Origin of the sequence: Streptomyces sp. NPDC050625, assembly GCF_040654755.1 — a bacterium.
Taxonomy (GTDB): Bacteria; Actinomycetota; Actinomycetes; order Streptomycetales; family Streptomycetaceae; genus Streptomyces.
Genome location: NZ_JBFAIQ010000045.1, coordinates 1 through 49260, shown reverse-complemented (window position 1 = coordinate 49260; position 49260 = coordinate 1). Strand labels below are relative to the sequence as shown.

32 protein-coding genes and 18 pseudogenes are annotated in these 49260 nt (G+C 66.9%); 20 read left to right on the top strand and 30 right to left on the bottom strand.

What is annotated here, in order from left to right:
* Positions 1-14: 14 nt before the first annotated feature.
* From AB0I54_RS43890 to AB0I54_RS43855, 8 genes and pseudogenes are all read right to left on the bottom strand, one after another.
* A pseudogene (locus tag AB0I54_RS43890) lies at positions 15-727 on the bottom strand (C-terminal helicase domain-containing protein); the annotation flags it as partial.
* 487 nt (positions 728-1214) lie between these two features.
* Positions 1215-2705: a hypothetical protein gene (locus AB0I54_RS43885; protein ID WP_363301967.1), complete on the bottom strand. Its 1491-nt coding sequence runs from the start codon at positions 2703-2705 to the stop codon at positions 1215-1217.
* 252 nt (positions 2706-2957) lie between these two features.
* Positions 2958-3512, bottom strand: a complete 555-nt coding sequence (locus tag AB0I54_RS43880) for a transposase (RefSeq protein ID WP_363301966.1) — start codon at positions 3510-3512, stop codon at positions 2958-2960.
* A 248-nt stretch (positions 3513-3760) separates the two neighbouring features.
* Positions 3761-4084, bottom strand: a complete 324-nt coding sequence (locus AB0I54_RS43875) for a helix-turn-helix domain-containing protein (RefSeq protein WP_363301965.1) — start codon at positions 4082-4084, stop codon at positions 3761-3763.
* Positions 4085-4211: 127 nt separating this feature from the next.
* Complete coding sequence (locus AB0I54_RS43870) at positions 4212-6053, bottom strand: DUF5010 domain-containing protein (protein WP_363301964.1); 1842 nt, start codon at positions 6051-6053, stop codon at positions 4212-4214.
* 808 nt (positions 6054-6861) lie between these two features.
* Positions 6862-8505 (bottom strand): annotated as a pseudogene (locus AB0I54_RS43865) (SpoIIE family protein phosphatase).
* A 444-nt stretch (positions 8506-8949) separates the two neighbouring features.
* Complete coding sequence (locus AB0I54_RS43860; protein WP_363301963.1) at positions 8950-9306, bottom strand: transposase family protein; 357 nt, start codon at positions 9304-9306, stop codon at positions 8950-8952.
* A gap of 251 nt (positions 9307-9557) precedes the next feature.
* Positions 9558-10799 (bottom strand): ThuA domain-containing protein, encoded by a 1242-nt coding sequence (locus tag AB0I54_RS43855; RefSeq protein WP_363301962.1) that lies wholly within the window; start codon positions 10797-10799, stop codon positions 9558-9560.
* A 160-nt stretch (positions 10800-10959) separates the two neighbouring features.
* Between AB0I54_RS43855 and AB0I54_RS43850 the strand changes: the two genes are divergently transcribed.
* From AB0I54_RS43850 to AB0I54_RS43835, 4 genes and pseudogenes are all read left to right on the top strand, one after another.
* A complete protein-coding gene (locus AB0I54_RS43850) occupies positions 10960-11253 on the top strand; it encodes a hypothetical protein (RefSeq protein WP_363301961.1) in 294 nt (97 codons plus the stop codon).
* 246 nt (positions 11254-11499) lie between these two features.
* Positions 11500-11715: pseudogene (locus tag AB0I54_RS43845) on the top strand (FG-GAP repeat protein); the annotation flags it as partial.
* Positions 11716-11754: 39 nt separating this feature from the next.
* Entirely contained in the window at positions 11755-12042 is a 288-nt protein-coding gene (locus tag AB0I54_RS43840) for a hypothetical protein (protein WP_363301970.1), read from the top strand.
* A gap of 161 nt (positions 12043-12203) precedes the next feature.
* A pseudogene (locus tag AB0I54_RS43835) lies at positions 12204-12590 on the top strand (VCBS repeat-containing protein); the annotation flags it as partial.
* A gap of 139 nt (positions 12591-12729) precedes the next feature.
* On the opposite strand, the gene AB0I54_RS43830 reads toward AB0I54_RS43835, so the two are convergent.
* From AB0I54_RS43830 to AB0I54_RS43820, 3 genes are read right to left on the bottom strand one after another with little or no spacing between them, the layout of a single operon-like run.
* Complete coding sequence (locus AB0I54_RS43830; RefSeq protein WP_363301960.1) at positions 12730-12966, bottom strand: nuclear transport factor 2 family protein; 237 nt, start codon at positions 12964-12966, stop codon at positions 12730-12732.
* A gap of 25 nt (positions 12967-12991) precedes the next feature.
* The gene (locus AB0I54_RS43825; RefSeq protein ID WP_363301959.1) at positions 12992-13906 is read right to left on the bottom strand and encodes a YncE family protein; all 915 of its coding nucleotides are present in this window, start codon (positions 13904-13906) and stop codon (positions 12992-12994) included.
* Positions 13907-13932: 26 nt separating this feature from the next.
* Positions 13933-14418, bottom strand: a complete 486-nt coding sequence (locus AB0I54_RS43820) for a VOC family protein (RefSeq protein WP_363301969.1) — start codon at positions 14416-14418, stop codon at positions 13933-13935.
* Between the two features lie 1312 nt (positions 14419-15730).
* On the opposite strand from AB0I54_RS43820, the gene AB0I54_RS43815 reads away from it, so the two are divergent.
* Entirely contained in the window at positions 15731-15913 is a 183-nt protein-coding gene (locus AB0I54_RS43815; protein ID WP_363301958.1) for a hypothetical protein, read from the top strand.
* A 610-nt stretch (positions 15914-16523) separates the two neighbouring features.
* On the opposite strand, the gene AB0I54_RS43810 is transcribed toward AB0I54_RS43815, so the two are convergent.
* Both AB0I54_RS43810 and AB0I54_RS43805 read right to left on the bottom strand, forming a co-directional pair.
* Complete coding sequence (locus tag AB0I54_RS43810) at positions 16524-16688, bottom strand: hypothetical protein (protein ID WP_363301957.1); 165 nt, start codon at positions 16686-16688, stop codon at positions 16524-16526.
* Positions 16689-17194: 506 nt separating this feature from the next.
* Positions 17195-17485 carry a helix-turn-helix domain-containing protein gene (locus AB0I54_RS43805; protein WP_363301956.1) on the bottom strand — a complete coding sequence of 97 codons (291 nt, stop codon included), beginning with the start codon at positions 17483-17485 and terminating at the stop codon, positions 17195-17197.
* Positions 17486-19107: 1622 nt separating this feature from the next.
* Between AB0I54_RS43805 and AB0I54_RS43800 the strand changes: the two are divergent.
* Positions 19108-19775 (top strand): annotated as a pseudogene (locus AB0I54_RS43800) (IS6 family transposase).
* Between the two features lie 135 nt (positions 19776-19910).
* Here the strand turns inward: AB0I54_RS43800 and AB0I54_RS43795 are convergent.
* Positions 19911-20612, bottom strand: coding sequence for an FCD domain-containing protein (locus tag AB0I54_RS43795; RefSeq protein ID WP_363301955.1), 702 nt, complete (start codon positions 20610-20612; stop codon positions 19911-19913).
* Between the two features lie 216 nt (positions 20613-20828).
* Between AB0I54_RS43795 and AB0I54_RS43790 the strand changes: the two genes are divergently transcribed.
* From AB0I54_RS43790 to AB0I54_RS43775, 4 genes are all read left to right on the top strand, one after another.
* Positions 20829-22070 (top strand): aminotransferase class V-fold PLP-dependent enzyme, encoded by a 1242-nt coding sequence (locus AB0I54_RS43790; protein WP_363301954.1) that lies wholly within the window; start codon positions 20829-20831, stop codon positions 22068-22070.
* An 11-nt stretch (positions 22071-22081) separates the two neighbouring features.
* Positions 22082-23383 (top strand): sugar ABC transporter substrate-binding protein, encoded by a 1302-nt coding sequence (locus AB0I54_RS43785; RefSeq protein ID WP_363301953.1) that lies wholly within the window; start codon positions 22082-22084, stop codon positions 23381-23383.
* A gap of 119 nt (positions 23384-23502) precedes the next feature.
* Positions 23503-24366, top strand: coding sequence for a sugar ABC transporter permease (locus AB0I54_RS43780; protein WP_363301952.1), 864 nt, complete (start codon positions 23503-23505; stop codon positions 24364-24366).
* Positions 24363-25199 carry a carbohydrate ABC transporter permease gene (locus AB0I54_RS43775; protein WP_363301951.1) on the top strand — a complete coding sequence of 279 codons (837 nt, stop codon included), beginning with the start codon at positions 24363-24365 and terminating at the stop codon, positions 25197-25199. The genes AB0I54_RS43780 and AB0I54_RS43775 overlap by 4 nt, the downstream gene beginning before the upstream one ends.
* Before the next feature lie 310 nt (positions 25200-25509).
* On the opposite strand, the gene AB0I54_RS43770 is transcribed toward AB0I54_RS43775, so the two are convergent.
* Positions 25510-25815, bottom strand: coding sequence for an integrase core domain-containing protein (locus AB0I54_RS43770; RefSeq protein WP_363301968.1), 306 nt, complete (start codon positions 25813-25815; stop codon positions 25510-25512).
* Positions 25816-26307: 492 nt separating this feature from the next.
* Here AB0I54_RS43770 and ltrA point away from each other — a divergent pair, with 492 nt between their 5' ends.
* Positions 26308-27441, top strand: a complete 1134-nt coding sequence (ltrA, locus tag AB0I54_RS43765) for a group II intron reverse transcriptase/maturase (protein ID WP_363301950.1) — start codon at positions 26308-26310, stop codon at positions 27439-27441.
* Between the two features lie 206 nt (positions 27442-27647).
* On the opposite strand, the pseudogene AB0I54_RS43760 reads toward ltrA, so the two are convergent.
* The 4 genes and pseudogenes from AB0I54_RS43760 to AB0I54_RS43745 form a co-directional block, all read right to left on the bottom strand.
* Positions 27648-28657: pseudogene (locus AB0I54_RS43760) on the bottom strand (IS3 family transposase); the annotation flags it as partial.
* Positions 28658-29727: 1070 nt separating this feature from the next.
* Complete coding sequence (locus tag AB0I54_RS43755; RefSeq protein ID WP_363301949.1) at positions 29728-30225, bottom strand: hypothetical protein; 498 nt, start codon at positions 30223-30225, stop codon at positions 29728-29730.
* Positions 30222-30668 carry an iron-sulfur cluster assembly accessory protein gene (locus AB0I54_RS43750; RefSeq protein ID WP_363301948.1) on the bottom strand — a complete coding sequence of 149 codons (447 nt, stop codon included), beginning with the start codon at positions 30666-30668 and terminating at the stop codon, positions 30222-30224. The genes AB0I54_RS43755 and AB0I54_RS43750 overlap by 4 nt, the downstream gene beginning before the upstream one ends.
* Before the next feature lie 133 nt (positions 30669-30801).
* Positions 30802-31401: pseudogene (locus AB0I54_RS43745) on the bottom strand (ISAs1 family transposase); the annotation flags it as partial.
* A 126-nt stretch (positions 31402-31527) separates the two neighbouring features.
* On the opposite strand from AB0I54_RS43745, the pseudogene AB0I54_RS43740 reads away from it, so the two are divergent.
* Both AB0I54_RS43740 and AB0I54_RS43735 read left to right on the top strand, forming a co-directional pair.
* A pseudogene (locus AB0I54_RS43740) lies at positions 31528-31827 on the top strand (helix-turn-helix domain-containing protein); the annotation flags it as partial.
* A gap of 89 nt (positions 31828-31916) precedes the next feature.
* Positions 31917-32648 (top strand): annotated as a pseudogene (locus AB0I54_RS43735) (IS30 family transposase); the annotation flags it as partial.
* A 420-nt stretch (positions 32649-33068) separates the two neighbouring features.
* Here AB0I54_RS43735 and AB0I54_RS43730 read toward each other — a convergent pair.
* Positions 33069-33539 (bottom strand): nuclear transport factor 2 family protein, encoded by a 471-nt coding sequence (locus AB0I54_RS43730; RefSeq protein WP_363301947.1) that lies wholly within the window; start codon positions 33537-33539, stop codon positions 33069-33071.
* Between the two features lie 101 nt (positions 33540-33640).
* On the opposite strand from AB0I54_RS43730, the gene AB0I54_RS43725 reads away from it, so the two are divergent.
* A complete protein-coding gene (locus AB0I54_RS43725; RefSeq protein WP_363301946.1) occupies positions 33641-34264 on the top strand; it encodes a TetR/AcrR family transcriptional regulator in 624 nt (207 codons plus the stop codon).
* Between the two features lie 34 nt (positions 34265-34298).
* On the opposite strand, the pseudogene paaC reads toward AB0I54_RS43725, so the two are convergent.
* The 3 genes and pseudogenes from paaC to AB0I54_RS43710 all read right to left on the bottom strand — a co-directional run.
* Positions 34299-35006, bottom strand: a pseudogene (gene paaC, locus AB0I54_RS43720) (1,2-phenylacetyl-CoA epoxidase subunit PaaC); the annotation flags it as partial.
* Between the two features lie 9 nt (positions 35007-35015).
* Positions 35016-35318, bottom strand: a complete 303-nt coding sequence (gene paaB / locus AB0I54_RS43715) for a 1,2-phenylacetyl-CoA epoxidase subunit PaaB (RefSeq protein WP_363301945.1) — start codon at positions 35316-35318, stop codon at positions 35016-35018.
* A pseudogene (locus AB0I54_RS43710) lies at positions 35315-35752 on the bottom strand (Phenylacetic acid catabolic protein); the annotation flags it as partial. The gene paaB and the pseudogene AB0I54_RS43710, both read right to left, overlap by 4 nt.
* A 152-nt stretch (positions 35753-35904) precedes the next feature.
* Between AB0I54_RS43710 and AB0I54_RS43705 the strand changes: the two are divergent.
* A pseudogene (locus AB0I54_RS43705) lies at positions 35905-37099 on the top strand (RNA-guided endonuclease TnpB family protein).
* Here AB0I54_RS43705 and AB0I54_RS43700 read toward each other — a convergent pair.
* From AB0I54_RS43700 to paaN, 6 genes and pseudogenes are all read right to left on the bottom strand, one after another.
* A pseudogene (locus tag AB0I54_RS43700) lies at positions 37099-37595 on the bottom strand (Phenylacetic acid catabolic protein); the annotation flags it as partial. The pseudogenes AB0I54_RS43705 and AB0I54_RS43700 overlap by 1 nt on opposite strands.
* A gap of 159 nt (positions 37596-37754) precedes the next feature.
* Positions 37755-38021 (bottom strand): hypothetical protein, encoded by a 267-nt coding sequence (locus AB0I54_RS43695; RefSeq protein WP_363301944.1) that lies wholly within the window; start codon positions 38019-38021, stop codon positions 37755-37757.
* Positions 38012-38858, bottom strand: a pseudogene (locus tag AB0I54_RS43690) (3-hydroxyacyl-CoA dehydrogenase family protein). Before AB0I54_RS43690 ends, AB0I54_RS43695 begins: the two are co-directional and overlap by 10 nt.
* Positions 38855-39599 (bottom strand): annotated as a pseudogene (locus AB0I54_RS43685) (enoyl-CoA hydratase/isomerase family protein). Before AB0I54_RS43685 ends, AB0I54_RS43690 begins: the two co-directional pseudogenes overlap by 4 nt.
* Positions 39596-40817: pseudogene (locus AB0I54_RS43680) on the bottom strand (thiolase family protein). Before AB0I54_RS43680 ends, AB0I54_RS43685 begins: the two co-directional pseudogenes overlap by 4 nt.
* Positions 40810-42527: pseudogene (paaN, locus tag AB0I54_RS43675) on the bottom strand (phenylacetic acid degradation protein PaaN). Before paaN ends, AB0I54_RS43680 begins: the two co-directional pseudogenes overlap by 8 nt.
* Positions 42528-42623: 96 nt before the next feature.
* On the opposite strand from paaN, the pseudogene AB0I54_RS43670 reads away from it, so the two are divergent.
* The 3 genes and pseudogenes from AB0I54_RS43670 to AB0I54_RS43660 all read left to right on the top strand — a co-directional run bounded on the left by AB0I54_RS43670 (position 42624) and on the right by AB0I54_RS43660 (position 45288).
* A pseudogene (locus AB0I54_RS43670) lies at positions 42624-43053 on the top strand (hotdog fold thioesterase).
* Positions 43050-44396: a phenylacetate--CoA ligase PaaK gene (paaK, locus tag AB0I54_RS43665; RefSeq protein WP_363301943.1), complete on the top strand. Its 1347-nt coding sequence runs from the start codon at positions 43050-43052 to the stop codon at positions 44394-44396. Before AB0I54_RS43670 ends, paaK begins: the two are co-directional and overlap by 4 nt.
* A 754-nt stretch (positions 44397-45150) precedes the next feature.
* Positions 45151-45288: a hypothetical protein gene (locus tag AB0I54_RS43660; RefSeq protein ID WP_363301942.1), complete on the top strand. Its 138-nt coding sequence runs from the start codon at positions 45151-45153 to the stop codon at positions 45286-45288.
* Between the two features lie 277 nt (positions 45289-45565).
* On the opposite strand, the gene AB0I54_RS43655 is transcribed toward AB0I54_RS43660, so the two are convergent.
* On the bottom strand, positions 45566-46585 hold the full coding sequence (locus AB0I54_RS43655; RefSeq protein ID WP_363301941.1) for a helix-turn-helix domain-containing protein: 1020 nt from the start codon (positions 46583-46585) through the stop codon (positions 45566-45568).
* Between the two features lie 227 nt (positions 46586-46812).
* On the opposite strand from AB0I54_RS43655, the gene AB0I54_RS43650 reads away from it, so the two are divergent.
* Together AB0I54_RS43650 and AB0I54_RS43645 are read left to right on the top strand one after the other, a co-directional pair.
* A complete protein-coding gene (locus AB0I54_RS43650) occupies positions 46813-47850 on the top strand; it encodes a phenylacetaldoxime dehydratase family protein (RefSeq protein WP_363301940.1) in 1038 nt (345 codons plus the stop codon).
* 93 nt (positions 47851-47943) lie between these two features.
* Positions 47944-48960 (top strand): carbon-nitrogen hydrolase family protein, encoded by a 1017-nt coding sequence (locus tag AB0I54_RS43645; RefSeq protein ID WP_363301939.1) that lies wholly within the window; start codon positions 47944-47946, stop codon positions 48958-48960.
* Positions 48961-49260: the final 300 nt, after the last annotated feature.

Genomic DNA, 49260 nt, shown 5'->3' with positions numbered 1-49260 from the left:
CGTCGGGCGCGGGCTCACCTGCGGCTTCCCCTCGTGGTGCGCTGACGGTCTGTGCTCCAGGGCGTGGTGTTGTGGCGCATCGTTACCAGTTCGGCTAGTTCGGTGAGTGCCGCCTCGCCATGGTTCAGCACTGCGTCCGCGAGCCCCTTCTTCTGCTTAAGCATCTGCGCGATCCGGTCCTCGACCGTCCCCTCCGCGATCAGGCGGTGCACCTGCACCGGCTGGGTCTGGCCGATGCGGTACGCGCGGTCGGTGGCCTGCTCTTCGACCGCCGGGTTCCACCAGCGGTCGAGGTGAATGACGTGACCGGCGCGGGTCAGGTTGAGGCAGGTGCCGGCGGCCTTGAGGGAGAGCAGGAAGACCTGCCGTTCGCCGCGCTGGAAGCGGTCGACCCTCTCCTCGCGCTGCTTCACCGGCGTTCCGCCGTGCAGGAACTGCGCGGCGATGCCGCAGGCTGCGAGATGCTGCTCCAGCAGCCGGCCCATCTCGACGTACTGGGTGAAGACGAGCACTGAGCCGTCCTCGGCCACGATCGCATCCAGCAGCTCGTCGAGCAGCTCCAGTTTGCCGGAGCGGCCGACGAGCTTCGTGTTCTTCTCCTTCAGGTACTGCGCCGGGTGGTTGCAGACCTGCTTGAGGCCGGTGAGCAGCTTCATCACCAGGCCGCGCAGGACTTGCGGCGGCGCAGGAGGAAGGGGCCGACCAGGCGGGCAAGACGGTTCGCACTCTCCTGGTCGCCGTCGGCTCAGCCCTTCCTGAGCTGCCTTTGCTTGCCATACCACCTACCATGCAATGCATGGTGCACGGCGTGACGATGTAGCTCCAGCCTGCCGGGACCACCCTGGGTCGGCCCTGACCCCGTCGTCGCTCCGGGCCGAGACTGGTACAGCGCGACCGCATCCGCCTTGAACTCCGGCGGGTAGTGCTTCATGATCACCACCGACACACGCGAGTTGGACGGGACTGGGACGCAGGACTGGGTCAACAGGGCCTCCCTGCAGTCGAGTTGGCTTCGCAACCCTCGCGCTGCACCTGAGGCCCTGCCTTCATGCGTCCACCCGGCCAAGATCACCCAACCAGGGATCCCGTTCGATCAGAACCGTCCTCATGACGGATAGGACAACGGCCTCTCATGCCAGACCAACGAACCGTCGACTGGAAAGCTACGGGCTATTGATCTGCACGTCTTACTTGCGCAAACCTCATGTGCCGCCTCAACGCCCCCTAGTGCGGCCTGGCTGGTGTCGACGTGTAGACGGCGGGTACAATTGCGTTGACCCATGAGTATGCGTGCGGGATGACTGCCCGGAAACAGGGGGGTGGAGAGCCAGTTGAGAAGCAAGGTATTGGTTTTCTCCGTTAACTGTACGCAATACATGCTCATTCGGATGCATTAGCGCAGCTGCGTTGTGTTGCGCCTCGGCGGCCATCGTTGAGAGCGCAGAGTGATTGGTGCGGAAGTCTTCAGCCGAAACATTCCTTTCCCCGAAGTATCTCGCCTCGAAGACTATGAGTGGAATTCTCCCATTGTTGTCGATGGGCACTACCGTAGAAGTGAATGTGTCTTTTAGCTCGGTCCGCTTGCCATAGTTTTCTACTAGCCCACTGGAGATAAGGTCGCCGACCGTAAATGTGTCATCAATGGCTAGGCGAACGTTGCTTGGTTGATCTGCCAGTTTACTCCTGTAGTGCATGTTTTGACTGTAGTGCATGTTTTGATTGTAATCCCTAACTTGATTTGGGTGGTCGCGGGAGTAAGTGGAATCAAACCCTGCAATGATGTTCCGGGCGTTTGTAGTCAGCCATTGACGAGCATCTGGGGACAGTTGCCCAAAAAGCGAGTTAGGATTATGCCGCACGAGCGCAATTGCATTATCCTTGGCATTACCCGGATAGGTTGATGTATGGGCGGCTGCCGCGCCGAGTGAGTAGAGCACGGCTGCCGCACCGCGTACCTCCTGAACGTGGCGATCTGGGATATTCGCATAGCGTGCTGCGTACTGCGCAATATACGGCGGGGCACTCATCCCGAAGAATTTTTGATGAGCGAACCTGGCGGCGACAGCGTCGGCGAATCCCAGGGCGGAGTTAAGGTTCCTGCGCGCGTCATTGAGCTGCTGTTGGTTACCTGTGTGCCTCCTGGTGTTAGAATTCAAGTACTTCAAAAAATTATAACTAGTCGAAAGGGGGACCCCAATGCTGTAGTGAATGCTGTGGGTTCCAGTGCGCGCAGATCCGATGGCGGGCGGGCCTATTGAGGCAGTTCGCCCGAGCTCCGTATACAACCAGCCATCCTGGGGGGGCAGAATATTCGTCAGGGGCACAGAATCCATATTACCGGGTTCGCCCTGAACGGCGCGCATACGTTCGTCAAAGTAGGCGAACGCCTGGTGCATACCGTTGGCATCATTCGGATAGCGTTCGTATGCGCCATCTTTAGATATGCCGACAATCATCTCAGGGATTACAACCTCCTCCTCCTCGATTGACCCTCTTCCTCCACTTTGAGCCGAAGCTTCGTTTTGAAATAGGCGACCGGTGCTATCGGTGAACATATCTTCGTTTTCGGCGACAATCCGAACGTGGAGGGCGCCTGGAATGGTAGGGCGGATTTCTGCAAGCAATTCTCCACGGAGATTAAGCGGGCTATCTTCTGATTCCAGGTTCAAGATATTTGGGAATTCCGCCTCGACGCCTGATCCCATTGGCTATCTCATTTCTTGATGTATTAGGTCGATATCTTGAGTGGGTTCGACCACGTCTATTCTTGCGTCTGTTTTTCATCCGTGTAGTGGCTGCTTTCTTGAGCAGACCCACCTGCCACTACGGATTGCCTGCGCCATGAGTTCATCCCAAGCGAGTGTCCTCTGAGGGCATGGCCCTTCTCACGCTGCGGGGCTCCGAACTTGTTGCGCCGTTCAGTGATTCCCAATGTGGTTTGTCTAGTGCTGGATTCCTCAAAGGAAGTACACATAGCGGCGGCGTAAGTGCCTGGTGGGTGGTGTGGGTCTGCCCCAGATCCAGGGTCGGGCACGGGAGTTGAGTTGGTCGGTGGCGACGTTGGTGGCGTGGGTGATGTGTCCTGGGTCGCCGAAGGAGCGTCCGGCCAGGGCGGTCTTGCGGAAGATGCGCCACCAGCCTTCTTGGAGGTTGAGCCAGCAGGCGCCGACCGGGATGAAGACGTGCTTGATGCGTGGGTGGTCCTCGAGCCAGGTGCGGGTGGACACGCTGTTGTGAGAGGACAGGTTGTCCGTGATCACGTAGATGTCCCCGGCGGGGTTGGCTTCCTCGACCAACTGGAGGAATTGCTGGTAGAAGGCGCTGTTGCGGGAAGTGGCGGTCATCGTGACCGCTTGACCGTCGCGGACGCGTAAGGCGCCGTAGACCCAGGTTTTCTCCGGTCCGCGGGAGTAGTCGATCTCGTTCTTGATGCGGTGCCCGTCCGGCGACCAGCCCGGTGCCGGTGGGAAAGCGCGGGGGATCACCGGGCCGAGTTCGTCGGCGCAGACCACCGTCGCGCCGGCGGGTGGGCTGGTGTAGAGTTCGACGATCCGCGTCCTTTTCCCTCGAAGTCCGGATCCTTCGAGCGCGTCCAGGATCGCGTGCGCCGCCAGCGGACCCCTTCCGCGAGCAGAATCCGGCGCACCTGGGAGCGGCTGACCTCGATGCCCAGGTCCCGGGCCACGGCGACCAGCGTGTCCAAGGTCCATTCCGAGGGCCCTGACTCTTTGGCGGCCCACATCTCGTTCGACGGCTGCACCTAGAGTCGGCCGGGTGGGGTCTGCCTGACCAGGCCGACGATCCTCGAGCGTTCGGCTTCGGTGATCCTTCGCTTGCGGCCCTGCCCGCCCAGATCCTCCAGGCCCTCCGGCCCCAAGCGGTTGAAGCGGTGCAGCCAGCGACGCACCGTCTTCTGACTGCACCGCAGCTCGTCGGCGATCTGCGGGACCAGCCACCCGTCCCAGCTCAGCTCCACCATCCGGCACCGCTCCACCACATCCTTCGGCGCCTTTCTGGCCGACGCCAGGCGGTGGACCACCGCTTGCTCGCCCTCGTCACGGCCCGGCCGTGCCCTCAGCACCATGACCCAGCACCCGCCCCCGAGTACCCGCAATCGCCCCGCTACCAGCAGCTATACCCACCGAAAGCGGAATCCAGCACTAGGAGGCCGGCCCGCGTCACACGTTCAGTCCGGTCACTGACCACATGTGTCAGCTGGGCAGGATCCAGCTCTGGTTGGCGCTGCCCGCGCAGTCCCATATCTGCAGGCGGGTGCCGTCGGCCGAGCTCGGCCCGGTGGCGTCGAGGCACCGTCCGGACTGCGGGTTGACCAGGCTGCCCGAGGCCCCCGGCCGCCACTGCTGGGCGCCGGTGTCGTTGCAGGTGTAGAGCTGCACCTTGGTGCCGTTGGCCGTGCCGCCGCCAGTGACGTCCATGCACTTGCCAAGCGCCTTCAGGCTGCCGTCCGCTGCCTTGGTCCACGTCTGCGCGGCGGTTCCGTTGCAGGTATAGAGCTGGATGGCGGTGCCGTCGGCTGTGTCCGCTCCCGCGACGTCGGCACACTTGCCGCCGTAGCCGGTGATCGAGGCTGCCTTGGCTTGCCACCAGTTGATGTTCTGGCCTCCCGTCACCTGCTGCAGTTGCACAGTGTGGTAGGTGCCAGGGGAGAACTGGAAAGTGCCCGCGTCGACGGTCTGCCAGGTCTGCCAGCCCCCGGTGTTCGGCACGTCCACGACGGGCCCGGCGACGCCGTCGACAACGAAGCGAATCTGGGCGCCACTGTTCGGCGTAGCGACGCGGACCTTCAGGGTCTCGGTGCCCTGCATCGGCACCTCTTCCCACTGCAGCCATTCACCCGCGGCGACACTGCCGACGTTCCAGCCGCCCCCTGTGTCAGTGGTCGGCTGTACGTCAACATCGTCGCTCCGGTAGACGTTCCAGAGATTGCTGGCCGTGGTGTCATTGACGGTATCCGCCGATTCCGCCTGCACGACCATGTCGGTGGGGAAGGGATTGTTCGAATAGCGGCGCACGATGTTGATGTTCTGGTTCGGATAGTCGCGCTGCGTCGTGCTGTAGGCGGCGTTCCTGGTTCGCCACAGACCGGCGCCTTCCTGCCAGTCGGTAAACCCTTCGAGCAGCGTGACGCTGTTGCCGCCGTTGACCGTGGCCTCGAGGTTGCTGACCAGCGTCTGCCCGTGATTGGGGTCGATCACCATGTTGCTCGTCCCCGAAACGAAGTGGAAGCCGGGCACTGCGACACCGTAGGACTCCCCGTTGAACGTCTGGTTCGTGTAGGACGGACTGGGCACGCCGAACCAGCTGTTCGCACCGTCCACGACGCTCGACACCGCCGAGTCGTTCTTCAGCCAGCTGTTGTCGACGATGAGGTACGGGTTCTGCCCGAAGTCGGTCTGCGCCCGCGAGCGGACGTGCTGAAGCATCCTGGCGGAGTTGCCGTCGCCCTGGTTGGTGAAGGCGAACGAGTTGTCGGACCAGAGGTAGACGAGTGGCTGTCCGTGCACCTTGTAGAGCAGGTTGTCCGGTACGGACTGGAAGTACGCTCTGAGGTCGTTGTCCCAGAGATACTGGTAGCCGCCTTCGCCGGAGCCGGACGTGTCTCCCATGTCGAAGACAGGTGTGTAACCGCCGGTCTGGTGCTTGATCTGGTTCTTCTTGTCCGTCATGGACGCAGGCGTGTCGTCGAACGCGGCGATCTTGAGCCTGTCAGCGTATCCACCCCGATTGATCGCGTCCACCAGGTCGGTGATCGCACGCGGGTCCCCGCCTTGGTTGGGTACAGCGGAGCCGGGAACATATCCGCGGGTGTCCATCGCGACGAAGTCGACGCCGGCGGAGACCAGTTCCTCCACGTAGTTGTCCCAGAATTGAGCCGTCGATCCCTGGGCCGCCTGGTAGAGCGGGAAGTTGTAAATCTGATTTTTCTCGTTCTGGTACGGGCCACCGGCCAGTGTCCTGGTGTCGAAGCCGAAAGTGACGCCCAAGGCCCCGGTCGTTCCGGGGGTGCGGTGCGACAGGACCGATCCGCCCATGTCGACGACCGCAGGGGTCGTCGCGGCACCAGCAGGCCCAGTGAGCGTGCCCGCCAAGCCGATCCCGGCTACGGACGCCAATACGGCGGACGTCAGCAGGAATCTCCTGCGGTGCTTTCGATGAAGGACACGTATAGGCATGTCTGCAAGCCTGAGGGGAGTCTGTTGCCCCTCTCAAGTGACGTCTTTTGCTCAAGCTCGGTGGGGCACACTCTGGTGCACGAAGGCGCACAGTGCACGGGGCCAGGGTGAGCATCCGCAGTGGAGTGGGCCACCCTCCACCAGTCGCTCCCAGCGGTCGGCGAGCCTTGCAACTTGGCCATGAACGGTGCACGCTCCGACTCGTCGAAGGGCTCCAGGAGGATCTTGTCGAGCACGCGGGCAGGGTCGTTTGGCCTCGCGGAGGACCTCGCCGCCCGCGTCGGTGAGGTAGAGCAGTTTGCGCCGGCCGTCGGCGGCGTCCGAGCGGCGGGCGAGCAGGTCGAGGACCTCCGGCGCCGGGCGACGTCCGCCACGATGGACGGGTCCAGGGACACGGCGGCGGCCGTGGAACGCTGGTCGCGGCCCGGATCGGCTTGGACCGTCTGCAGTACCGTGAACTGATGGTCTGTCAGTATCGGGTCTACCTCGCGCGCCCAGACCGCCAGATATGCCTGGTACAGGCGGCGGACTTGATAGCCGGGCGCGGCGATCAGAGCAGCGGCCATCTCCGGCGTGGTCTCGGCCGGCGGTGTCCGGTCGCTCATGGGACCTGCTTGAGCACGCACGCCTCGCGCCGAGTGCAGCGGACGGTGTGAGGGCGGCCGGGTCACGCGACGGGCTCCGTGAGGGACTGCTCGGCCCAGATGACCTTGCCCTCCGGCAGATGGCGGGTGCCCCAGCGCCGGGTGAACTGGGAGATCAGGAAGAGGCCACGGCCGCCCTCGTCCGTGGTCTTCGGGTGCCGCAGATGCGGGACGGTGGCTCCGCCGTCGAACACCTCGCAGATCAGGGACCGCTCCAGGATCAGGCGCAGTCGGACGGGACCGACGGCATGCCGCATCGCGTTGGTGACGAGTTCGCTGACCACGAGCTCGGTGGTAAAGGCCAGCTCGTCCAGCCCCCAGGCGGCGAGCTGCCGGCTGCTTGCTCTGCGGGCCTCGGCGACGACCGCCGGGTCGGTGGGCAGATCCCACGAGGCGACCTGTTCGGCGCCGAGGCGCCTGGTGCGTGCCATCAGCAGGGCCGCGTCGTCGTCGGGACGGACGGGAACCAGCTCGTCGACTACGGTGCGGCACTGGTGGTCGAGTGAAGGGTCGATGCGCTCCAGGTGTCGGCGCAGACGCTCTCTCGCCATGTCGGGGTCTGTGTCTTCGTCGCCGTCGGCCGTGAGGAGGCCATCGGTGTGCAGGGCGAGCGTGGTGCCTTCCGGCAGGTCGAGTTCCACCGCCTCGAACGGCGGGCCGCCCACGCCGAGGGATGGCCCGATGGGCAGCTCGGCGAACCTGACGTTGCCGTCGGGGCTGATGAGGGCCGGCACCGGGTGTCCCGCGCTGGCCATGGCGCTTCGACCGCTGACCGGGTCGTAGACCGCGTACAGGCAGCAGGCTCCGACGGTCCGGCGGCCACCGGGGGCCTGAGCGCCGGATTCGGCGCTCTCGTCCCGTGCTGCCTGGGCGACCAGATCGTCCAGGTGAGCGAGCACCTCCTCCGGTGACAGATCCAGGTCGGCGAGGGTGCGTACGGCAGTGCGCAGGTGTCCCATCGCCGCGGCCGCGTCGATGCCGTATCCGGGGGCCTCGCCAACCACCAGCGCGACCCGCGCTCCCGACAGGGGGATGACGTCGTACCAGTCGCCCCCGAGTCCGGTGAACTCGTCGGCCGGCCGGTAGCAGGCTGCGACCGCCACCGCGTTGCGCCTCCGCCGAATCGGGACAGGGCAGCGTTCGACCACACGTACCGCAGGTCGGTGTCCAGGATCGCCATGCCCACCTGGGACTGCGACACCATGCGTTCGAGGATTCCCCGGCTCATGTCCCATCCCGGAGCCCGGCCCAGTTCCTGGAGGAGCACCAGCCAGCGATCCTGGCGGCGTGTCTCCGGGGCCAGCACGATCCGTACCTTCAGCTTGACCGGATGCCCGTCGCCGTGCCGGGCCGTCAGCAGTCCGATCCATCCGGCGTCTGTCCGGCACCGCTGGGCCAGCTCGGGTACACGCGCCGTCCTCGGGCATGAGCAGTTCCGCCACAGGTTTCCCGACGGCGTCGGACGCCGGGTAGCCGAGCAGACGTGCGGCGTCGGGGGTCCAGCTGGTCACGGCCGCGTTGGCGTCCAGCAACAGCGGCGCGGCGTCGGCCACGTCGAATCGTTGTCGGGTGACGTCCCCACCGCGGCACCCTCCGTCCCTGTGAGCCGTCAGTCCCCTCGGTCCGATTCTTCCGTCGGGTGCATTTCTGTACGGTCCTTTCACCATATGCGATGCCCCGCTGCGCAGTGGGAGCACTTGCTCGATCAAAGGTCGGAGCCGAGGTGGATCGGCTCGGTCCTGTCGACCAGCGGGAATCCACTGCCGCCGCACCTCAAGGCGATGATCTCGACCGCGACGGACACGGCGGTCCCCTCCGCGGTTCCGTTCCGGCGCCCGTCAGCGTGCTGCGACCGGAGGACGCCTTGGACCTTCTCGAAAAGGAAGGGCGCGGCTACGCGCAAGCGCTCCGGTACTGGATGAGCTGGGGAGCCCCATTGAGCACTGTGCATCGTGAAGTTCCAGGTGGCGGGTCTGGTGTGCGTGATGTCAGGGATGCTCGTGCTGGTCCCGGCCGGATGACTTCGGCGAAGATCGTCGGTCACCGGGAGGCTTCGTCAGGACCAGCAGAGCCCTCACCAGGGCGGTTGCTCACTTCGGGTCGGTGCGTACCTAGCCGAGGACGCGCCAGTTCTTCAGGTGGGCGAAGCCGTGCTCGACCGGCGCCCGGAGTGCGGCAAGGGCCTTGTCGGACAGCTTCTGACCTCGCGTCAGCGGCCGGTTCCGGGCGGCCTTGTAGCCAGTGATCACCGCCGGATCGGCGTCGGGAGCGCTGTCGTCGAGCCCGACGAATCCCAGGTCGGCGATGGCTCCGGGGCTGGCCGCCCGCAGCCTGGCGGTGAGCCGGTCGTGACGGCAGGCGGTGATCTCCGAGGCGAGTCCGGGCCGGGCCGCCGAGACCCAGAGCAGTCGGCCCTTGTCGTTGAGAGCGCGATGGCCGGGGCCGTCGAGCCTGTTCTGTCCCGTCACGGCCGGCATCGGTGACCGTCGTTTCGTCGTAGCCCGGCTCCAGGCCCGGCCGGGAGCCCCCGGACGACCGCCGGTCGCTCACGCGCCTGCGTCGGGCCGGCCTCGTTGTGCACGCCTGTCCCGCCGCATGGACGGCGCGTTGTGCCGCGAAGCCGGGGTGAGGTCCGGTGCGTCATGTATCGGACCCCAGCTTCGTTGTCCCGCCCCGCGGCACAGCTCACCAGCCGTCCTACGACGCCGGGCCGCTGCTTTCAGGCGCGGAGGACCCAGCTCTGGTTGTCCGTCGCGCTGCACGACCAGATCTGCAGTGGTGTGTTGTTGGCCGAGCTGAATCCGGTGGCGTCGAGGCACTTGCCGGACTGCGGGTTGATGAGGGAACTGTTCGGGCCGAGCCGCCAGACCTGTGACCCGGATCCGTTGCAGTCAAAGAGCTGCACCTTCGTGCCATTGTCCGTTCCGGCCCCGGTCACGTCGAGGCACTTGCCCAACGCGGTAAGTGTGCCGTTGCCGCTCGTGGTCCACTTCTGCGCGTCTGTGCCATTGCAGTCGAAGAGCTGCACCGTCGTGCCGTTCACGGCGCTCGCTGCCTGGACATCCACGCACTTGCCGCCGTATCCGTGCAGCGTCCCGGAAGCGCTCGCGGAAGGGGGGGTGGCTGCGCCGGAAGGGGTGGCTGAAGGGGTGGCTGCGCCGGACCGGCTTGCCGCCCACTTGATCTCTTGCAGCAGCAACTGGTTCTGCTGGTCACTCGCGAACGTCGACGACGTCCGCGTGTTGGCGGAGTAGTTCATCCCGTTGTGGCCGAAGTTGTTGTAGACCATCTTGTAATGGCGGTTGGACCACACGATCGGGTAGTAGCCGCTGCGCCACGTTTGGCTGTCGTCGGTGCCGATCGGGAAGGTGGAGGGGTCCATTGACGCCAGGATGTCGATGTCAGGGTTCTGCCGCAGATCGTTCTGCCAGCTGTACCACTCACTGACCGAGGACTCGATGGTGCTGGGCAGGTTCGCGGTCGCGGCGTGTCCGGAGTCCTCGATCTTCAAGGTCTCCGAGGTGGGCCCCCAGGAGTTGTTCTGGAACGAGCCGGTGCCCAGGAAGGTGTTGTGGTACCAGGGCCAGTCGCTCGGGTCACTGTTGAAGGCCGAGGCGTGGAAGCCGATGAAGCCGCCGCCGTCGCTGACGTACTTCTGGAAGGCGGACTGCTCCGCCGGACTGTGCGGGTAGTCGTCGAGGAACATCACCACCTGATAGTCGGCCAGATTGCCGCTGTTGAGCTTGCCCCAGTCCGTGGTCGCGGTGTAAGTGAACCCGTTCTGCGAGCCGGCCTGAGCGAACCACTCGTTGGCTTCGTGATCGAAGTCGATGTGCGCGGCGTCGTAGTCGCCGTTGTAGAAGGCGATCACCTTGAAGGAACCGGCTGTCTGAGAGCCGTTGGGGGTGGCATCGGCCGCGCGGTTCTCGACGCCGGGAATCTGGTTGCCCTCATTGCCCAACGTGGCAAGCCCAGTACCGTCGGCATGCTCCTGTCCGGGTTTAGTGGCAGCCACGTTCGTGCCTGCCTTGACAGCCGAGTCGGAGGCATGCCCGCCACCGCAGGCGGAGAGCAGCAGCGCACCGACGGCTGAGGCAGTGGCGGCAACTGTCCTGTATCTCATGCAACATCCTGTCGTTCACCCGGGTATCGGCTTTTCCGATCCCGCGACAGTCACAACGCACCCCGGCGGCTCGGGGGTCAAAGCGGTCCTCGAGCCCAACGCCGACAATCACCTCGCCGACTTCATCGCCGACCAGCACGCCGTCAAAGCCGGCGCAGTCGTCTTCGCCTGCCTGCTCCACCTCGCCGACGACGCCTGTGGCGCCCACTTCTGGTGGCGCTTCGCCGCCGGCGCAGGCCACGAAGACGCCGAATACTGCCTCTTCCTCCACCACGCCCACAGCGGCGAGTAACTACGACGCCGACTGCTGGCGCAAACAGTTCGGTGCGCCACTACTTCGAAACCGCGCTGCTGTGCGGCGACCGCACCACTTTCCCCCTCCTCACCCCCAGCACGGACCAGCTCCGTCTACACTCCACCCGCCAACACCACCCCCAAAACTGCACTGTCCCGCTGCCCCAGCCCGCCCTCGTCGACCAACTGCGCAACCTCGCCTCACCTTTATGAGCAGACATCGGGCCGGGCGAGTCCCAGATCGGTGTCGACCGTCCGGAGCGGCACGTGCCTGAGACGTGGAGGGCGGTCGTCGTGCTCTACGGGTCGGCCTCCGGAGTGTCGGCGACCCGGCGCGAGACCGTCACGCAGAACACCAACGGGGGTTCCGGGCACGGCAGAGGCGTACGACCGGTTCGGCGGCGCCACCGCCACCGCCGACCTGAACCGGGACGGGTACGCCGACCTGATCGTCTCCTCCCTGTACGAGGACACGACGAAGGGCACCAATGCGGGGACGGTGACCGTCCTGTGGGGCAGCAGTGGCGGGCTCACAACGGGCACCGACCTGCCGGCCGCGGGCGCCGCAGGGCTCGAACCGCTGTACTACGGCATCGACATCGCCGCGATGAGCGGCCCTTCGGGCGCCACGAACGAGGTCCTTGTCGACAGGTGGCACGGCAGCGTCCGCTTCGCCGGGCCCTTCAGCCGCACCGGCACGTACGGCGGCTCGGCGGTTGCGAACGAATCCTTCAGCGATTCCGTCGGCTCGGCGACCTCGACGGCGACGGCGCCCCGGACCATGTGAACGTCACGTTCGCCCAGAGCGGCGAGACTGGGGGCTGGATCTTCGTCAATCCCGAGGACTTTGAGGCCTCACCGGATCTCCCGCCCCATCTGACCCGGCGCAAGGCCACATGGCGGCCACCGGCGACCTCAACGGCGACGGATTCGCCGATCTCGTGGTCGGTGACCCCGACGAGCCCGAAGTCGCGGACACCGACGTTGCGTTGGGTGGCCGCGTTGGTCTGGTACGGGTCAGCCAGCGGCATCCCAAGCGATGCGAAGCCCGTGCAGCTCACGCAGGACACCGCCGGAGTGCCTGGTGCGAGCGAGAAGCACGATGCCGTCGGCGGAGCCCTGGCGGTGAGCGACCTCAACCGGGACGGACTGGCGGACATCGTCGTCGGCGCCCCGTACGAGACCCCGGGCCGCGCCTCGGGCACGCTCGGCAGCGGCTCGTACTCCTTCTCGCAGGAGACCTCCGGAGTCCCCGGTGTCTCCGAGACCGACGACTTCTTCGGTACCACGGTCGCCGCAGGCGACGTGAACAAGGACGGAAAGCCCGAGCTGTTCATCGGCCCAGCAGTCGAGAACAACTCCAGCGGAGCTTTCTGGGTACTCCCCGGCCGGTCCAGCCGCCCGACGGGCACGGGCAGCCGTGTGTTCACGGCGTCCTCCATCGGCCTCACCCAGCAGAACGGGGTGTGTCAATTTAGACCCTCCCACTCCAGGAACAGGACGTCGCCGGCGAACAGGGGTGTGCCACTGTGCGTCCGGCAGATAGGCACAGGACAGCTCCGATGCCCTGCTTCACGCCCTCGCGTCCGCGCAGCACGCCGGCAGAGCTGATGAAGACCGCGTCCGGCGCGAAGTTGGCCGCGAGCGCGTCGAGGTCGCCGGCGGCGAGCGCCCGGACGTGGTTCTGGAAGGTTTCCTGGGGACTGCGCATGAGAGTTCCGATCAGGCGCGGTCGGTCAGACGATCCCGTGAGCGCCCGGGGTGCTGTCAGGGTCTCCCGGGTCGATGTCCAGGACGGCGGTGACGGTGACGGTCGCGAGGTCGACGACGTGCAGGGTGCCCGAGCGGAGGTTGGCGACGAACGCACGCTCGCCGGCCGGGGTAGTGCGGATGGTGATCGGCACCTCGCCAACCGGAGCGGTCACGAATGGGGCGAGACCGCCGGGGGAGAGGACGGTGAGCTGCCCGTCCGCAGGCGCCCCCCTGCCGTCCCTGCGGACGAGGCCGACCAGGACGCGTCCGTCCGTAGCCACGTGCACCGGACATGCTGGGGCGTCCAGGGGTTCCTGACGGTCGGTCGCGTCCGAGGCTGTGTCGATGACCATCAGCGTGGCCGGGGCCTCGCCGGCGCGTTCGTTGTCGTAGTGAAGCGCCCTGCCCGCGGCGTACGCGAGGCGGCCGTCCGGTGAGACGGCGATCTCCTCGGTCCCGTACGGGGCGGGGATGCACCCGGCGGGTGTGCGCTCGACGAGGTCGAGGACGGAGATGAAGGGATCGGCCTTGTTGGTGGCGTAGCCCTTGCGGCCGTCCGGGGTGATCGCGAACCAGTGCGGGCCGCGGGCGCCGACCTCGATCCTGTCGATCTGCCGGCGTGTGGCAGTGTCGATGACCACGATCGCCCCGCCGCCCGCGGGCCCGGCTTCGACGGTCGCGTAGAGCAGGCCGCGGTCCTGATCGAGGGCGAGCCCGTGATGAGCCTCCTCGGGGTCGAGCGACAGGACCTCGACGACTTCCCGTCCGTAGGGATCGACCACGGAGATCTCGTGGGCCTTCTCCCCGGGCGCCGTGTAGACACCGGAGCGGTAGGTGTGCGAGACGTACAGCAGACCGGCCGCGTAGTCGATTGCGATCTCGTGCGGCTGCGCCGTCACCGGGAGGCCATCGAGGGGTTCGTAGCTCAGGCCGTCGAAGAAACGGAGTGCCTCTCCCGTCGACGTGACGACGGCCAGGACCGGTCGATCTCGTCCGCCGCCGGTCCTCGCCTGGCGCCCTCGGCCGTCTCGCGGTTGATGAACTCGATGACCTCGTCGTTGGGGCCGTAGACGAACGCGGCCTGGAAGGTCATCGGATCGTCGTCCTGCGTGGTGATCTTCATCGGGGCGCCCAGGGGGCGGGCCCCTGCGGCGACGGCCCGCTCGAAGAGCGCGGGCACGTCGTCGGTACGGATGGCGAAATGGACCAGGGCGGCGACCCGTCCGCGTTCCGCGTCGGCGGGGCGCCGCGCCGGATCGAGGGCCTGCGCCGACCCGCCGGGTGGGGTGGAGCAGGCGTCGAACAGCTCGATGAGACGGTCGTCGCCGGTGTCGAGGAACACGGCGCGGCTGACACCGCCCTGGGGGACGCGCCACTCCCGGACGAACCGGAAGAACGAGGGCCTGGGTATAGAAGTGCACCGAGGCGTCCATGTCGTAGACGCGGAGGGCCACGTGGTCGAGACCTCGATTGAGGACCGGTGCCGTCACAGCGATCATCTCTCTTTCGTCGTCGGTGAGTGTGGATGTGTAAACGGCTGGCGGCCGGTGGCGGGGCGGCAAGCCACCCGGCACTCCGGCCGCCAGCCTGCACCGGGGTTCAGGCGGTGGCGAGTGCCTTCAGGACGCGCTCGGCCGTGCCGGTGCTGGACTGCGGGTTCTGACCGGTGATCAGGTTGCCGTCCACCACGCCGGTGTTGCTTCATGGAGCGCCGGTCCGGACTGCGGCATCCTTGTCGCCGATCGCCCGATGCGGACGGTTTCCCGTCCTTCTTGGCCGGTCGTGCCTACGGCGACTACTACGGGGCCTCCGTCGCCATAGGAAGATCTCTCCCCGTAGGCGATCCCATGCTCGTCCTTGTCGTACGTCCTAGCGTGATGTTGTGCGCGCACGGCCGGAGTGGACGGCGTGACCACCCACTGCATAGAGGACGTGCGCGGACTGAGGGCTTCCTCGCGGAGCTGCGGGCCGAATCGAAGGCCCGCACCTCCCGGCCCTTGCCGGTGCGGCAGCCTCGGATCCCAAGCGGGGCGGCAAGGTCCGCTACCTGGGGATCAACACGATCCGCGACCGGGTGGTCCAGGCTTCCTTGAAGCCGGTCCTGGAGCCGCTCTTCGAGGCGGACTGCGCGCCACGAGGCGCTGCTTTACCGGGCACGGTGCGAGACCGTGCCGGGCCCTTGTCGCAGCAAGAGTCTGGAAGTTGGGGACAGCCTGATCCGGGAGGTGCCGGGGAGGGCGGGAGCAGCCCCGACAACGTAGCGGCAGCGGTACTGCCAGACGCACCGGCCGCGCTGACGAGGTGGGAAGGGATAGCGATCGCGAACGAGTGTCTGATGCCCCGTGCTTCGAAAGCGGCCCGGAACCCGGCGGATGCGGGCCGACGCAGTGCTGGGCGGGCTTCAGTTGGTGGCCTGCCAGTTCCGGGTTGTCCAGTCTGTGCGGCCCGGGAGACCGCGAGGAATGTCTGCGGCGTACTCGCGGTGATGCTGTCGGGGTAAAGCTCGATCCCGACCCCACCGACCGGTGGGCAGTGAACGTGGGAAGCGACCGGGTGTTGCCCCTCCCGTCCGGCATCCTGCCGGACGGCGGGCAGGCTCACCGTCAGCTGATGGTGCCCGGCCGTGGCGGAGCCCTCGTAGTAGTTGGAGGACGGGAGAGCCGTCCACGCGGCGAAGGAGGGCAGCAGGTTTGCAGCGGGTGCTGGTCGAGAGGAGATCGGCGGTGAATACCGTCGCGTCGTGGCCGTCTTACGCGGATTCGCAGGCCCGAGTACTCCATGTCCAGACGAAACTGCACAAGTGGGCTGCTGGTGATCAGCAGCAGAAGTTCCGCGATCTGTTCAAGCTCGTCTATGACCTGGGCACCCTTCGGGTGGCCTGGGAACGAGTGCGGGCCAATCGTTGATCGCGTAGTGCCGGGGCCGATGGCGTCACCTGCTCCTACATCGAAGAGAACATCGGTGTGGAGCCCTTCCTGCGGGACATCCGATCCCGTCTGAAGGACGGCACCTACCGGCCCATCACATCCGGTAGGGCAACGGATTCTCACGGCGCCGCACGGCCCCGTACAAAGACCTGGGCTCCGGAGCGCCGGGCACGGCATGCCAACGGTGTGTGGTTCTTATACAGGTGTGATCTGCCAGGATGTCAGCTATGGAGTCCTGCAGGTGGGTAGCATCCTCACTACTTCATCGATGCGCGGCGCAACACACCAGAGACCAAGGAGCGTGACTGCCATGCGCGGCGAGGCTGCCACCATCCAGGGCAAGTACGCGGGCCGTTTTGCCAGCGAGCTTGAGACCAAGCGTAGTGAGCAGGAGAACCTCCATGCTCTACTGAAGCAGTTGCAGGCGGAGGATGGGGTGCCGCTCAGACTGCAGAGCGCTCTGGCTGCCGCGACTGCCGGCCCGGACTCCGCCGCCACTGGTACGGCAGATGCCCGCGGTGACCGAGCCACAGGACCTCACCCACGCCTCCGCCGTGCCGGAGGAGGCGGCCGTGCCGCAGCCGCGGCACTAGGAGACCAGCAGCCCTGCGGCGCCGGGCAAGAACTCCGCCGCCCAGCGGACCGACCCGGCCAAGAAGGCCGCCAACGCCGCCAAGAAGACCACGGCCAAGGCCTCGGCGGACAAGTCGACGGCGAACAAGGCCGCCGAGCCTTCGCTGGGCGATCTTCTCAAGCACATCCTGGACCAGCACTCCGGGGAACCGCGCACGGCTGCGAGGTCACCAACGAGTTGGAGAAGGAGTACCCCGAGGGAACCCGGGACGCTGCCATCGTGCGCAACACGCTTGAGCGGCTCGTCGCGAAGAGCGCCGTCGAGCGCACGAAGCAGAAGAGCACCGTCCTGTACGCGAGTCACGGAACTCCCGCCGCGGACAGCACAACCGCCGGATCGTCCTATGCGGCCAGCGAGGAAGACGAGAGCGCTCTGGGCAGGCGTAGCCCATCACCGCCAGGCTGTGGTTCCCCGGCTCATCTCGAGCAGTCGGGGCGCCGTGTATTGCTGGGCAGTGACTCAGGGCCGACCAGAAGAGGGAGGCCGGCATGACAGCTGCTCCGGGCCCTGGGCCAGTCCACGACGACAGCACCGGCTGCGGCGCCCCGTCTGCCGGGCCATGGCGCGACTTGGCGCCACGCCCCGCGCCGCCAGATCAGTACGCCGTTGCTGTCGGCCACGGCCGGTCAGTTGTGCTGTCCCGCCAGCCCTCGCCCGGGGTCAGTCTGAAGCTCGTTGGCGAGGTCCGCTTCCTGCTCGGCGGACAGGTACGAGCTGCCGTCCGGGCCCATGGACATCAGCGCGTCGCTGTCGCCCTCTCGCCAGGCCCGTTGCCACAGGCTGACCGCCTGCCGACTGGCCCCGAGCACCTCCGCGACCTTGCTCTGCCGCATCCCTTGTTCGAATGAGTCGGCCGCCTGCAAACGCCGCCGCTCCGCCTCAACCAGGCTCAGTTGCCTGCGAGTTCGAGTCCCCATACATCTGGTATGCCGCACATGGCCGACTCGTCAACACAGCCTCAAAGATCAGTAGCCGCCGCAACCGTATTGCGAGAGCGTCATGCAGCGCCAACCCTTGCTGTTCAGCGAAACTCACTGGCGCGATTTTGTTGAACCGACCCATACGCCGGGGAGTCCTTCACGGCTGCATCTCCAGGATCTTCGCTGCTTTCATGGCCTTCGCCCTGATTTCGGGGGCTCGGCACTCCCTGTTCCCGCCCGGAGAGGCGGGCCTCTAACGACGCCGCAGGCTTCGCGTGATGCTACGGACCGCTGCTTTGTTCTCCCTTGCAGGGCGCGCGAACGATCGAGGCTAGTGCGGAGAACATTGCGGAGTGAGTCGCATATGCAAGTAAGCGCAAGCTCCGTGTTCGCGCCCCTGCCACCGATCTTCACCTCGGTATGGGTGAAGTCTTTGTTACGACTTGGAATTGTACCGTTCATCTTCCCATTGTAAGATGAGCAAAATCGACAACTGTCACTGTCGGCGAAAAATCACATCTCGCGACTACGTTGCGACCTTTTCTTCCCGGGAGTTCGAATGTTCGATGCGGTCAGGCCGAATGGATCATCGCTCGATGGGAGGGGTTTGTCGTCCGATTCCACGGACGTGACTCGCTCGCCTTTGCCCGAAAATAGAGAGGGGGCCGGCCATTCGTCGCCCGACGAGCGGGAAGCTCACCTTAATTGGGACCGGGGTGGGCAGCTGGCTATGACGGGTGCGTTGGCCTGTCTATCCGTAGGATCGTTTACACATGAAAGTATTCCAAAGGCCGCCGGTTATGGGTGTCTTTCCTTGAAAAGTCTGGGAAAAGCGACAGAATCCATTCGGAATAATGATGCGATGGGTGTTTTTGTTAACACCGTGCAAGCGTGTGGTGCCGCTCTCTGGGCGCGGGGCGCCGCCCATGGGTCGTCGGCCGATCAAGGTGCAGGCCCCGCCGTAATCGCGGCAGCGGGAGCCGTCCAGCTCGCTCATACCGCGGTGGCCGCCTACAAGGGCAATGCGGAGCAACCCCAATCCACTCCGAATTTGGTCGGAGAGTTTCTCGAGGTTGCCGAGATGACACTGTTTTCGGCAGCTGGATACCTCCAGAGTCCACCCCTGCGGGCCGCTGCATTTGGAGTCTGGGCCACTGGAAGCCTGTACGCGGCGTATCGCAAAAGTGATGTCAACTCTGGCATACAAGGCTGCGGATCCGGTCTAACGGCGTACGGCATCGCCAGCGGGGCATCCACTTTGCAGGGCCTTGGTCTTGCCGTGGCAGGAGCCGCAGAAGCCGCAAGTTTCGCAGGAACGTTCCGGGCCAAGGGAAAAGAAACTCAGCCGATCCTGCCCACGCACCACACGCCCTCGGATCCGCCGCCTCCTCCGCACATTCCAGAGATTTCACCACCGCAGGCGTTGATGGTGGCAGCGGCATCGCGACGTCTGACGGCGGGGTCCGAGACCGCCCCTGTGGCCAGTTCGTCGGCAGATGTGCTGGTTATTGATCGGCGCTCTGCATCCGCTACCCCACTTCGGCAGGGGGGGTTGAGCCGTTGATCCGTACGGCGGTTCGCACCATGACGACCTCTGCCGGTCGGGGCGTGCGCACTGTGTGTGGCTGCACTTCCGCTTCCCGCTCAGCTTTCGCGAGGTGGAAGAGTTGATGCTTCAGCGCGGTGTGACCGTCTCCTGCGAGACGGTCCGCCGCTGGTGTCTGAAGTTCGGCCAGACGTATGCCGGCGGGCTGCGCAGCCGCCGGCCCGTGGCCGGTGACAAGTGGCATCCCGACGAAGTCTTTGTGAAGATCAACGGCGAGCGGCAGTACCTCTGGCAGGCTGTGGACCAGGACGGCACCGTCCTCGACGTTCTTGTGCAGTCCAAACGTGACGCGAAGGCAGCCAGGCGGTTCATGGCCAAGCTGGTGAAGAAGCAGTGCCGCGTCCCGCGGGTGCTCATGACCGACAAGCTCCGCTCCTAGGGCGCCGCCCACCGCGAGGTCATGGCCTCGGTCGAGCACCCGTCGAGCACCGTTCCCACAAAGGACTGGACAATCGGGTGGAGAATTCGCATCAGCCCACCCGCCGGCGCGAGCGGGCCATGAGGTACTTCCGCTCACCCGGCGCGGCCCAGCGGTTCCTGTCCGCCTTCAGTGGCGTCTCCCCTCATTTCCGGCCCCGGCGCCATCTCCTGACCGCCGCTCGGCGCCACTTCGAGATGACCCTCCGCTTCACCGTCGGGGACCACATCACCGGCACGGCCGACCGGCCCACCGCGACCTGACCCAGGACTCAAAACCCAGCTCCACCACACCCCGACACACCGTCAGAGACCACGCCCCCAGCAACGTGACAGCACCGCTTCGAGGCATGCCACTGCAATGCGTACGCACCCGGGTGGCGCCCACGGCAGTGGTGGTCAGTCCCGGTCGCCGGTCTCCTCCATGGGGGGCATGAACGCGCGCAGCCACCGCTCTGTCTGGGCGACGTGCGCCTGTGCCGCACCGGCCGCCGCGACGGGGTCGCGGTCGGCGATGGCGCTGGCCAGGACGCGGTGGTCCTCGTCGCTCTTGCTGCGGAGCTGAGGGCCTGCGGGCAGGGTGAAGACCTGGTACTTGCGGGAGCGGGAGCGGAAAACCGCCAGCAGCGAGGCCAGGGTGGGATTGCCGCCCACCCGGGCGATCTCGGCGTGGAAGCGGTGGTCGAGCTCGGAGGCCTTGGCCGGGTCGTCGGTCGCCTCCATCTCCTCGATGAGTGAGAAAAGCCTGCGCACGGTTTCCGGCGTGCAGCGCGCCGCGGCCTGGGCGGCGACATGGGCCTCGAGGACGCGCCGGATCTCGTAGACCTCCAACAGGCCGGACAGCGGCAGGAGTTCAAGGGTCAACGAGAGGCTGCCGATGACGTCCTCGGGCCTGAGCTGGGAGACGTACGTGCCGGAGCCGTGCCGTGGCTCGATCACGCCCAGGGCGGCGAGCATCCGTACAGCCTCGCGCAGCGACCCCCGTGAGACGCCCAGCTCCTCACAGAGCTCACCCTCGGGCGGAATGCGCTCACCCGCACCCAGGCGTCCCGTCGCGATCATGTGCCGTAGGCCGTGGAACGCCTTCTCCACTGCTGACATCCGACCCCTCTTCTCCCCCCGACGGCCTGCGCTCACACCACGGTCCCTGGGGGCACATTCTAGCGAGTCATCAAAGGTCGCACTGAAAGTCATCTGATGACTTTCAGTGTATACCCCTTGTCCGGCCCCAAAAATCCGTGTCAGGATGCCGAGTCATCAGATGTGTCCCGGGGATTGTCTGACGTCCCAGCGTGCCCTGCCCAGATGTGGAGTCATGTGAGCGAGACCGAGGTGACCACCGCGCCGCGCCCCCTGCTGCTGGCCGACGGTCGGCCCGCCGACCGGGCGTGGTCGCTGGACCCCGCCCTGAAGCACCTGAACCATGGCTCCTTCGGGGCGGTTCCGCTGGTGGCACAGGAGCGGCAGGAAGTCTTGCGCACGGAGATGGAATGCTCGCCCGTGGTGTGGTTCCCGGCGCTGCCGCAGCGGCTCGCCACGACGCGCCTCGAGCTCGCCGCCTTTCTTCGTGTCTCCGCCGGCGACCTCGCCCTGGTGCCGAACGCCAGCGCCGGTGCCAGCGTCGTCTACGCCGCCCTCACACGCCGTCGCGGCGGAGAGATCGTCGTCACTGACCACGGCTATGGGGCCGTCACGATGGGCGCCGAGCGGCTGGCGCGCCGCTGGGGCGGCCGCGTCCGTACCGCCCGGGTGCCCTTGAACGCGGGTGAGGAGCAGGCGTACCAGGCAGTGCTCGCCGAACTAGGCGATGCCACCGACCTCATCGTCGTCGACCAGATCACCTCGGCGACCGCGCGCCGGCTGCCGGTGGAAAGGATCGGCGCGGAGGCGCGCCAGCGAGGCATCCCCGTGCTCGTGGACGGCGCCCACGCGCCCGGACTCGTCGAGGACCCGCTCGCCGACGCGACATACGACTTCTGGACCGGCAACCTACACAAGTGGGGCTGTGCCCCGCGCGGCACCGCGGCGCTCGTTGCCCGCGGCCCCCTGCGTGACGGCCTGTGCCCGCTGATCGACTCGTGGGGCGCGGCCGATCCGTACCCCGACCGCTTCGACCAGCAGGGCACGGTCGACGCCACCGCCTATCTGGCCGCCCCGACGGCTCTCGCCTTCGTAGAGGGCACCTGGGGCTGGCCCACCGCACGGCGCTACATGGACGACCTGGCCGGCTACGGCGCGCATGTGATCGGTGCGGCCCTCGGTGAACTGACCGGTGCGGACAGCCGAGTCGACGTCGGCATGCCGGTGCCCGGCATGCGCCTGGTGCGATTGCCCGACGGCCTGGCCGCCGACCGGATCGAGGCCGACACACTGCGCGACCGAGCGGCCCGCGAACTGCAAGTGGAGGCGGCGTTCACCAGCTTCGCCGGCGCCGGCTATCTGCGCCTGTCCGCCCACGTCTACAACACCGCCGCCGACTACGAGTACTTCGCCGAGGAATGCGTCCCCGTCCTTGGCGCGTGGGCCCGAGAAACCCCAGGGAAGAGGTCAGCACGATGAGAAGAAACACGATGAGAAGAAGGACGGCAGTTCTCGCTCTCGGTACGGCCACCACGATGATCCTGACCGGCTGTTCCACCATGAGCCCCGGCTCGAGCGGAACGGTCACCCTCAACATGGTGGAGAGCCTGACGAACCCCGCCCGCACCGATCTGCTGAAGGATCTGATAGCCGACTTCGAGCAGCAGCACCCCAAGGTCAAGGTCAACCTGATCTCCCCGCCCACCGAGCAGGCCGACCAGAAGATCCAGCAGATGCTGCAGTCCGGCAGCGGCGTCGACGTCCTGGAGGTGCGGGACATCACCGTGGGGCCCTGGTCGAACAACGGCTGGCTCTACGACATGAAGAAGGACCTCGACGGCTGGAAGGGCTGGCAGGCAATGACGGACAACGCTGCCAAGGCCGCCAAGGACGCCAAGGGACGCACGTACTTCATCCCGTACGGCTTCTACGGGCTGAGCCTCTTCTACCGCACCGACCTGATCAAGAAGGCTGGCTTCAGCAAGCCTCCCGCCACCTGGGAGGAACTGCTGAAGCAGGCCTCCGCGATCAACGACCCGGCCAAGCGGCGTTACGGCTATGCCTTCCGCGGCGGCGCCAACGCCCAGAGCAACGCCACCGCCGCGATCGAGGCGTACCTCGCCGACCAGGTCGACCCGGCCAACGGCTACAAGCTCAAGAGCGGCCGTACGATCTTCTCCGCGCCCGAGGCGGAAGACGCCCTGGCGACCTATCTGAAGCTGTTCCAGCAGGCGTCCCCCAAGTCGTCAGTCGCCTGGGGTTACCCGGAGATGGTCGAGGCCTTCTCCAACGGTTCCACGGCCTTTCTGCTCCAGGACCCGGAGGTGATCGCCACCGTCGCGCAGTCCAAGGCGATCTCGACGAGTCAGTGGAGCACCGCGCCGCTGGTGGCCGGACCCGGCGGCAAGACCGTCCAGCCGCTGGCCACCGCGGGCTGGGGTGTCGCGAAGGGCAGCGGGCACAAGGCCGAGGCCGTCGAGCTGGTCGAGTTCCTCTCTCAGGGCGGGGCGTCGACGACGTTCACCAAGAAGAACAGCCTGGTGCCGATCCTCAAGTCGGCCACCAATGACCCCTTCTACAAGACCGGCCCGTGGTCCAGCTACGTCACCATGACCGAGCACCCGGAGAAGTACCTGGTGGTGACCCAGCCGCGCGGCGTCGCATGGTGGACCGAGTGGCAGCAGAAGGCCGACGCCGATGTCCAGAAGATGATCCTCGGAAAGACGACGCCCAAGAAGCTTCTGGCGGGCTGGGACGCGTACTGGACCGAGAAGTGGCAGCAGGAGCAGTAGGCATGTCCGTCGCGTCCACACCGACGAAGACGACCACGCCGGGCCCGGGTAGTGCCTCCCGCAAGGGAGGAACTACCCGAGGGGGCTGCCACAGGCGGGAGTTCACGACCCGGCGTGGCATGCTGATTGCCGCCTATCTGGCGCCGGCCGCTGTCTTCGTGGCGGTCTTCACGTACTACCCGGTGATCGCGGGCGGTCAAATGGCCTTCCGTAACTGGAAGCTGACCGACCTGACCGACACGTCCTGGGTGGGGCTGAAGAACTTCCGGGATGTCTTCGCCGACCCCGCGTGGGGCACGGTGCTGGGCAACACCGCGGTCTGGGTGATCGGTTCGATCGTCCCGCAGCTGGTGATCGGCTTCGCTCTGGCCCTGTGGCTGCGCCGCCGCTTCCGCTTGCGCGGCCTCTACCAGGCACTGGTTTTCTTTCCCTGGGCGATCTCCGGATTCCTCATCGGCATCCTGTTCCGCTGGCTGTTCAACAGCGAGTTCGGTGTCGTCAACGACCTGCTGCAGAAAGCCGGACTGATCGATGAACCGATCGCCTGGCTGGCGGATCCGGACACGGCGATGGCAGCGGTGCTGATCGCCAACATCTGGTACGGCGTCACCTTCTTCGCAATCATGATCCTGGCCGCCCTCCAGTCGATCCCCGACGAGCTGTACGAGGCGGCCGCGCTGGACGGCGCAGGCAAGCTGCGCACGCTCTTCCGGATCACGATCCCCTACATCCGCACCACTCTGGCGCTGACCGTGCTGCTCCGGGTGATCTGGATCTTCAACTTCCCCGACCTGATCTTCGGAATGACCGGCGGCGGGCCGGACAACGAGACACACATCGTGACCACCTGGATGATCAAGATCACTCAGCAGGGCGACTACGGCAAAGCCTCCGCGCTCGGCCTCCTCGTGATGGCCGCGCTGCTGGTATTCGCCGTGTTCTTCCTCGTGGCCACGCGTGAGAAGAAAGGGGTGAGGCCGTGATCGGCAAGGAGACCGCGGGCGGCCGGGCCGTCAGGTTCACCTTCCTCGGGGTGTGGTTGCTCTTCACCGTCTTTCCGCTCTACTGGATCACCGTCACCTCGCTCAAGGCACCCGGCGACATCTTCCGCTTCCCGATCGCCTACTGGCCCGAGCACCTCTCGCTGGAGAACTACAGCGGCCTGTTCCGCACGGCCGACTTCGGGACCTACCTCACCAACAGCCTTGTGGTCGCCGCCCTGGCGGGCGCAGCAGCCACCACGATCTCGATGCTCTCGGCATACGTACTGGCCCGCTTCGAGTTCCGCACCAAGTCCGCCCTGCTGATGGCTGCCCTGGTCACCCAGATGATCCCGTCGTTCATCGCGCTGGGACCGCTCTACCTCCTGATGACCGACCTGAAGCTGGTCGACAACCGCCTCGGGCTGATCCTCGTCTACATCGCCGTGTGCATCCCGTTCTGCACGGTGATGCTGCGCGGCTTCTTCGAGAACATCCCCGACGCGCTGGAGGAGGCCGCCATGATCGACGGGCTGTCCCGGTTCGGGGCGCTGTTCCGCGTGCTGCTGCCGGTGATGCGCCCGGGAATCGTCGCCGCGTTCATCTTCAACTTCGTCAACTGCTGGAACGAACTGTTCCTGTCCGTGACGCTGATGAACAGCGACAGCAACAAGACCGTCCCCACAGCGCTGAACGGCTTCATCTCCAGCTTCAACATCGACTGGGGCTCGATGTCCGCGGCGGCCGTGCTCACCATCCTGCCCACGATGCTGCTGTTCGCCTTCGCCAGCAGGCACATAGTCCAGGGCCTGACGTCCGGAGCGGTGAAGGGCTGAGAGGCAGAGCGCGCCACTCTGTCGACTACCGCCTGCCTGGCCGAACCCAAATGCCCGGCATTTCGTGGACGCAGGTCGCGGGGTGGTCAGCGGGTGGGCAGCGGCATGTAGGAGATCCGCCGAGGAAGACGTAGTGGCCCAACTTGCTCAGGGCGCATGTGGGGCGTTCCACCTCGCTGTTCCAGGTGAACCTCTGGGCGGTGAGGGCTTCTTCGGCGCCGGGCGTGGGTAACGGTGCTGGGCGTGGGGTTGGCGGATGACTGGGGGCGGCGACCAGGTGAGGCGTCCCCCGGAGTGTGGACACGGGGGCTCATGCTGCGAGTGTGAGTTTACGTGCTCTCTGCTGTTGTTGCTCGAATTCGGATGGCGAGAGGTAGTTGAGGGCGCTGTGGCGTCTGCGGGAGTTGTAGTAGGTGAGCCACTGGAAGATCTCCAGCCTCGCCTGGCCCATCGTCGAGAACAGCCTCTGGTGCATCGTCTCTCTCTTGAGTCCCTGCCAGAACGACTCGGCGAGGGCATTGGTGTGTCCAGAAGGTGATTGTGAGGTTCTGATGTAGAAGACGGAGGTCGAACAATCGCCATGCTGTTGTGGAGATGAAGGTAGGTCCTTCGGCATCGGCATGCAGGTGCAGGTGCCAAACCACCATGAGCTGCTGCGGTGAATGAGCCGTGGTGGTGAGCGTCATGGAAAAGCCGTACTGAATGCGGCAGGTATGGGCTGAGAAGGCGAACGCAAGTGAACCGCTGATGACGTGTCGTAAAGCTTAGACGACATCAAAACCAGGGCCTCAATGCTGTCCTGGGACAAGCCAGACGGGAACCTGTCTACTGGTCTGGCGGTGTCCGGCATGAAGGTGGCGCGAGCTCAGTCCGGGCTTCACAACGGAACTGGAGAACTCCTTGACGTGAAACCGCGATCCACGGGTTGACGTGGCTTGCAAGAGGGAGAGGCGCAAGTGGCGAAGAGTCATGAGAGCCGGAGTACCAGTCGCGCGTCGGGAGGGCGGAACGTCCCGTAGTAGTGATGAGACCTTCGTAATAGAGGCGGAGCGAAGGGGACGTGTTGTTGGGCGTCGATCGGCGATCAACCAGAGATGGGAGGAGTCGGATGGTCGAGACAAGATCAGCGGGCAAGTCGTTTGACATTCCGAAACGGCTGGTCTGGAACGCATACCTGAAGGTCAAGGCCAACAGGGGAGCGGCTGGGGTGGACGGGCAGTCGTTAGCGGAGTTTGAGCAGGATGAGAAGAACAACCTGTACAGGCTGTGGAACCGGCTGTCCTCGGGAAGCTACTTCCCTCCACCCGTGAGAGCGGTTGATATTCCTAAAGCCGGCGGTGGGACTCGGAGCCTTGGGGTTCCGACCGTGGCCGACAGGATTGCCCAGACGGTAGTGGCCATGACGTTGGAGCCTGATGCGGAACAGGTCTTCCATCAGGACTCGTATGGCTATCGCCCGAGGCGCTCCGCATTGGAGGCGGTGGAGACGTGCAAGCAGCGGTGCTGGAGGCATCCTTGGGTGATCGATCTTGATATCCAGGGCTTCTTCGACAACGTCCCGCACGGCCCCATCGTCGCGGCAGTCGAAAGGCATACCAATCTCTCGTGGGTTCTGTTGTATGTGAAGCGATGGCTTGTCGCCCCTGTGCAACAGCCCAACGGAACGCTTGTCAGACGGAAAAAGGGGACTCCTCAAGGGTCTTCTATTTCACCTCTGTTGTCGAATCTGTTCATGCACTACGCGTTCGACGCGTGGTTGGCTCGGGAGTATCCGGCGATCAGATTCGAGCGGTACGGCGACGACGCTGTGGTGCACTGCGCCAGTGAGAAGCAGGCGAATTTCGTCCGCGATGTCATCGAGCGCAGGCTGCTGCAGTTCGGATTGCGTCTTCATCCAGAGAAAACCAGGGTGGTGTACTGCAAGCAGGAAGGTCGTGAACGGGATTTCCCGGTCACGGAGTTCACGTTCCTGGGGTACACCTTCCGTCCTCGGGCAGCCCGCTTGCGGGATGGGAGGCTGAAGACTGGCTTCCTGCCCGCAGTGAGCAAAACAGCCATGAAGTCTATGGCGAGGGCTATCCGGAGTTGGCGACTGGGTCGCTGTACCAAGCTGAGCTTTCAGGAGATCGCCGCGATGATCAACCCCGTCGTGGCGGGATGGATCAACTACTATGGGCACTTCTACAAGTCCAGGTTGATCAGGTTTCTGGAACAGCAGATCAACCCTTTCCTGGTGAAATGAGCCCAGAGGAAGTACAAACGGTTTCGTCGTGCCTCAAGGAAGGCCCGGAGGAGGCTGGCTGAGATTGCCTCAGCATTCCCGGGCATGTTCGCTCACTGGAAGCACGGTGCGTTGCCTACTGGTTCAACAATGGGAGCCGTGTGAGTCGCGAGGTTCACGCACGGTTCTGAGAGCGGCGACGGGCGAGATTCCCGTCGCCGACTCACCTCGTAGCTCGAGCCGACCCGCCCCATGCTCCGGTGGATGCCGAAACCGTCGCAGACCTGCGCGAACGCGGACGAGGTGTACTGCGAGCCGCGGTCCGCGTGGAAAATGACCCCGTCCACGTGGCCGCCGCGGGTCGCCACCGCCATCGTCAGGGCGTCGATGACCAGTTCAGTGCGCATGTGCGTGGCCATCGACCAGCCGAGCACCCTGCGTGAACAGATGTCCAGGACGCAGGCGAGATACAGCCACGAGCCGCCGACCTGCACGTAGGTGATGTCGCCGCACCATTTCTCGTCCAACTGCCCGGCGGTGAAGTCACGTTGGACGAGGTCCGGGGCGGGCGGCGCGAGCCGGTCGGGGACTGTGGTGCGCTTGCGGCGCCGCAGGTGGCGGCCCTCGAGCCGGTTGATGCGCATCAGGCGCTCGACGCGCTTGCGGTTGACTGTGTGCCCGAAGCCGCGCAGTTCGGCATGGACGCGCCGGACTCCGTAGGTGCCCTTGTGTTCGGTGTGGATCTCACGGATCTCCACGAGCAGGGCGTCGTCGGCGGCCTGCCGCTCGGCGCGGGTCTTCGCGCCGGCGAGCCACCTGTAGTAGCCCGAGCGAGAGACCCGAAGGGCCCGGCATATCCGCTGGACGCTGAAGGTCTCGGCGTGGGCGGAGACGAAGTCCCAGCGGCGGGTCTTCACTTCATCTCCTTGGCGAAATAGGCCGCTGCCCGGCGCAGGATCTCCCGCTCGAGTTCCCACTCCTTCTCCGCCTTGCGCAGCCGGCCGTTCTCCGCGCGCAGCCGAGCCAGTTCCTCCTCCCGGGTCTCCGCGCTCTGCTCGCCGCTGCTGTGATCGCGGCCCGCGTGCTCGTCGGCCTGGCGCACCCAGCTCCGCAAGGTCTCGCCGGTCACCCCGACATCCGCCGCGACCGCCGCGTACGTGCGCTTCCCACCCGCCGCGCGGTACAGCGCGACGGCATCGTTCCTGAACTCCGCCGGATACGGAGACTTACATCCCACCAGGACACCTTCCCTTGGATCTGCAAGATCCATTGTCAGAGTGTCCACACCTCAGGGGTCGCCTCACGTCCGCTCTGCGAGCCGCGGCCACTCAGACGCCCCAGCAGCGGAGTGAGAAAGCTCGGAAAGGCAATGAGACGAGGAAGGCGAGGAAGGCGGAAGCTGCGGCTGCGGTTCCGTCGACCTTGGCGCCTGCAGCCCCTGGGCCCGTTCCCTCCGTGGGCAGCGTGCAGTTGCCGCCATCGTCGGCAGTAGCTACAGCCACTGGTTCCTGTGTCCATGATGAAATGAGGGCTGGGGCGGAACGGTGGGCGAGCACTCGGCGTGGGCTTGAATATGGGTTGGGCGTGCCTGAAGATCAGAGGGCTACGGAACTGATGGAGTTTGCAAGGCTGCCAGATCAGCGAACGTGGATCGAGCGGGCGTTGAATGAGCAAAGGGCCGCCGCTGCGGCGATGGCTAGGTCGGCGACCTCTTCGTCTGCGCCGCAGCGGTCGTTGACAGGGCAGAGCCCAGTTGTTTATCCGCAGACCTCGAATTGCTCCGCTGGCCGCCCTCTGGGGCGGTAGCAGGGTCGGGGCTGATTCAAAGTCCTGGTGATCATTTCGGTGCAGGTCAAGTGAGTCCGAGCAGGTCGAGCGGGGGCGTGAAGGGCGTGTAGGAGACCTGCCGTAGGCCGGCGGCGATGCTGTGGTGACCGGCGTCGCGCAGTGTGTTGACTGTGGGGTTTCGCGGGTCCTCGAGCTTGAGCGGTGCGCCTCGCCTGGATCGCTGACGTCCTGTCGCGGTTGGTGACGGAGTTGGTGTCCCGAGCACGAAGACGCCCGTGCCCTCGCGTGATCATTTCTGTTCTTGAGGCAGAACGATCACGCAGGAGTCACGGGCTTGCTCAACGATATGACGTTGCTGCTCGGCCCTGACGGGACACGCCGCATCCAGCTGGTCACGGCCGACGAGACCGCGAAGGTCTGCCCGGAAAGCTTGGCCTGAGCCGGTCATGACAATTTGGGGGAGTGTGTGAGTAGCCGCCGTACAGTTGGGAGGCTCCCGGCCGGGTGGCCGGGAGCCTGTCACGTGGTGCCTGGCCAGTGGTTGGTGTGGCACCGGCGTGGAGGTGGGTCGAGCACCCGCTGGGCTAACGCCACGCCGACGCTTACGCCCGCTGCGCGGGATGCTGCTATAACTGCGCGTATATCCAGTGCCTCGTCGAGGGAGCCGCCGAGTAGTCGGCTTGCTGCCAGGTAGCGGAATGCCCTTGTGGCGAGTTCCTTGTCTGCACGCAGCAGATCCGGGACGCCGGGATCGAGGCATCCCTGGCACCATACGGCCCATTCCACGTCGTCGGCTACCAGCGTGCGCAGTGCACCGGGCTGGGTCTGGTTGACGTTGAGCAAGGGGGTGTCTCGGCCTGCGAACAGCAGCGTCAGGGCTAGGACGTCATGCACGGAGCGGTACTCGAACGACGCCTGGGGCCAGCATGCGCCGCTGTGCGTGATGAGCCAGCTTGCGCCATCCTGCGCGCGCAGCCAGGCGGCCGGTACTTCGACAGCGTCGTCTTGCGGGTTCATTGGAACGAGTCGCCGCAGGCGCAGGAACCCTTCGCGTTCGGATTGTCGATCGTGAATCCTGACTTCTGCAGCGTGTCCTGGTAGTCGATGCTCGCCCCCGTGAGATAGGGGCCGCTTTGAGGATCGATCACCACGGCGAACCGGTCGTACCACAGCACCGACATCTTGTCCGCCACCAGAGCGGCGCGCTGGACCGCCGTGTGGGTGTCGTCTTCTTCCGCGAACCCCTCGTCATCATGTTCTGCCAGCGTCTTGGCGAGAACCTTCGCGTACTTGTCGGTGAAGAATAGTTGGTAGCGCAGCCCTGAGCAGCCGCCCGGCTGCACGGAGATCTGCAATGCCAGTCCGGGCTTCTCGCGGCGCAGCAGGTCGGCGACCTTGGCTATCGCGGCGTCCGTGAGCTCGACTGAATACGTCGGCCTGTCCACCGTCTCCTGCAGCATGCAAGACCCCTTCGTCTGTCCAAAGCCCGTATAGACAGGGCATCGTTGAAAACTACGGGGTCGACCCGGATGGGGTTCACTTACTGATTTCGGCGTATTAGGGTCCATCCGGTCTGCCGCGGCGCCATGGGTGGATCCGCGCCGCCTGCACCAGGTGCGGAAAACCCAGGCCCAGATCGGTGACGGTCAGCGCGCGCACCGAGCGGGTCTCTTGCCGCCCGTGGCCGCTGTCGTGCTCGGGGAACCGGGCGGTGGCCTCCTGCCAGGGCAGCGCCCGCAGCGTCGCGAGCAGCGCCGGCTGGTTGGCCTTGACCGCCAGCAGGTAGTGCGCCTGCTTCTTCTCCACCAGGAAATGCGCGTGTGCAGCGGTGGTGTGCAGCGCATCCGCGGTGACCACCTCGCCCCTCAGGTCGAACGGGGTGAGCAGCGGCTCGAGGGCGGTGACCTCAGTGGTCTTGTCCGGCACTCGCAGCTGGCTGACGATGCGTCCGTTGGCCGTGACAGCGGACAGCAGGTGGGCGGCCTTTACCGACTCGGTACGCGAGCCGCGGGCGCTCTTGCCGTCCACCGCGAGGCTGCTCGTGCCGGCCGGGTCGTAGCCGAGCAGGTCGGCGAGCCCGCCGGGGCACACGGCTTCCAGGACGCGGCGGATGGTGCCGGTCGAGGGAGTACGGCGCACTCGAAACGCGCCGGGCGCGCGCACACCGAGACGGGCGAGCGTGTCTTGCGGCGCGTGCTCGAGTCCGGCCTGTCACGTCCGCTGCCTGCCGGAATGTCGGTGGTCTTCTAAAAGTGGACCAGTCTCCGACCTTGGGTTCTAACGCTTGTCGCAACATTCCTTGATCATTGTGGAGTGTTGATGGCGAGGCGGGGACGCAAGCGCAGGCTGGAGCTCGAGGCCGAGTACTGGCGGCTTCTGGCGGCCGGGGTGGGCAGCGTCGAGGCGTGCAGGCAACTCGGGATCGGGCGTAAGACGGGCTACCGGTGGCGGGCGGAGAACGGCGGCCTGAGGCCGGACTATCTCCCGGAGTCCTCTCGGTCCGGCCGGTACCTGTCGCTGTTGGAACGCCGCAGGATTGCCTCGCTACGTGAACGCGGCCTGACGATCCGAGAGATAGCCGGCCTGCTCGGACGGGCTCCATCGACGGTCAGCCGCGAATTGCGACGGAACAGTCGCCCGCACGACTACGGCCGATATGACGCTGACCTGGCTCATCACCGCTGCCGTGAGCGAGCCGGACGCCCAGACGCGCCAAGCTGGCCACGGATCCTGAGCTCAAGGCCGAGGTCCAGTCCAAGCTGGATCTGGAGTGGAGCCCCGAACAGATCGCTTCGCACCTGCGGACCCGCTGGCCCGACCGGCCGGAGAGGCACCACCTTTGCCACGAGACCATGTACCGAGCCCTCTACCAGGGCGCGAAAGGCGGCCTGAGCAGGCCTCTGACGCGGAAGCTCCGCACCGGCCGGCCGCTGCGGAAGAAGCGCCGCCGCCCTGACCAGCGCATGCCGAGATTTGTCACGCCAGCCGCCCTCTTCGACAGCAGGCCACCCGTCATCGAGCTGCGCGAGCGTCTGGGCGAATGGGAAGGAGACCTCGTCGTGGGCGTCCGCAGCCAGTCCGCCGTCGCCACCCTCGTCGAGCGACGCACCCGCTACCTCCGCCTGGTCCCGCTGCCCGAGGGACACTCGGCCAGCCACTTACGCGATGCCTTGATCACCGTCCTCAGTCAGCTGCCGGAGCACGCCCGACGGAGTCCCACCTGTGACCAAGGCTCCAAGATGGCCCGCCATCACGAACTCGCGCCCTACTTCGATGACGGCATTTTCTTCGCCCACCCAAGCAGCCCCTGGCAGCGGGGCACGAACGAGAACACCAACGGCCTGGTCCGCCAGTACCTGCCCAAGCGCACCAACCTGTCCCTCTACACCATGGACGATCTCCGCGCCATCGAGCACCGGCTGAACAACCGGCCCCGCTAAACTCTGAGTTGGCATACCCCTGCCCAGGCATTCACCGCCGCTCTGGCACCATGGGCCTGCATTGTTGCGACGATCAGGTGAAGCCACCTTGGAATCCAAGGGTTAGCATCGGGTCGGCTTTCGAACTTCACCGACACCGGGACGCGCCACGGCTCCGGATTCCCTGGCGCAGGGTGCGCGTAGTGGATGCACGCGGTGATGAGCTGGGCCGCACGGTTGGGCGCCCCGTGCCAGGGGGAAGGCGCGACCTGGGTCCTGATTGCCCCGGGCGCCGGCGGGGTGGTCGGCTGTGGCTCGCAGTCGGAGCGGGTTGCCGGCCGTTGCAGTGCGGTTGGCCGCTCGTGCTGGGTGGGAGGGCGCCGGGCACGGGGCGTGGATGCCCGGTTACGGTCGCGCTCCTGGCCGCCGCCGGGTGAGGGTTTAGAGCCCGAGGTCGGAGAGGCCCGGGTGGTCGTCGGGGCGGCGGCCCAGCGGCCAGTGGTACTTGCGCTCCTCTTCGGCGATGGGCAGGTCGTTGATGCTGGCGTGGCGCACGCGCATGAGGCCGTTGTCGTCGAACTCCCAGTTCTCGTTGCCGTAGGCGCGGAACCACTGGCCGGAGTCGTCGTGGTACTCGTAGGCGAACCGCACCGCGATGCGGTTCCCGTCGAACGCCCACAGCTCCTTGATGAGGCGGTAGTCCAGTTCCCGGTTCCACTTGCGGGTCAGGAGCTTCGCGATTTCGTCGCGGCCGGTCACGAACTCCGCACGGTTGCGCCAGCGTGAGTCGGGTGTGTAGGCGAGGGCGACCTTCTGGGGGTCGCGGGTGTTCCAGCCGTCTTCGGCGAGGCGGACCTTGGTGATCGCCGTTTCCCGGGTGAACGGCGGGAACGGCGGACGCTGCTCGGACATGACGTACTCCTCTGGGAGGCCCCCATGGCGGTGAGAACGATCGTTCTCGCTATGTCCTCTACAGTAGGGGAACGATGGTTCTCATGCAAGGGGCGGAAAACTTGGACAGCGATCTGGCACGCGAACGCATCTTGGACGCCGCCGAAGACCTCTTCTATGCCCGAGGCATCCAAGCCGTCGGCATGGATGTGATCCGCGACGCCTCGAGCGTCACGCTGCGGCGCCTCTATCAGCTGTTTCCCTCCAAGGGAGATCTCGTCGAGGCCTACCTGGCCCGTAGGGATGTCCGCTGGCTTCAAAGCCTTACCAGCCATGTCGAGACAGCCGTGGAGACCCCGCGGGAGCGGCTGCTCGTCGTCTTCGACTGGCTGGAAGACTGGTTCACCCAGCCCGACTTCCACGGGTGCGCCTTCGTCAACTCCTTCGGCGAGCTGGGCGGCACGTCACCCCAGGTCGCTGCCGCGGCCCGGCACCACAAGGACGTCTTCCACGCCTACTTGCGGGAACTGGCAGCAGCTGCGGGAGCAGCACCAGATACCGGCACCCAGATCGCCCTGCTGGCCGAGGGAGCCATGACCACCGCCGCCATCTCAGGCACCCCCGCGCCGGCCCGCCACGCCAAGCAGGCGGCGCAGCTTTTGCTGACGCTCGACACACGCCATGTCAACACTGACCTTCCCCCCGTAGCGGGGAGTCGTAGGCGCCTTCGCGGTGCAGCAGGGTGACGGTGCGGGACGGTCGGCGCGGCCATTCTGCCGGGAGGGGCAGCCCTGCGGCCTGCGTGACCTGGCGCAGAACGGCGGCCACCTCCTCCCGGGCGTGGCAGGCGGTGAACAACTCGCCCAAATACGCGCACACTTGCTCCAGTGCGGCCGGCGTCCGGCGTGGGACTCCTCGCTGCCGTCGCCGAGCCGGACCACCCACTCCGCGGCGTACTGGCGGTGGTAGGTCAGTTCCTTCACGCCTTCGCCGCGATGGCCGCAAGGACCGGGTCGGGAGACGCGGTGAGGTCGTGGAAGTGCACCAGCCGCCAGCTGGACAGCACCAGCAGCCGTGCGACGCAGAACGCGAAGTCCTCGTTGGGCAGTTCGGCCAGGCGCACGGGGCGGAAGCCGTCCGCGTCGCGGAAGTAGGCGTATGCGTCCTCCCCGCGCCGGTGCCGTCGACCTGGCCGCAGCGCGCGTACAGCAGTCGGGCCTGGCCGAGCAGGTCGAGGCCGATGTTCGCGAGCGCCACCTCCTCCTCCAGTTCGGGGGCGCGGGTGGTCCGCTCGGCCGGGCGCTGGGCTGAGACGAGGGCGTCGTCGCCGAGCGCCAGGCAGCATGCGGCCAGCTCCGCGGTGTTCGCGCCGTCGGGCACGGCGGTGTCCACGCCGTACAGGGGGTCCTCGAAGCCGGTGCCGAAGGCCCAGCGCTCGTCGCCTTCGTGTCCCTCGGCCAGGTACAGGTGGACGTGGTCATCGCTCAGGTCCTGCTCCTAGATGTGGGGGACGTCGTCGGGGATGTCGTAGAAGGTCGGGTGCCGGTACACCTTGTCGGCGCTGGGCGCGAAGAACGGGTCCTTCTCGTCGCGTGTGGAGGCCGCGATGTGCTCGGAGCGCACCGCCCAGATACTCACGCCCTCGTTGCGCCGGGTGTACAGGTCCCGGGTGTGGGTGAGGGCCATACGGTCGTCGGCGGCGTGCAACGAACCCACATGGACGTGGTTCAGGTCGTGCTTTCCGTGCACGAACACCTCATACAGCGGCCAATCGTCCCTCTGATGCTGCGTGGTACTCATGCTGTCGCTCCCTTGTGTGCCCGGGTGGTCTGTTTGGCGGGGTGTGCGGCGGCCGCCTCGCGCACCCATGTGCCTTCCTCGTGGGCGGTCCGGCGCCGCTCGATGCGCTGGGCGTTGCAGGGGCCGTCGCCGGAGATCACGCGCTGGAACTCGTCCCAGTCCGGCGTACCGAAGTCGTGGTGGCCGCGCTCCTGGTCCCAGCGCAGCTCGGGGTCGGGCAGGGTCACGCCGAGCTAGGCCGCCTGCGGGACGGTCATGTCGACGAAGCGCTGGCGCAGTTCGTCGTTGCTGTGCCGCTTGATCTTCCAGGCTATCGAAGCGGCCGAGTTGGGGAAGTTGTCGTCCGGCGGGCCGAACATCATCAGTGACGGCCACCACCAGCGGTTCACGGCGTCCTGGACCATCTCGCGCTGGGCGTCGGTGCCGCGCATCATGGGAATCTCCTTGCGTGGAAACCCCGTCCTTCAGGGTGGGGAGGAAACGCATCCTCGGAGCGGAGCCGCGCAGCGGCGGAGATCGTTCCGCCATCCTCACAACGGACTATGTTTACAGGGGAACTGATAGAATGTGAGACGTAACGCAGACGGTGAAGCGGGCTTTCAAGTACCGCTTCTATCCCACGGACGAGCAGGCGGCGGAGCTGTTGCGCACGTTCGGCTGCGTCCGCCTCGTCTACAACCGGGCGATTGAAGAGCGCACCCGTGCCTGGTATGGCGAGCAGCGTCGCGTCTCCTACGTCCAGTCTTCCGCCGCGCTGACCGAGTGGAAGAAGACCGGGGGACTCGCCTTCGTCACCGAGGTGTCGTCGGTCCCGCTTCAGCAAGCCCTGCGACACCTCCAGACCGCGTTTGGCAACTTCTTCGCCAAGCGGGCCAAGTACCCTCACTACAAGTCGAAGAAGAAGTCCCGCGCCTCGGCGGAGTACACCCGCTCCGGCTTCAAGTGTCGCGAGGGGGCCTGACCCTGGCCAAGATGTCGGCGCCGCTGGACATCCGCTGGTCGCGTCCACTGCCCGACGGCGCGGAGCCGACGACCGTAACCGTGTCCCGTGACACGGCGGGTCGTTGGTTCGTGTCCCTGCTGTGCCAAGACACCATCCCCCCGCCCCCCGCCACCGTGAATGCGGTCGGTATCGATGCGGGCCTCACCAGCCTGGTGACGCTGTCCACCGGGGAGAAGATCGCCAACCCGAAGCAGGAGCGCCAGGACCGGGCCCGCCTCGCCCGCGCGCAACGGGAACTGTCCCGCAAGGAGAAGGGCTCGGCGAACAGGGAAAAGGCCCGCAGGAAGGTCGCCCGCATCCACGCCCGGACCGCCGACCGGCGTCGCGATTTCCTGTACAAGCTCACTACTCGGCTCGTCCGTGAGAACCAAACGGTCGTGATCGAGGACCTCACCGTCCGCAACCTGCTGAAGAACCACAAGCTGGCGCGCGCCATCTCCGACGCGTCGGGGACCGAGCTCCGGTCGATGCTGGAGTACAAATACGCCTGGTACGGGCGCGAACTCGTCGTGATCGACCGCTTCTTCCCCAGCTCGAAGCTCTGCGGGGCGTGCGGCACGGTCGCGGGAAACTGCCGCTGAACGTCCGTGAGTGGACGTGCCACTGCGGCGTGGTGCATGGCCGCGACGTGAACGCGGCACGCAACATCCTGGCGGCCGGGCTGGCCGCGTCTGCCTGTGGAGACGGTGTAAGACCTCAACGGGAGTCCTCCCGAACCGGGCAGTCGTCGGTGAAGCAGGAAACCCAGCGGGCGACCGCTGGAATCCCCTGCCTTTAGGCGGGGGAGGAAGTCAACGTCATCAGCAATTCGTAGCCCAGCCCTCCCGTTGGTGGAAGGACTCCTCCTTGCAGGTCCGCACCATGGCTCGCGCATAGGGCCCGTACGAGCTGCGGCACAGCGGCACTTGATTGCAGATGGCCGCGCCATCGACGAACCAGCCGTTCACGCCGACGTCGGCGAAGCTCAGCGTCGGGTAGTTGAAGATCGACGAATACTTCTGGCGCCCCTCGATGAGCCACTCCGTGAGCTGCGCGCGGTCGGCGCCCAGGGTTTCGGCCGCCGAGTACAGGTAGAGCCCGTGGCCGGCCTCGTCCTGCACCTTCGCGAACAAGATCGCCTTGCGCCGCAGCGAGGGGGCGCGGGTGATCCACTCGCCCTCCGGCTGCATGCCGATGATCTCCGAGTGCGCGTGCTGCGCCACCTGCCGGATCAGCGTCTCGCGGTAGCCCTCCGGCATTCAGTCGCGTGGCTCGATCCGCTGATTGAGCGCGATGGTGGCGTCGAAGTGTTCCTCGACATTCGATCCGGAGCGGCCCGCCGTCGACCGGCTTGATTGTGACGTGGCCGTCTGTACCGCCTTCCCCTACCGACCGTTCTTCTGGATCATGTTGTGGTGAGTCCCTCGTGCTTTTGCCATGTGCGGGGGCCTGGTTCAGCGTCCCGGGAAGGACGGCTTCCGGTGCGCGGGGAGGACCCGCACCGCGCCCTGGTGGTCCTTTGTGCTGCCCAGCGGTTCCTGCGCCACAGCCTCGCGCCGAGGTGCGGCGGGTGCACCTGCCGCGCCCCCACTGCGCAGCAGCGCCTTGACCTCGGTGTACGCGGTCGTGGGACCTGCGGCGAGACGCCGGGGCGCGCAGCGGCTGACCGTGCCGTGCCGCGGTTGTCCGGCCACGGCCGAGGCCGTGGTGTTCACTGCCATGTGTAAAACCCCCGTCCGCTCTTGCGCCCCAGCTCGCCGCGGGCGACCTTCTCGCGCAGCAGCTGGGGCGGAGCGAAGCGCTCGCCGAGCGTGGTGTGCAGGTGCTCGGCGATGGCGAGACGTACGGCGAGCCCGACCAGGTCGGTCAGGCGCAGCGGACCCATCGGGTGCTTGTAGCCGAGCCGCATGGCGTCGTCGATGGCCTCCGGCTGAGCGACGCCCTCCTCGACCATGCGGATCGCCTCCAGCCCCAGCGCCACGCCGAGGCGACTGCTGGCGAAGCCGGGGGAGTCCTTGACGACGACATCCTTCTTGCCGAGGCAGCGCGTCCAGCCCAGTGCACACTGCCGGCGTCAGTGCCGGGCGCGACGACGATCTCGATCAGCTCGGAGGCGGGTACGGGGTTGAAGAAGTGTATGCCCAGGAAGCGGCCGGGCCGGGTGAGCGCGCAGGCGAGTTCGGCGACCGACAGGGAACTGGTGTTGCTTGCCAGCACCGTGGTCGGGCTCACGGCCTTCTCGGCGGCGGCCAGGAGACGGGCCTTGAGCGCGGCGTCCTCAAAAACGGCCTCCACGACCAGATCTGCATCCGGGGCCAGGGCGTCGAGGCTCTGAACCGTCGACACGCGGGCGAGGACCTGCTGGGCGGGCTCGGACAGCAGGTTGCGCTCGGCGGCTCGCTGCAGGCCGACGGCGACGCGGTCCAAGGCCGCGGCAGCGGCGCCCTGGCTGCTTTCCAGGACGGTCACCGACGAGCCGGCGCCGCGAAGGACTGCGCGATCCCGGCGCCCATAAGGCCGCCGCCGATCACCCCGACGACTGCGGGTGCTGAGGTCATGCCCGGCTCCCCTTTTCCAGGAAACGTGTCATGCGGTCCTTCTTGTCCTGTCCTTGGAACAGCAGGGCCTGAGCCAGGTCGTCGGCGACCGGGTGGGCGCTGGGGGAGTCGACGACGAGTTTCGTCAGGCGCAGGGCGGCCGAGGAGCGGGCCATGCGGTCCAGCAGCGCGCGCTTCGTCCAGCAGCTTGTCTGCCGGGACAACGGCGATGACGAGCCCGGCCGCCAGTGCCGCCGGTGCGTCGAGGTTCCGCCCGGCGAGCAGCACCTGCTTGGCGACCGACTCGCCGACCAGTTCGGGCAGCCGCCAGCAGGCGCCGGCCGCGGCGAGGATGCCCAGGCCCGGCTCGGGGTTGCCGAAGACGGCGTCCTCTGCGGCGATACGCAGGTCGCAGGCGTACGCCAGCTCCGCGCCGCCGCCCAGGGCCCAGCCGTCGACGGCGGCGACCGTGGGCATGGGCAGTCGCCGCACCCGCTCGAACAGGCGGCTGTTGATGCCCTGCAGGGCCTCGTTGCTGCCGCGCCGCAGCAGTTCGGCGATGTCGGCGCCGCCCGCGAAGACACCACCGTGTCCCGTGAGCAGCAGCAGCTTCGGCGTACGCGCCAAGCGGTCGCACACCTCGTGCAACTCGTCGATCATGCGGCCGCTGATGGCGTTGCGGGCCTCGGGACGGTGCAGGGTGACCACGACCCGGTCCTCGCGCTCCTCGACCTGGAGCGTCTCGTACGTGCCCTCGCTCATGCCCGCTCCACCAGCATCGCGACGCCCTGGCCGACACCGACGCACAAGGTCGCCAGTCCGCGGCAGGCGTCCTCGCGTTCCAGCCGGCCCAGGAGCGTGAGCAGGATGCGGGCGCCGGAGCAGCCCAGCGGGTGCCCCAGCGCGATGGCGCCGCCGTCGGCGTTGTCCTCGTCCTCGTCGAGCTTCAAGCGGCGGATCACGGCCAGCGTCTGTGCGGCGAATGCCTCATTCAGCTCCACCGCATCCAGGTCGCCCGTCTGCCATCCGGCGCGGGCCGGGGCCTGCTCGGCGGCGGGCACCGGGCCGAGACCCATGACATGGGGCCGGACACCGGCCGAGGCGGAGGTGACGATCCGGGCCCGCGGGGTGAGCCCGCACCGCTTCACGGCTGCGGCGCTCGCCACCACCAGTGCGGCGGCGCCGTCGGACAGCGGCGAGGAAGAACCCGCGGTGACGATGCCGTCCATGCGGAAGATGGCGCGCAGTGTGCCGAGCTTGTCCAGCGAGGTGGAAGGACGCGGCCCCTCGTCGTGGGTGACCTCGCAGTCTTTCACCGCGACGGGCACGATCTCATGGTCGAAGCGGCCGGCGTCCCGTGCCGCAACAGCCCGCTGGTGGCTGCGCAGGGCGAACGCGTCGGACTCGGCCCGGGTGATGCCGTCCAGGGCCGCGACCTCTTCTGCGGTCTCGCCCATCGACAGGGTCACCTTCATGCTCTCCGGTCCGGCGCCCTGCGGTACGGCCCGGTCGTGGCGGCGAAGCGCGGGTTGGTGAAGCGCCAGCCCAGGGCGGTGTCGTGGACCGCGCCCGGCTTGGTCCACGGGGTGCCGGTTTTCTCCATGACCCACGGGGCCCGGGTCATCGACTCCGCCCCGCCTGCCACGACCAGTTCGGCCTCGCCGGCGCGGATCGCCTGGGCGGTCGCGGCGACTGCGGTCAGGCCCGAGACACACAGCCGGTTGACGGTGTAGCCGGGCGGTGTGGGGGAGCCCGGCCAGCAGCACGGTCATAGGGGCAACGTCCCGGTGGTCCTCACCGGCCTGGTTGGCCGCGCCGAGGATCACCTCGTCCACGGCCTCGGCCGGAACGCCGGAGCGGCGCACGGCCTCGGCGACGACGAGGGCCGCCAGGTCGTCGGGGCGGACGGAGGCCAGGGCACCGCCGTAGCGGTCCTGTGGGGGTGCGGGCTCCGTCGACCAGGTAGACCTCGTCAGGCATGGGCCACCTCCTCGGCGGTTACGGGTACCGGGCGGCGCGACTGCAGGATGGCGAAACGGCCGGTGACGAAGGCGGCGTCGGACAGGGTGGCGCTGGCCGCGGGGTTCGCGGCACTGCATTGGAAGTCGCTGAAGGCGGCGGACTGGTTGACGAACACGCCGCCGGTCAGGTTCTCCGACAGGTGCACGCCCGCATCCAGAGCGGCTTCCTCGGCCGCCGCCAGCACTTCCTCGCTCGTGGAATGGACGGCGGCGGTCAGCGCACCGTGCTCCCGGACGGTGTCGCGGAAGATGCGCAGGCTGTCCTCGGTGGAGCCGATGCCGATGACGAACGAGATCGGCACGAACCACTCACGCGTGTACGTCTCCCGGTCGGCTTCCGCGTCCAGCCGGGTGACCAGCGGCGTACGGACGTCCGCTGCCGGATGCTCCGGGTGCTCGACCACCGCCGACGCGCGCACCGTCCGCCCCAGTGCCGCAGCCTGCTCCAGCCGCTCGCGGACGCCGTCGTTCACGAGGGCGCCGAGCGTGGCGACGGCGCGGGCCGGGGCGGCGAGCAAGGTGTCCAGGGCGGCGGCGAGATCGGCGGCGAACTCGTCGGCGCTCCGCCCGCCCTGGTCGGTGGTGATGCCCTGGCGGGGGATCAGGAGGTTCTGCGGGGTCGTGCACATCTGCCCGGTGGACAGGGCCAGGGAGAAGGCCAGATTGCCAAGGAGACCCCGGTAGTCGTCCGTGGAGTCGAGCACGACCGTGTTCGGACCGGCCTTCTCGGTGTCCACGACGGCCTGGCGGGCGTTGGTCTCCAGCCAGTCGCCGAATGTGGTGGAGCCGGTGAAGTCGATGATCCGTACGTCCGGGTGCAGTGCGAGGGTGCTCGCGGTCCGGTCGCCGGCTCCTCCGCGGCCAGAATCACAAGGTTGGGATAGAAGCCGGCCTCGGCCAGCACTTCCCGGGCCACGCGCACGGTTATCGCGAGCGGCAGCACGGCACCCGGGTGCGGCTTGACCACGACCGGGTTGCCGGTGGCGAGGGAGGCGAACAGGCCTGGGTAGCCGTTCCAGGTCGGGAAGGTGTTGCAGGCGATCAACAGGGACACCCCGCGTCCGACCGGCGTGAACTTCTTGTCCATCACCAGCGGGCCGCCCGTGCGCTGCGGCTTGCTCCAACGGGCCGCGCTCGGCTGCCGCTTCTGCTCGGCCCAGGCGTGGGCGACCGCCTCCAGGCCACGGTCCTGCGCGTGCGGGCCAGCGGCTTGGAACGCCATGACGAATGCCTGTCCGGTGGTGTGCTGGACGGCGTGCGCGATTTCGAAACTCGTCGCGTTCAGCCGGGCCAGGATCTCCGTGGTGACACCCGCGCGGACGTCCGGGCCGGCGTCCCGCCAGGAGCCGGTGGCGGCCTTTGCGGCGGCCACGGCCGCGTCCGGCGCGATGCGGGGATAGCTGATGCCGAGCGGAAAGCCGTACGGGGACGTCTCCGTGGGCGGTACGTACGCCTCGCCGGGGTGGCCCGGCAGATCGAACGGCCTGCCGACCTGGTCACGGAAGGCTGCCTCCCCCAGCTTTGCGGCGTCCTCGCCGTACACCGTCTTGCTCGGTGACTCGGGGTACGGCGTCCAGTGTTCCCGGCTCCCGGCGGCAGCCACCGCCTGCTCCAGCAGCGTGCGATGGCGCGCGAAGGCATCGGAGCCGTCGGGGCTCTTGTGCGGCATATGGTCGACCTCTTGACAGGCAGCGGTGTGGCTGGATTACTTAGCTGCACCGCACGCTAACCGAACGTTCGTTCGGCCCATAAGGTCGTAGAAACTGTGACGCAGGCCACTAAGGCGACCACTCGGCCCCGTCGAGAGGATGCTCGCTGCGGACGAGGCGTCGCGGCGGACGGGCATCGAATTGCTCGAGCGGGGCGAAGGAACCGCCGTGCTCCGGATGACCGTGACCGCGGCGATGATCAACGGCCACAAGATCGTCCACGGTGGCTATGTGTTCCTCTTCGCCGACACCGCCTTCGCCTGCAACAGCCACGGGCCCGTGACGGTGGCGGCCGGAGCCGACATCGACTTCATAGCCCCTCCCGCACATGAGGGCGACATCCTGGTGGCCACCGCTCGCGAGCGCACCCGCTTCGGCCGCAGCTGCATCTACGACCTGAGCGTCCTGCGCGGCGACGAGGTGGCCGCGGAGTTCCGCGGCCGCAGCCGCGCCATCAACACCACGCAGCCCAAGGAGCTCCCATGACCAGCGAACGGAAGACCTCGGCGCCCACCACACCCCGTCGTGGGGACCCCCTGCCCGCACACCAGCTGGACGACGCCGAGCGGATGTCGCGCGCGGAGCTGAAAGGCGTCCAGCTCCACCGCCTGCGAGCGACACTGCGGCACGCGTACGACAACGTGGAGCTGTACCGCAAGAAGTTCGACGAGGCGGGGGTCCTGCCCGAGGACTGCCGGTCGCTCGAGGACCTGGCCCGGTTCCCCTTCACCACCAAGGCCGATCTGCGCGACACCTACCCCTTCGGCATGTTCGCCGTGCCCATGGCCGACGTCCGCCGCATCCACGCCTCCAGCGGCACCACCGGCCGCCCCACCGTGGTCGGCTACACCGAGAACGACCTGTCGATGTGGGCCGACGTGATCGCCCGCTCGATCCGCGCTGCCGGCGGCCGCCCCGGACACAAGGTACACATCTCCTACGGCTACGGCCTGTTCACCGGCGGTCTCGGCGCCCACTACGGCGCCGAGCGGGCCGGATGCACCGTGATCCCCGCCTCGGGCGGCATGACTGCACGCCAGGTGCAGATCATCCAGGACTTCACACCCGAGATCATCATGGTCACGCCTTCTTACATGCTGACCCTGCTCGACGAGTTCGAGCGCCAGGGCGTCGACCCACGCTCCACGTCGCTGCAGGTCGGCATCTTCGGCGCCGAGCCGTGGACCGAGGAGATGCGCCGCGAGATCGAGGAGCGCATGGACATCCATGCCGTCGACATCTACGGCCTGTCCGAGGTGATCGGTCCGGGTGTGGCCCAGGAATGCGTGGAGACCAAGGACGGCCTGCACGTGTGGGAGGACCACTTCTACCCCGAGGTCGTCGACCCGGTCACCGGCGACGTCCTGCCCGACGGCGAGGGCGGCGAGCTCGTCTTCACCTCCCTCACCAAGGAAGCTCTGCCGATCATCCGCTACCGCACGCGCGACCTGACCCGCCTGCTGCCCGGCACGGCCCGGCCGGCCTTCCGCCGCATCGAGAAGATCACCGGCCGCTGCGACGACATGATCATCCTGCGCGGGGTGAACGTCTTCCCCAGCCAGATCGAGGAGATCGTGCTGCGCACCCCAGGCGTGGCCCCCCACTTCCAGATCGAGCTGTCCCGCCGCGAGCGCATGGACCACATGACCGTCCGTGTCGAAGCACGCCCCAGCACAGACCCCGACCAGCGCGAGGCCGCCGTCCGGACGATTGCGCAGCGCATCAAGGACGGCGTCGGCGTGAGCGTCGAGGTCATGATCGTCGAGCCGGACACCCTGGAGCGCTCACTGGGCAAGCTCCGCCGCGTCAAGGATCTGCGCCAAGCGTGATCCGCTCGCTTGCCACAATGGCCTGGCAGTCGGGGCGTCCGCCTCTCTGGTGACCGCCGCAGCCGCCCCGCCTCCAATGATCTTGGCCTTGGCCAGTAAGCTGCCCTCGGTTTCGTAGCGGCCGGTTTGCATGTTTTCACTGATGGGGCCGATTGGCTGCTGGCGGTGATGGCCGACCGTCTTGTCGCCCTCGAGGGCCAATTGCCGTGGCGGGGGACGAAGTCCACGAGGGACCTCCCGTCGCTGGCTGCCGGTGTCGCGACGGCCACCGGAGTCGGGCAAGGCGTGACCGCCCCGGCGGGCGTGGGGATGGTCCCTCATACGGGGGGGAGGGAGCCCTCCCCCCCAGGTCGATCAGCGTCAGCGATCGGCTGCCCGTTCAGTGATGGTTGCGTCTCAGCCGGTGTTGTGGTTCGCGGAGCTGCTGGGGCGCCGTGACGCCTTCGATCCATCGCCTGGCGTGCTCGTGTTGCAGGCGACGGGGGTTGCCCCTTTGTGCCTGGCCACTTTCCGGGTGACCCAGGTGACGAATCCCGGCGGGGATTCGGCGTCGGCGTAGCGTGCTGGGGGTGACGGATGTGACCCGAGAAGACGATCCGCAACAGCGCAGGCGACCGTCCGGTGCGATGGCGCTCTGCGCTCCTCATTGACAGCCGGGTGCGTCCGAGGTTCATGCCCATCCCACTGCGGAAGACGGTGGCGATCATAGAGCGCGGACCTCGCCGCGCTCGCCGCCCTTATAGCGGGCCCCGACGTGCGGGGCGTCTTCGAGAACTGCATCCTCGACGGGGCCCCGGCCCTGGTCTCGGAGGACGTCTACCGCGAGTGCCTGGCCCACCGGCAGCGCATTCCCCCGCCGCTACCTCACGAAGGCAGCATGGACAAGCTCTAGGCCGACGGTTGCCTCGGCAGCGCCCCCGCGCTCCTTCACACCACCGACACGACGGAAGATCGATCGCTGCACCACTTCAACGGGCATGCCCGAAGGCCCTCGTGGCAGCGGATCGGTAGGCGTCTTCACACATCAGGACGGCGGCGGTACGGGAGGGCGGGGGCGACTCGAGCCGGATTGCCGCGAGGTTGGGACGGTCGCGCGTGATGGTGCCGGGGAGCACGGTGGCCGGGCGCGCGCGATGCCTCATCCTCGCCGTGGCCGCCGGCTTCCCGGCTCAGCGAGACGACCTCACGGTTGCCGTGGACGGGACTGGCACCGACCCATCTGATGTTGGTGACTGGGACCTGTCCGCCAGAGCCTGCCATTCGCGCGGAGACATCCCGTAGGCCGCGCGGAACGCCCGGCTGAAGTGGGCGGCGCTGAAGAAACCCCACCGGTGTGCGACGGCGGCGACGGCCGGTCTCGTCCGGCGCGGGCGGGCGAGTTCCCGGCGGCACTCCTCAAGACGCCGACGCCTGATCCATCCCCCTACCGTTTCGTCCTGCCTCTGGAAGAGGCGTTGCAGATGGCGTGGAGAGATGTGGTGGGCGGCGGCGATCGTTTCCACCGACAGCGACGGCTCCGCCAGGTGGCTGTCGATGTAGGCGCGGATCCGCAGCAAAAGGGTCTGCTGGGCGGCGTCGGTTTCCGTGGCGTCCCGGCCGAGCCGTTCGGCGACGACCGTGGTGAGCAGGTCCGTCACATTGCGGGCGAGCATCTCGCCGACCTCGGGGCGGTATGACCCGGCTTCAGCGGACAGCCTGGACAGCAGCGGCACCACCAGCGCTGCCAGGCTCTCATCGGGTCCGATGGTCACTCCGGTGATGCGCCGCAGATCGCACTCAGGCAGCCTCATCGCCTGCCGGGGCATCTGGAAGACGATCATCTCGAAGCGTTCTGGGAAGTGCAGCGTGTACGGGAGAGTCGTGTCATACAGGGCGAACTCACCCGGTTCGAGCCGCGCGACCCGCCCGTCCTGGACGACGACGCCCGTGCCACGGCTCTGCAGGCCCACCAGCATGTACTCGTCGGGGGATCCGGCGATCAGACGCCTGCTGCGACGCACCTGCTCCGGTTCTGCGTCGACCGTGGAGATCTGCAGATGCCCGAGCTGCTCCGTGGTGACAGCGCCGAAGAAGGGCTCGCCCTGCGGCGCCGCGACATCCAGTGGTACGAAAGTGCGCCAGACGACATCGTGCCAGTAGGCGAGCCTGTCGCCGGGCGGTACGGAATCCGTGGAGAGGACAACGGCCACAAAAGCCTCCTCCTGCAGCGCTGCGCAGCACTATAGCCAGGCAACCGTCAAATGATCTGTAACGGATCCATATCCGATGCCCCAGCGTGCTGATCGATCTATGTCTGGCGAGGCCCGGAAAAGCTGTGTCGTTTTTGGTCAAGTTCCGGGGCGCCGCCAGTCAAATCCGGCCAGGTGTCCGGCTTAGCCTCCAGCCACCCCTGATGCCACTGCTTGCCGGAGGAGACATGTCCACACCCGGGCGCTCTGGGCGCACCCCGCGCTTCCCTGCGTACAGTTCGCAGTTTCCGGAGGACACGCAGGCGTTCGTGTTCGCCCAGTTCGCCTGTCAGGCGGGTTCAGCCGACGAGGCCGCGCACGGTGCCGCTGCACTCGCGGAACTGTTCGCCGGGGCGCACCAGCCGGATGTGCTGGACCGCGGACGGTTCACCGACACCGCCGGTGCCCACAATGTCGTCTGGCTGGCCTACTGGTTCGATCCGGAGGCCTACGACCGGTGGCAGCGGTCCGATCGCGTCCGCTCCGCTTGGGAACAGCTGCCCTCCGAAGGCCCGGTCGGCCACTGGCGTGAGGCGTGTGTCATCCCGGTCGAGCGCAACGAGACTCTGCACACCCACCGGCGTGCCGACTACGCGACCAGCGGCCTGTCCCAGCACGAGACGGTGGAACTGCCCGAGACCCAGGTGCACGACTACTGGGGCGCTGCTCGCGACCGCATCGCCGACTCTGCCGTCGACCCGTTCGAGCCCGCGCTTCCGGTCTTTGAACCGCAGACCGCCCTCGAGCGCGACACGCTGGGACGGCGGATCACCGTCGAGGTGCCCGGGAACGTCACCCTGATCCGTACCGCGCAGGACTGGTCCGCCAGCACCCTTTACCGCGAGAAGTACCTGGCCGACGTCAAACCGGTCAAGGACCGCGGTGTCGACTTCCTCGCCACTCACCCGGACTCCGGCTGCATCGCCGCCCGCAACCTCGACGAGGAATCGGCCAACGGCTCACCGCTGCCGCGCGCCTGCACCATCGCCTGGTTCGCCTCGCTCGAGCACCTCATGACGTGGTGCCGATCACACCGCACCCACCTGGAGATCTATGCCAGCTTCTTCCAGATGGTCGGAGGCGGGCAGGGGCCCCTCGACGTCGCGTTCTGGCACGAGGTGTCGGTCCTGCCTGGCGGCGCGGTCACCACCGAATACGTCAACTGCCACCAGGCGACCGGCTTCCTGCCGCTGACCGCCGACCACCACAGCACCATCACCGCCTGACCGGGACTTGGCAGCGTCCGGGCAAAGAACGATTCGCGCAAAGACGAATCCGGACAAAGAAGGATCCGGACCAAGAACGAGGAGACGAAGAACATGGTGGAGTACACGGGCGTTTTCAAGGCTGCCGTGGTCCAGGCCGAGCCGGTCTGGCTGGATGCCGATGCCACGATCGACAAGAGCATCGCTCTCATCGAGGAAGCTGCCTCGGCCGGAGCGCAGCTGATCGCATTCGGGGAGACCTTCATCCCCGGCTACCCCTGGTGGCTGTGGCTGGACTCGCCCGCCGCGGGCTTTGAGTTCTTCGGCCGCTACCACGAGAACTCGCTTACCCTGGACGGTCCGCGATTCCAGCGCCTGCTCGACGCGGCCCGCACGAACAACATCAACGTGATGGCCGGGTTCAGTGAGCGCAGCGGCGGCAGCCTCTACATGGGCCAGGCACTGATCTCCGCCGCCGGCGACCTGGTCTCCTCCCGGCGCAAACTCAAGCCCACCCATGTGGAACGCACCGTCTTCGGCGAGGGCGACGGCTCCGACCTCGCCGTCCACGACACCCCGCTGGGCCGGATCGGCGGCCTGTGCTGCTGGGAACACCTGCAGCCGCTGTCCAAGTACGCCATGTACAGCCAGCACGAACAGATCCACGTGGCCGCCTGGCCCAGCTTCTCGGTCTACAAGGGCGCGGCCTACGCGCTCGGCCCGGAGGTCAACACTGCGGCCTCCCGCATGTACGCCGTCGAAGGGCAGGTCTTTGTCCTCGCCCCGTGCTCGCTCATCGGCGACGCCGCCCTCGAACTGTTCTGCGACACCCCGGCCAAGCAGCAGATGCTGCAGCGCGGCGGCGGCTTCGCCCAGATCTACGGCCCGGACGGCAGCCCCCTGGCCGAACCGCTGCCCGAGGACGCCGAAGGCATCCTGTACGCCGACATCAACCTGGCGGCCATCGCCGTCGCCAAGGCCGCCGCCGACCCCGTCGGGCACTACTCCCGCCCCGACGTCACACGCCTGCTGCTCAACCAGACCCAGCGACGCCCCGTCGAGCGCACAGTCCCTCGTGTGGAGACCCTCGAGGAGCCGCCCCTGCCGGAACCGGAGACGGCCCAGGCCTGACGCGGCCACCGTCAACCGCCGGTTTCGGGACGTTGGCGGGGGCCTGCCCCGCACCGCCTCGGGCACCAACCGGTAGGGGGCACCTGCCACACCGCAACGGGCAGGACGGTCCGGTGCGACAAGGAGCTGTCGGTCCCGGCAGCCGCCGTTACGGCGCCTGCCGGGACCGACGTCGCACTCGAGCTCGCGGGGGCTCAGGCGAACTTGTGGGTGGCGGATGGTGTGGATGTCCACCTCGCGGTCCACGCCGTACCGGCCGGCCAGGCACGGGCGGCCGGAGCCCGGGACGTCCGGGTGTGC

What these genes read in the sequence shown, in the direction of transcription:
- AB0I54_RS43885 (WP_363301967.1), bottom strand. Translation starts at nt 2,705, where the DNA reads ATGGGATCAGGCGTCGAGGCGGAATTCCCAAATATCTTGAACCTGGAA.
- AB0I54_RS43875 (WP_363301965.1), bottom strand. Translation starts at nt 4,084, where the DNA reads ATGGTGCTGAGGGCACGGCCGGGCCGTGACGAGGGCGAGCAAGCGGTG.
- AB0I54_RS43870 (WP_363301964.1), bottom strand. Translation starts at nt 6,053, where the DNA reads ATGGGCGGATCGGTCCTGTCGCACCGCACCCCCGGAACGACCGGGGCC.
- AB0I54_RS43850 (WP_363301961.1), top strand. Translation starts at nt 10,960, where the DNA reads ATGCAACATCCTGTCGTTCACCCGGGTATCGGCTTTTCCGATCCCGCG.
- AB0I54_RS43830 (WP_363301960.1), bottom strand. Translation starts at nt 12,966, where the DNA reads ATGCGCAGTCCCCAGGAAACCTTCCAGAACCACGTCCGGGCGCTCGCC.
- AB0I54_RS43805 (WP_363301956.1), bottom strand. Translation starts at nt 17,485, where the DNA reads ATGGGGACTCGAACTCGCAGGCAACTGAGCCTGGTTGAGGCGGAGCGG.
- AB0I54_RS43795 (WP_363301955.1), bottom strand. Translation starts at nt 20,612, where the DNA reads ATGTCAGCAGTGGAGAAGGCGTTCCACGGCCTACGGCACATGATCGCG.
- AB0I54_RS43785 (WP_363301953.1), top strand. Translation starts at nt 22,082, where the DNA reads ATGAGAAGAAGGACGGCAGTTCTCGCTCTCGGTACGGCCACCACGATG.
- AB0I54_RS43780 (WP_363301952.1), top strand. Translation starts at nt 23,503, where the DNA reads ATGCTGATTGCCGCCTATCTGGCGCCGGCCGCTGTCTTCGTGGCGGTC.
- AB0I54_RS43770 (WP_363301968.1), bottom strand. Translation starts at nt 25,815, where the DNA reads ATGCCGAAGGACCTACCTTCATCTCCACAACAGCATGGCGATTGTTCG.
- ltrA (WP_363301950.1), top strand. Translation starts at nt 26,308, where the DNA reads ATGGTCGAGACAAGATCAGCGGGCAAGTCGTTTGACATTCCGAAACGG.
- AB0I54_RS43755 (WP_363301949.1), bottom strand. Translation starts at nt 30,225, where the DNA reads ATGAACCCGCAAGACGACGCTGTCGAAGTACCGGCCGCCTGGCTGCGC.
- AB0I54_RS43750 (WP_363301948.1), bottom strand. Translation starts at nt 30,668, where the DNA reads ATGCTGCAGGAGACGGTGGACAGGCCGACGTATTCAGTCGAGCTCACG.
- AB0I54_RS43730 (WP_363301947.1), bottom strand. Translation starts at nt 33,539, where the DNA reads ATGTCCGAGCAGCGTCCGCCGTTCCCGCCGTTCACCCGGGAAACGGCG.
- paaB (WP_363301945.1), bottom strand. Translation starts at nt 35,318, where the DNA reads ATGAGTACCACGCAGCATCAGAGGGACGATTGGCCGCTGTATGAGGTG.
- AB0I54_RS43695 (WP_363301944.1), bottom strand. Translation starts at nt 38,021, where the DNA reads ATGGCAGTGAACACCACGGCCTCGGCCGTGGCCGGACAACCGCGGCAC.
- paaK (WP_363301943.1), top strand. Translation starts at nt 43,050, where the DNA reads ATGACCAGCGAACGGAAGACCTCGGCGCCCACCACACCCCGTCGTGGG.
- AB0I54_RS43650 (WP_363301940.1), top strand. Translation starts at nt 46,813, where the DNA reads ATGTCCACACCCGGGCGCTCTGGGCGCACCCCGCGCTTCCCTGCGTAC.
- AB0I54_RS43645 (WP_363301939.1), top strand. Translation starts at nt 47,944, where the DNA reads ATGGTGGAGTACACGGGCGTTTTCAAGGCTGCCGTGGTCCAGGCCGAG.